General features: G+C 64.7%; 48 protein-coding genes and 2 tRNA genes (1 of these 50 cut by a window edge). 29 read left to right on the top strand and 21 right to left on the bottom strand.

Annotated elements, in window-relative coordinates; genetic code table 11:
- Window positions 1–439 precede the first annotated feature (439 nt).
- Window positions 440–1069, top strand: coding sequence for a hypothetical protein (locus tag INF37_RS11955; protein WP_328821076.1), 630 nt, complete (start codon window positions 440–442; stop codon window positions 1067–1069).
- A 383-nt stretch (window positions 1070–1452) separates the two neighbouring features.
- On the opposite strand, the gene bsh is transcribed toward INF37_RS11955, so the two are convergent.
- Together bsh and INF37_RS11945 are read right to left on the bottom strand one after the other, a co-directional pair.
- Window positions 1453–2430 (bottom strand): choloylglycine hydrolase, encoded by a 978-nt coding sequence (gene bsh / locus INF37_RS11950; RefSeq protein ID WP_193538505.1) that lies wholly within the window; start codon window positions 2428–2430, stop codon window positions 1453–1455.
- A 318-nt stretch (window positions 2431–2748) separates the two neighbouring features.
- Complete coding sequence (locus INF37_RS11945; protein ID WP_193538503.1) at window positions 2749–3852, bottom strand: DUF3048 domain-containing protein; 1104 nt, start codon at window positions 3850–3852, stop codon at window positions 2749–2751.
- 420 nt (window positions 3853–4272) lie between these two features.
- Between INF37_RS11945 and INF37_RS11940 the strand changes: the two genes are divergently transcribed.
- The 5 genes from INF37_RS11940 (at window position 4273) to tsaD (ending at window position 9657) form a co-directional block, all read left to right on the top strand.
- The gene (locus tag INF37_RS11940; RefSeq protein WP_193538501.1) at window positions 4273–4812 is read left to right on the top strand and encodes a DUF4364 family protein; all 540 of its coding nucleotides are present in this window, start codon (window positions 4273–4275) and stop codon (window positions 4810–4812) included.
- Window positions 4813–4919: 107 nt separating this feature from the next.
- Window positions 4920–7580, top strand: a complete 2661-nt coding sequence (gene polA / locus INF37_RS11935) for a DNA polymerase I (RefSeq protein WP_193538499.1) — start codon at window positions 4920–4922, stop codon at window positions 7578–7580.
- A 27-nt stretch (window positions 7581–7607) separates the two neighbouring features.
- Window positions 7608–8057 carry a ribosomal protein S18-alanine N-acetyltransferase gene (rimI, locus tag INF37_RS11930; protein WP_101692870.1) on the top strand — a complete coding sequence of 150 codons (450 nt, stop codon included), beginning with the start codon at window positions 7608–7610 and terminating at the stop codon, window positions 8055–8057.
- On the top strand, window positions 8054–8650 hold the full coding sequence (locus INF37_RS11925; RefSeq protein WP_193538497.1) for a GNAT family N-acetyltransferase: 597 nt from the start codon (window positions 8054–8056) through the stop codon (window positions 8648–8650). Before rimI ends, INF37_RS11925 begins: the two co-directional genes overlap by 4 nt.
- On the top strand, window positions 8647–9657 hold the full coding sequence (gene tsaD, locus INF37_RS11920) for a tRNA (adenosine(37)-N6)-threonylcarbamoyltransferase complex transferase subunit TsaD (RefSeq protein ID WP_193538495.1): 1011 nt from the start codon (window positions 8647–8649) through the stop codon (window positions 9655–9657). The genes INF37_RS11925 and tsaD overlap by 4 nt, the downstream gene beginning before the upstream one ends.
- A 274-nt stretch (window positions 9658–9931) precedes the next feature.
- Here tsaD and INF37_RS11915 read toward each other — a convergent pair whose 3' ends face one another.
- Window positions 9932–10204: a hypothetical protein gene (locus tag INF37_RS11915; protein ID WP_193538493.1), complete on the bottom strand. Its 273-nt coding sequence runs from the start codon at window positions 10202–10204 to the stop codon at window positions 9932–9934.
- Between the two features lie 173 nt (window positions 10205–10377).
- Between INF37_RS11915 and INF37_RS11910 the strand changes: the two genes are divergently transcribed.
- The 3 genes from INF37_RS11910 (at window position 10378) to rbr (ending at window position 11948) form a co-directional block, all read left to right on the top strand.
- Window positions 10378–10761, top strand: a complete 384-nt coding sequence (locus INF37_RS11910; protein WP_101692874.1) for a Fur family transcriptional regulator — start codon at window positions 10378–10380, stop codon at window positions 10759–10761.
- Between the two features lie 158 nt (window positions 10762–10919).
- The gene (locus tag INF37_RS11905) at window positions 10920–11306 is read left to right on the top strand and encodes a desulfoferrodoxin family protein (protein WP_101692875.1); all 387 of its coding nucleotides are present in this window, start codon (window positions 10920–10922) and stop codon (window positions 11304–11306) included.
- 108 nt (window positions 11307–11414) lie between these two features.
- On the top strand, window positions 11415–11948 hold the full coding sequence (rbr, locus tag INF37_RS11900) for a rubrerythrin (RefSeq protein WP_101692876.1): 534 nt from the start codon (window positions 11415–11417) through the stop codon (window positions 11946–11948).
- 48 nt (window positions 11949–11996) lie between these two features.
- Here rbr and INF37_RS11895 read toward each other — a convergent pair whose 3' ends face one another.
- From INF37_RS11895 to larE, 8 genes are all read right to left on the bottom strand, one after another.
- Window positions 11997–12602 (bottom strand): ABC transporter ATP-binding protein, encoded by a 606-nt coding sequence (locus INF37_RS11895; RefSeq protein ID WP_193538491.1) that lies wholly within the window; start codon window positions 12600–12602, stop codon window positions 11997–11999.
- On the bottom strand, window positions 12599–13534 hold the full coding sequence (locus tag INF37_RS11890) for an ABC transporter ATP-binding protein (protein ID WP_193538489.1): 936 nt from the start codon (window positions 13532–13534) through the stop codon (window positions 12599–12601). Before INF37_RS11890 ends, INF37_RS11895 begins: the two co-directional genes overlap by 4 nt.
- Window positions 13535–13551: 17 nt before the next feature.
- The gene (locus INF37_RS11885; RefSeq protein ID WP_101692878.1) at window positions 13552–14373 is read right to left on the bottom strand and encodes an ABC transporter permease; all 822 of its coding nucleotides are present in this window, start codon (window positions 14371–14373) and stop codon (window positions 13552–13554) included.
- Window positions 14370–15323 carry an ABC transporter permease gene (locus INF37_RS11880; protein WP_193538519.1) on the bottom strand — a complete coding sequence of 318 codons (954 nt, stop codon included), beginning with the start codon at window positions 15321–15323 and terminating at the stop codon, window positions 14370–14372. The genes INF37_RS11885 and INF37_RS11880 overlap by 4 nt, the downstream gene beginning before the upstream one ends.
- A gap of 79 nt (window positions 15324–15402) precedes the next feature.
- Window positions 15403–17016 (bottom strand): ABC transporter substrate-binding protein, encoded by a 1614-nt coding sequence (locus INF37_RS11875; RefSeq protein ID WP_193538487.1) that lies wholly within the window; start codon window positions 17014–17016, stop codon window positions 15403–15405.
- A gap of 14 nt (window positions 17017–17030) precedes the next feature.
- The gene (gene larC / locus INF37_RS11870) at window positions 17031–18401 is read right to left on the bottom strand and encodes a nickel pincer cofactor biosynthesis protein LarC (protein WP_193538485.1); all 1371 of its coding nucleotides are present in this window, start codon (window positions 18399–18401) and stop codon (window positions 17031–17033) included.
- Between the two features lies 1 nt (window position 18402).
- Window positions 18403–19167 (bottom strand): nickel pincer cofactor biosynthesis protein LarB, encoded by a 765-nt coding sequence (gene larB / locus INF37_RS11865; RefSeq protein ID WP_101692881.1) that lies wholly within the window; start codon window positions 19165–19167, stop codon window positions 18403–18405.
- Between the two features lie 13 nt (window positions 19168–19180).
- Entirely contained in the window at window positions 19181–19936 is a 756-nt protein-coding gene (gene larE, locus INF37_RS11860) for an ATP-dependent sacrificial sulfur transferase LarE (RefSeq protein ID WP_193538483.1), read from the bottom strand.
- Window positions 19937–20264: 328 nt separating this feature from the next.
- On the opposite strand from larE, the gene INF37_RS11855 reads away from it, so the two are divergent.
- Window positions 20265–21506 (top strand): cation:proton antiporter, encoded by a 1242-nt coding sequence (locus INF37_RS11855; protein ID WP_193538481.1) that lies wholly within the window; start codon window positions 20265–20267, stop codon window positions 21504–21506.
- Window positions 21503–22135 (top strand): TetR/AcrR family transcriptional regulator, encoded by a 633-nt coding sequence (locus INF37_RS11850; protein WP_193538478.1) that lies wholly within the window; start codon window positions 21503–21505, stop codon window positions 22133–22135. The genes INF37_RS11855 and INF37_RS11850 overlap by 4 nt, the downstream gene beginning before the upstream one ends.
- Before the next feature lie 114 nt (window positions 22136–22249).
- On the opposite strand, the gene INF37_RS11845 is transcribed toward INF37_RS11850, so the two are convergent.
- From INF37_RS11845 to INF37_RS11835, 3 genes are all read right to left on the bottom strand, one after another.
- Complete coding sequence (locus INF37_RS11845; RefSeq protein WP_193538476.1) at window positions 22250–24220, bottom strand: oleate hydratase; 1971 nt, start codon at window positions 24218–24220, stop codon at window positions 22250–22252.
- 143 nt (window positions 24221–24363) lie between these two features.
- A complete protein-coding gene (locus INF37_RS11840; protein WP_101692886.1) occupies window positions 24364–24924 on the bottom strand; it encodes a TetR/AcrR family transcriptional regulator in 561 nt (186 codons plus the stop codon).
- Window positions 24925–24972: 48 nt separating this feature from the next.
- Window positions 24973–25428, bottom strand: a complete 456-nt coding sequence (locus INF37_RS11835) for an AlbA family DNA-binding domain-containing protein (RefSeq protein ID WP_193538474.1) — start codon at window positions 25426–25428, stop codon at window positions 24973–24975.
- Window positions 25429–25600: 172 nt separating this feature from the next.
- Between INF37_RS11835 and INF37_RS11830 the strand changes: the two genes are divergently transcribed.
- The 3 genes from INF37_RS11830 to INF37_RS11820 all read left to right on the top strand — a co-directional run bounded on the left by INF37_RS11830 (window position 25601) and on the right by INF37_RS11820 (window position 26690).
- Window positions 25601–25684 (top strand) — tRNA-Leu (locus INF37_RS11830).
- 73 nt (window positions 25685–25757) lie between these two features.
- A complete protein-coding gene (gene yaaA, locus INF37_RS11825; protein WP_193538472.1) occupies window positions 25758–26528 on the top strand; it encodes a peroxide stress protein YaaA in 771 nt (256 codons plus the stop codon).
- A gap of 74 nt (window positions 26529–26602) precedes the next feature.
- Window positions 26603–26690: transfer RNA gene (locus INF37_RS11820), tRNA-Leu, on the top strand.
- A gap of 260 nt (window positions 26691–26950) precedes the next feature.
- On the opposite strand, the gene INF37_RS11815 is transcribed toward INF37_RS11820, so the two are convergent.
- From INF37_RS11815 to INF37_RS11795, 6 genes are all read right to left on the bottom strand, one after another.
- Window positions 26951–27574, bottom strand: coding sequence for a LexA family protein (locus tag INF37_RS11815; protein WP_186963690.1), 624 nt, complete (start codon window positions 27572–27574; stop codon window positions 26951–26953).
- Between the two features lie 79 nt (window positions 27575–27653).
- Window positions 27654–28586 (bottom strand): hypothetical protein, encoded by a 933-nt coding sequence (locus tag INF37_RS15765; protein ID WP_235964318.1) that lies wholly within the window; start codon window positions 28584–28586, stop codon window positions 27654–27656.
- Window positions 28507–29733, bottom strand: coding sequence for an S-layer homology domain-containing protein (locus INF37_RS15760; protein WP_235964317.1), 1227 nt, complete (start codon window positions 29731–29733; stop codon window positions 28507–28509). Before INF37_RS15760 ends, INF37_RS15765 begins: the two co-directional genes overlap by 80 nt.
- Before the next feature lie 20 nt (window positions 29734–29753).
- On the bottom strand, window positions 29754–30935 hold the full coding sequence (locus tag INF37_RS11805; RefSeq protein ID WP_193538470.1) for an ABC transporter permease: 1182 nt from the start codon (window positions 30933–30935) through the stop codon (window positions 29754–29756).
- Window positions 30932–31657 (bottom strand): ABC transporter ATP-binding protein, encoded by a 726-nt coding sequence (locus INF37_RS11800; protein ID WP_193538468.1) that lies wholly within the window; start codon window positions 31655–31657, stop codon window positions 30932–30934. The genes INF37_RS11805 and INF37_RS11800 overlap by 4 nt, the downstream gene beginning before the upstream one ends.
- A gap of 5 nt (window positions 31658–31662) precedes the next feature.
- Complete coding sequence (locus INF37_RS11795) at window positions 31663–33471, bottom strand: efflux RND transporter periplasmic adaptor subunit (protein ID WP_193538466.1); 1809 nt, start codon at window positions 33469–33471, stop codon at window positions 31663–31665.
- A 166-nt stretch (window positions 33472–33637) separates the two neighbouring features.
- Between INF37_RS11795 and INF37_RS11790 the strand changes: the two genes are divergently transcribed.
- The 15 genes from INF37_RS11790 to INF37_RS11720 all read left to right on the top strand — a co-directional run bounded on the left by INF37_RS11790 (window position 33638) and on the right by INF37_RS11720 (window position 49808).
- Window positions 33638–33847: a hypothetical protein gene (locus INF37_RS11790; protein WP_193538464.1), complete on the top strand. Its 210-nt coding sequence runs from the start codon at window positions 33638–33640 to the stop codon at window positions 33845–33847.
- Window positions 33848–34060: 213 nt separating this feature from the next.
- Window positions 34061–35116, top strand: coding sequence for a D-alanine--D-alanine ligase family protein (locus INF37_RS11785; protein WP_101692901.1), 1056 nt, complete (start codon window positions 34061–34063; stop codon window positions 35114–35116).
- 35 nt (window positions 35117–35151) lie between these two features.
- Window positions 35152–36546, top strand: a complete 1395-nt coding sequence (locus tag INF37_RS11780) for a UDP-N-acetylmuramoyl-tripeptide--D-alanyl-D-alanine ligase (RefSeq protein WP_193538462.1) — start codon at window positions 35152–35154, stop codon at window positions 36544–36546.
- Between the two features lie 62 nt (window positions 36547–36608).
- A complete protein-coding gene (locus INF37_RS11775) occupies window positions 36609–38522 on the top strand; it encodes an ABC-F family ATP-binding cassette domain-containing protein (protein WP_193538460.1) in 1914 nt (637 codons plus the stop codon).
- Window positions 38519–39295, top strand: a complete 777-nt coding sequence (locus tag INF37_RS11770; protein ID WP_328821075.1) for a YdcF family protein — start codon at window positions 38519–38521, stop codon at window positions 39293–39295. The genes INF37_RS11775 and INF37_RS11770 overlap by 4 nt, the downstream gene beginning before the upstream one ends.
- A gap of 27 nt (window positions 39296–39322) precedes the next feature.
- Window positions 39323–40387, top strand: coding sequence for a peptide chain release factor 1 (gene prfA, locus INF37_RS11765; protein WP_101692904.1), 1065 nt, complete (start codon window positions 39323–39325; stop codon window positions 40385–40387).
- Window positions 40388–40464: 77 nt separating this feature from the next.
- Window positions 40465–40734, top strand: a complete 270-nt coding sequence (locus INF37_RS11760; protein ID WP_101692905.1) for a hypothetical protein — start codon at window positions 40465–40467, stop codon at window positions 40732–40734.
- Between the two features lie 25 nt (window positions 40735–40759).
- A complete protein-coding gene (locus INF37_RS11755; protein WP_186963680.1) occupies window positions 40760–41773 on the top strand; it encodes an L-threonylcarbamoyladenylate synthase in 1014 nt (337 codons plus the stop codon).
- Window positions 41774–41793: 20 nt separating this feature from the next.
- On the top strand, window positions 41794–42534 hold the full coding sequence (locus tag INF37_RS11750) for a hypothetical protein (protein ID WP_193538458.1): 741 nt from the start codon (window positions 41794–41796) through the stop codon (window positions 42532–42534).
- Window positions 42531–43154: a dephospho-CoA kinase gene (gene coaE / locus INF37_RS11745; protein WP_186963676.1), complete on the top strand. Its 624-nt coding sequence runs from the start codon at window positions 42531–42533 to the stop codon at window positions 43152–43154. Before INF37_RS11750 ends, coaE begins: the two co-directional genes overlap by 4 nt.
- 103 nt (window positions 43155–43257) lie before the next feature.
- Complete coding sequence (locus tag INF37_RS11740; protein ID WP_186963674.1) at window positions 43258–44667, top strand: aminopeptidase; 1410 nt, start codon at window positions 43258–43260, stop codon at window positions 44665–44667.
- A gap of 109 nt (window positions 44668–44776) precedes the next feature.
- Window positions 44777–45472: a ClpP family protease gene (locus INF37_RS11735; protein ID WP_186963673.1), complete on the top strand. Its 696-nt coding sequence runs from the start codon at window positions 44777–44779 to the stop codon at window positions 45470–45472.
- A 176-nt stretch (window positions 45473–45648) separates the two neighbouring features.
- Window positions 45649–46497, top strand: a complete 849-nt coding sequence (locus INF37_RS11730) for an undecaprenyl-diphosphate phosphatase (RefSeq protein WP_235964316.1) — start codon at window positions 45649–45651, stop codon at window positions 46495–46497.
- Between the two features lie 79 nt (window positions 46498–46576).
- Window positions 46577–49396, top strand: a complete 2820-nt coding sequence (locus INF37_RS11725; RefSeq protein ID WP_193538454.1) for a DNA translocase FtsK — start codon at window positions 46577–46579, stop codon at window positions 49394–49396.
- A 13-nt stretch (window positions 49397–49409) separates the two neighbouring features.
- Entirely contained in the window at window positions 49410–49808 is a 399-nt protein-coding gene (locus INF37_RS11720; protein ID WP_193538452.1) for a GNAT family N-acetyltransferase, read from the top strand.
- 100 nt (window positions 49809–49908) lie between these two features.
- Here the strand turns inward: INF37_RS11720 and lpdA are convergent, their stop codons facing one another.
- On the bottom strand, window positions 49909–49978 hold the end of the coding sequence (gene lpdA, locus INF37_RS11715) for a dihydrolipoyl dehydrogenase (protein WP_193538450.1). Its footprint extends 1313 nt past the window's final position; the window shows 70 of its 1383 coding nt (coding positions 1314–1383); the start codon falls outside the window, past its right edge; its stop codon occupies window positions 49909–49911.

Genomic DNA, 49978 nt, shown 5'->3' with positions numbered 1-49978 from the left:
GTAATCCGTGTGCAATTTCGACTTGTATTGTGTTAAAAAATATGGTACGTAGTACAATATAATTGTACTGAGTACAAACCTCTAAACCATTGCGGCACAAAGAAATCCCCTGCAACCATTGCGGTTAGAGGGGATTTTGTTTTGGTGGAGGCGGGGGGAGTCGAACACAATGAGGATACAGAGTGAGGAATGCCCGTAGGGATTGCCTCCAGTAGCAGGCCGCTGAGCAGGTGGCGAAGGTATAGTAAAAGCCCACAGATTGATACCTGCGGGCTTTCTTTTCCCCCAAAACTTTAATATTTAAATAGATTGTATTTAAGACGCTATATCTTCCGACAAGGACTGCATCGAAGATCTGCGGTTCTATCCCACCCAGGATTCCCAGTGCGCCATCGACCGGGCGGTCAGCATCAAGGCCGGGAAGGCCGAGCTGATCTATGTGTACATCGACGTGGAGCCCATCGGGTTCAACCGCGGCTTTTACACCGTGGACGTCCGCTACTACTACCGGGTCACGGCCGACGCCTTTGTGGGCGCGGTGCGTCCGGTGGAGATCAGCGGCCTGTGCGTCTTTGACAAGCGGGTCATCCTCTTCGGCAGCGAGAGCAGCGCCAAGGTCTTCTCCTCCTGCCTGGACGAGGGCCCGGACGCCCAGATGCGCCGGTGCAGCGTGCCCACCGCCGTGGTGGAGGCGGTGGACCCCATCGTCCTGAACATGAAGCTGGTGGACGTGTGCGAGTGCCACCCCTGCGACTGCGAGCTGACCGAGATCCCGCCCTGCATCTGCGCCTGCTTCTGCAGCGACCTGTGCTTCGGCAACCAGGGCAAGCGGGTCTATGTGAGCCTGGGGCAGTTCTCCATCATCCGGCTGGAGCGGGACACCCAGCTCCTCATGCCCATCTACGACTACTGCCTGCCCGAGAAGGAGTGCACCTGCGGCGGCAACGAGGACGATCCCTGTGAGATCTTCCGCCATGTGAAGTTCCCCGTGGATGAGTTCTTCCCGCCCAACCAGGCCCCCGGCACCCCCGCGTGTTACCGGGAGGTCAAGAACGGCTGCATGGTCTAAGCTGCGCTTCTCAAAAACGCAGAGCGTTTTTTCGAGGGAGATGCAGCCTGCTGCGCGCACCTCGTCGGGTCAAAGTCCGTACCGTTCACCCCGGCCTGACGGCCAGGGCTTACTTCACTCCCTTGCCCCTCCTCTCCCAAACAAACCCGCTTCGCTGGGCTTTGTCTGGGGTCCCGGGAAGGGCCACACACTTGCAGGCTGAGCAGTGTTTTTTCCGAGGCGCATGTCCTCGAAAAAAACGGATTGAAATATTCTTCCGCCGTCTGCGGACGGTGGAACTCTGCGAGGCACTTGCCGCAAACAGCCTAGAGATACGGTCTCCTACTAATTTTGGCTCCCCCGGTCGGTTTGGCCAGGGGAGCCGCTGCATGGAAACCTATCGTTTAATTGACCCAGTGTACGTGCTGCTGATTCTCCAGCGGATAGCAGGAGAGCGCCTCTCCATCCATCAGCGCCTCGGTAAAACGCACTCCGTTGATCTGATGGTTTTCGTAGGTTTTATAATAATAGACCCCATGGGAGGCATCGGCGCAGGAGGCATACAGGGTCAGGTCCGGCTTTCCCTCCGGGGTGATAACGCTTCCCCGGACCATGGATACGCCATCCAGGATGTGGAAGAACTGCGTCACATCCTGGAGTTCATCCCCGGTAAAGAGGGCGTTCTCCTTCAAAAAGGCCGCCCGCACAAAGCGGGACATGGGGGAGACATCGCCGGGCAGTCCCAGCGCGCCCATGCCCTGCCCGTATACGGCCAGGGGAAGCTCCGGCGCAAAGGTGTTCCTGGGGGGATGGGGCGAGAGGGTCTGATAATTGCTCAGGTTCATCTGCTGGTACGGAAAGGGCGGATTGTTGGTGAGCACCCCCACCGGGTCGGGATAGAGATGGGCCCCGTCCTCCATGACCTCCAGCACCATAGAGCCGGTGCCGTCGGCAATGTGCCAGTGCAGCGGGGCCACCGGATAGCCCGGTGCAAAGGGAAGGTTCAAGAGATCGATCCCCTTCAGGATGGCTTCGGCCTGCGCCAGGGTCTCACAGCGGCCCAGCACCAGCGGGATCAGCTCGTAGGGGGCCACGGCGTCCGCTGCGGCCTGTTCCGGCGGGGTGTAATAGGCATTTCCGGGGAAATTCAGGCCCGCCATGTAGAGGCCCTTTTCGTTCATCGCCTCCGCATACAGGGCGGTATCCCGATCCACCGTGGCCATGCCGATCATGGCCAGATGGTGCGCCATGGTGCTGCGCCGGTGGAAGTGCAGCGGATGGTTTCGGGGGGTGATCACCACCTGCTGTCCAAAGGAATATTCCAGATCCAGCGTGCGGCCAAACAGCTTCCGGGGGGCAGAAAACGCGACGCTCGTACACATAAAACAGGCCTCCTTGCAACCTTTTTTTCAGTATACCCCGGGAGAGGCCAAAAAGCAAACCTTCCGCTGGTTTCCGGCGGGCAGACGCCCTTGCGGTATCTTGACAAGATATAAAGAAAAGCGTATAATATCTTTTAAAGAAATTTACGACGGGAGCACCCCCCTCCCGACAAAATTGTCGGGACCCTCCTGACAAAAATGGCGGGACCCCTCCCGACAAAAATGGCGGAGAGAGTAAGTCAAGATAAGAGAATAGAAAAGAAAACCGAAAAAGAGCGTCCCCGGTCTGAGAGGACCGGAGACGCCTAAGCTGTCTTCTCAGCCCTGGATCTCCACGTCGGAGTCCAGGGGGACGATGTTCACATAGCTGTGCCCGGCCCCCAGGGAGATGGGGTTGCCGTTCAGGTCGGTATAGCGCAGCTGCTCATTCCGGCCCCCCTTGCTCCAGAGGATGTCGATGAGCTGGCCGCCGCAGGCATAGTAGCCGGTGCCGCCGCTGGTGAGGTCCACCGTGATGCGGCCCTTGTCGTCCCCGCGGATGGCGGAGCACCGGGTCTTGAGGATGAGCACGTTGGTGACCCCCACCTGCTCGCCGGTGTTGCCGTCCACATAGGGCTTTCCGTACTCCTCCACCAGATAGAGCTCCTGCTCCGGGTCGTAGGTGAAGACGCCCGTTTTCACGTTGGAGAAGGGGACGGTGATGGTGTTGGCCGTCACCCCGCCGGAGGGGGTGCCGTCGGGCAGGAAGTTCATCTCGTAGGTATAGCCCTCCTGGTGCTCCTGCCGGAAGGAGTAGCCCGCGAAGCGCTCCACGATGGTCTCGCCGGTGGTGATGACGCTGTGCTCATAGCCCATGTTGCGCCGCCGGTCGGCGTCCCGCCACATCAGGTTGGAGCCGGGGCTGGAGCCGCAGTAGGGCCCGTTGACCCCGTCCAGGGCGGTGACGTTCCAGGCGCGGATCTTCTCATAGGCGTCGGGGCTGCCGCCGGCGTGGATGTAGACCGCGTCGTGGCCCAGGGCCAGCTCCAGATAGTAGGGCCGGGAGGAGCGGATGGAGCCGATGGCCCCCGCCTGACTGGGGTCCTGATAGACCCCCAGCATCCGGGTGATGCCGCCCTCGGCCAGGCACTCATAGATGATGTCGGCGTCGGAGACACCCACCTGGGGGAGGGCCTGCTTGAGGTTGTTGAGCATGATGGCCACCGGGCGGCGGTTCACATACTCCCCGGCGATGGGCAGTCCCGTGAGGGGATTCACCGGGCCGGTATACTCCGGCTCGGGGGTAGGCGTGGGAATGGGCTCGGGCGTCCGGGCCGGGAGGGAGTGCTCCGGCGCGGGGGAGACCTGGGCCGTGGGCTTCCCGCAGGCGCTCAGGCCCAGCAGCAGAGCGAGACAGAGTGGGGCGAGCTTCTTGGTCAACATGGAAGAAAGCCTCTCTTTCCTGGTAATTCCGGGATAATTTTATGATACCCTCCCGGCCGAACTCTGTCAAGAAAGACAAAAACGGCGGGAAAAACAGCACGGCAGACACGCTCTTTTCGCGTGAAAAAAGCCCTCGGCAGAGTTTCGCCGCCCGGGGGCGGCGAAAGAACGACTCAATCCGTTTTTTTCGAGGACATGCGCCTCGAAAAAAACACTTCTCAGGCCGCAAGTGTGCGAGCGAAAGCGAGTGCATGCGGCGGCCTGCACCCCCTCGAAAAAATGCTTGCATTTTTGAGAAGCGTGTCGAACCTGTTCGACACGCGGACCTGCGCTCTTGCCAAGCCGGAAAAAATACCGTATAATGACTTTAACTGAGCAGTACAGAGAAAAGACTGCAAACGCAGAAAGGTGGTCCCTTCCATGAGCCGTTTTGGTTTCATCCACGACAAAATGGAGATCAAGTTCCTGGTCCTCTACATTATGGCCCGGGTGGCCTCACCCATCGACTTTCCCACGCTGACCGAGCTGACCATGTGCGACGAGGGCGTGGACTATTTCGATTTTGCCGAGGCGGTGGCCGAGCTGGTGGAGACCGGGCATATGACCCTGGAGGATGGGCTCTATGCCATCACCGACAAGGGCCGCCAGAACGGCGAGGCCTGCGAGAGCAGCCTGCCCTACTCGGTCAAGCACAAGTGCAACGCCAACCTGGCCACGGTCAACGGCATCCTGCGGCGCAACGCCCAGGTCCGCACCGAGGTGCTGCCCCGGCCGGACGGGAGCCTCACCGCCCGCATGACCCTGGACGACGAGGGCGGCAACATCATGACCATCGAGCTGCTGTGCGTCAACCGGGACCAGGCCGCCCGCCTGTCCGAGGGGTTCCAGGCCAAGCCCGAGCGGGTCTACAACGAGGTGCTGGCCGCCCTGCTGGACAAAGAGGACAGCAAGGACGAATAAGGATACCGCCCCCGGGGATGGAGTGTTCCGTTCCGCGGGGGCGGACTTGTGCCGGGCGGAAAAAGCGGATATAATAGAAGGAATCAGATTCGGGACGGAGGCATCCTATGAAAAAACTCATGGCCATTGACGGCAACTCCATCATCAACCGGGCCTTTTACGGCATCCGGCCCCTCACCACCAAGGACGGCACCCCTACCAACGCCGTCTACGGCTTTGTGACCATCCTGCTCAAGCTGCTGGAGGAGGAGAAGCCCGACGCCCTGTGCGTGACCTTTGACCGGAAGGCCCCCACCTTCCGCCACCTGGCCTATGAGGGCTACAAGGCCCAGCGCAAGGGCATGCCCGAGGAGCTGGCCGCCCAGATGCCCATTCTGAAGGACGTGCTGGACGCCATGAACATCCCCCGCTATGAGCTGGACGGCTGGGAGGCCGACGACCTCTTGGGGACCATCGCCGCCCGGGACACCGCGGCCGGGTGGGAGACCGTCATCGTCACCGGCGACAAGGACTCCCTCCAGCTGGTGAGCGACCACGCCACCGTCAAGCTGGTGACCACCCGCATGGGCCAGACCACCACCCGCAACATGACCCCGGCGGTCTTCCGGGAGGAGTACGGCTTCGACCCCATCCACATTGTGGACCTGAAGGCCCTGATGGGGGACAGCAGCGACAACATCCCCGGCGTCAAGGGCATCGGGGAGAAGACCGCCATGGACCTCATCCAGCGCTACGGCTCGGTGGAGGCCATCTACCAGGGCCTGGACACCCTGGAGGCCAAGCCCGCCGTGCTGAAAAAGCTGCGGGAGGGGGAGGAGGGCGCCCGGCTCTCCTATGACCTGGCCACCATCCGGTGCGAGGCCCCCATTCCGTTTGCCCCCGAGGACAACCTCCGGCAGGAGAGCCACACCTCTGCCCTCTACGACCTCTTCCTCAAGCTGGAGTTCCAGAAGCTCATCGACAAGCTGGGCCTCAAGGCCCCCCAGGGGGAGACCCCGCAGGAGGAGCAGTTTACCGGCACCTGCACCAGCGAGGTGGTGGAGGACGGGGCCCGGGCCCAGGAGCTGCTGGCGCTCTGGCGCGGGCAGGAGAGCGTGAACGTGCTGGCCCTGCCGGGGCTGGACGTGGTGGCGGTGGAGCACCGGGTGAATGAGAGGGAGTGTCACGCCGCGGTCCTCCGCGCCGACAAGCTGGAGGGGTACAACGACCTCTTAAAGGCCCTCTTCGCCGGGGACATCCAAAAGAACGCCCACGACGTGAAGAGCCTCCTCTCCCGGCTGCTGGAGGAGGGCATCGAGGGGGATGGCTTTGTCTTCGACACCGCCCTGGCCGCCTACCTCCTGGCCCCCACCGACGGCAGCTATGACCTGGAAAAGCTGGGCATGAGCTGGTTCAACCACGAATACCCCAAGGCCAAGGAGACCTACCTGGCCCCCGACGCCTTCTCCCCCCTGGGGGACGAGGGGACGGTGCTGGGCGCCCTCCTGTCCCACTGCGCCCTCATCGGGGCGCTGAAGGAGGCCATGGCCCCCCGGCTCACCGAGCTGGGGATGGACAAGCTCTACTACGAGGTAGAGCTCCCCCTGTGCGCCGTGCTCAGCCGCATGGAGCGGGAGGGCTTCCTGGTGGACCGGAAGGCCCTGGGGGAATTCGGAGAGATGCTGGAGGGGCGCATCCAGGCCGTCCAGCAGCGCATCTACGAGGAGGCGGGGGAGACCTTCAACATCCTTTCGCCCAAGCAGCTGGGGCACATCCTCTTTGACAAGCTGGGGCTGCCCCCCGTGAAAAAGACCAAGACCGGCTACTCCACCAACGCCGAGGTGCTGGAAAAGCTCCGGGGACAGGCCCCCATCGTGGACGCCGTGCTGGAGTACCGGCAGTACACCAAGCTCTCCTCCACCTATGTGGAGGGGCTGACCAAGGTCATCGCCCCGGACGGGCGCATCCACACCTCCTTCCAGAACACGGTGACCGCCACGGGGCGGCTCTCCTCCACCGAGCCCAACCTCCAGAACATCCCCATCCGCACCGAGCTGGGGGCCGAGCTGCGCAAGATGTTCGTGGCCGGGCCGGGGAACGTGCTGGTGGACGCCGACTACTCCCAGATCGAGCTGCGGCTGCTGGCCCACATCGCCGGGGATGAGCATATGATCTCCGCCTTCCGCAGCGGGGAGGACATCCACACCATCACCGCCGGACAGGTCTTCGGCGTGCCCCCCGAGATGGTGACCCGGCAGATGCGCTCGGCGGCCAAGGCGGTGAACTTCGGCATCGTGTACGGGATCTCGGACTTCTCCCTCTCCCAGGACATCGGCGTCACCCGGAAAGAGGCCAAGGCCTACATGGAGCGCTACTTTGAACGGTATTCCGGCGTCCACGCCTATATGACCGATATTGTGGAGCGGGCCCGGAAAGACGGCTTTGTCTCCACCCTGATGGGCCGCCGCCGCTGGCTGCCCGAGCTCAAATCCTCCAACTTCAATATGCGCTCCTTCGGGGAGCGGGTGGCCCTCAACATGCCCATCCAGGGCACGGCGGCCGACATCATCAAGCTGGCCATGATCCGGGTGGATGCCCGGCTGCGCGCCGAGGGCCTGAAGGCCCGGCTGGTCCTCCAGGTCCACGACGAGCTCATCGCGGAGTGCCCCGAGGAAGAGGCCGAGACCGTGAAGAAGCTGCTCACGGAGGAGATGGAGGGGGTCGTCTCCCTGGCGGTCCCCCTGACGGCGGACGCCCACGTGGGCAAGAGCTGGGCCGAGGCCCACTGAGCAACGAGAAAAAAGGAGCAGATTACTATGAATTACCAACTGGTCCCCATGGACCGGAGCCATCTGGAGGGCATCGCGGCGCTGGAGCGGACCTGTTTTTCCCACCCCTGGAGCGTGGATATGCTGGCCGAGGAGCTCTACAACGAGACGGCCTCCTTCCTGGTGGCCGAGGGGGAGGACGGCAGCGTCCTGGGCTACGCGGGGCTCCATGTGGTGCTGGACGAGGGCTATATCGACAACGTGGCGGTGGACCCGGCCTACCGGCGGCAGGGGATCGCCGACGCCCTCATCGACACCTTTGTCCGGTTCGGCGCGGCCAAGCTGGCCTTCCTCACCCTGGAGGTGCGGGCGGGCAATGCCCCTGCCATCGCCCTCTATGAGAAGCACGGCTTCTACGAGGTGGGCCGCCGGAAGGACTATTACGACGACCCGAAGGAGGACGCCATCCTCATGACCCGGGAGTGGGACCGGGCATGATGGAGCTGGATATGCGCGTCCTCTCCCGGCAGCAGATGCGGCGCATCTACCGCTGGGAGATGCAGGAGGCCTTTCCCCGGGGGGAATTGAAGCCCCTGTGGACCATCCTGCGCCTGATGGAGCGGGGCGAGTACGACGCCCTGGGCTTCTACCGGGGGGAGGAGCTGGTGGGATATGCCCTCCTGCGCCTGGGGGAGCGCTTTGTGCTCCTGGACTATCTGGCCGCCTGCCAGGGAAAGCGGGGCGGGGGCGTGGGAAGCGCCATGCTGGGGCAGCTCCAGCGGCGCTACGCCGCCACGGGGGGCCTATTGGCCGAAGTGGAGGCCCTGGAGGAAGATCTCTCCCCGGAGGAGGGGGAGAAGCGCCGCCGCCGTCTGGCCTTCTATACCCGAAACGGCTTTTTTGACCTCCACTACCAGGCCGACATCTTCCGGGTGCGGTATGCCATGCTGGGCTGGTCGGCCTCCGGGTCCATGGACACCGGGGAGGCCATGGAGGCCCACCGGGCCCTCTACCGCCTGGGGACGCTGCTGCCCCTCTACCGGCGCTATGTACACATCCCCATCCAAGAGAAAGAAGGAACGAAACCATGATTATTCTGGCTGTGGAGTCCTCCTGTGACGAGACCGCCGTGGCCGTGGTGCGGGACGGGCGGACGGTGCTCTCCGACGCCATCGCCTCCCAGGCCGATATGCACGCCACCTACGGGGGCGTGGTCCCGGAGATCGCCTCCCGCAAGCATGTGGAGGCCATCGCCGCCCTGGCCGACCGGGCCCTGCGGGAGGCCGGGATCGGAAAGCAGGACATCGACGCGGTGGCGGTCACCTACGCCCCCGGCCTCATCGGCGCGGTGCTGGTGGGGGTGAACTTTGCCAAGTCGGTGGCCTACGCCCTGAAAAAGCCCCTCATCGGGGTACACCACGTGCGGGGCCACATTGCGGCCAACTACATCACCCATCCCGATCTGGAGCCCCCCTTTGTGTGCCTGTGCGTTTCCGGGGGCAACACCATGATCGTGGACGTGAAGAGCTATACCGAGATGGAGATCCTAGGTGCCACCCGGGACGACGCGGCGGGGGAGTGCTTTGACAAGGCGGCCCGGGTCCTGGGGATCGGCTACCCCGGCGGGGCCCCCATGGACAAGCTGGCCCAGGGGGGAGACGATACCCGCTACGACCTGCCCCGGGCCCATGTGGCGGGGGCCGAGCTGGACATGTCCTTCTCCGGGCTCAAGACGGCGGTGGTCAACCTGGTCCACAACGCCAACCAGAAGGGGGAGGCGCTGGATCTGCCCGGCCTGGCGGCCTCCTTCGGCGCGGCGGTGAGCGACACCCTGGTGCCCCGCACCATGGCGGCCGCCCGGAAGTGCGGCTACGGCAAGATCGCCATTGCCGGCGGCGTGGCGGCCAACTCCCGGCTGCGGGCCGACCTGGAGCGGGCCTGCGCCAAGAGCGGGGACAAGCTCTATCTCCCGGCCCTCTCCCTGTGCGGGGACAACGGGGCCATGATCGGCTGCCAGGGCTACTATGAGTATCTGGCCGGAAAGCGGGACGGGATGGACCTGAACGCCTACGCCACCCGGGATATCAGTAAAGGCTAAAGCGCGCTGCGCTTCTCAAACATGCAAGCATGTTTGAGAGAGGGGTGCAGTCCACGCGCGCACTCGCTGCCGCTCGCACACTTGCGGCCTGAGCAGTGTTTTTTCCGAGGCACATGTCCTCGGAAAAAACGATTTGATTTCATTCCGCCGTCTGCGGACGGCGGAACTCTGCGAGGCATCCCACGCCCAAAACAGGCGCATATCGTTGGATACATAGAAAAAGAGGGCCGGTTCCCATGGCGGGAGCCGGTCCTCTCTATGCAAAGGGGCGGGGTCATTGGACGGCATTTTTGATGCCGTCGCCCACATCCCGGGCGGCGTTGCCCACGCCGTCGGCCGCGCCCCGGACCACATCGCCCGCGCCGTCCAGCACACCCTTGGCCGCGTCCCCGGCGCCGTCGATGGCGTCCTGGACCGGGTGGTCGGAGTTGGTGGGCGCCATGGTGGGCGTAGGCGTGGGGGAGGACATGGGCTCCGTGCCGGAACAGCCCGCCAGCCCCATACCGATCACAAGGGTAAGCGCAAGGATACAGAAAATCCGTTTCATGGGATAGCCTCCTCAATGGTTTCAAATACTTGAGATGTGCATCTGACGCTAGTCTGCGCAAAACCGGGGACATTCATACCGGAAGTTTTTCAAAATTAGGGCTTGCCAAACGGCGCCACATCTGCTATATTAATAACAGTAATAATTACTGATTTAAAGAAAGGAGACGGTCGATGAAAGGAAAACGCTATTCCAGACAACGTGAACTGATCTATGAGGCCCTGATGGGGACCACCGAGCATCCCACCGCCGAGATGATCTATCAGTGGCTGAAACCGGAAAATCCAAACCTGAGCCTGGGGACCGTCTACCGGAATCTGAATCTGATGGCAGATGAGGGAAGGATCACCCGCATGGCCTTCCCCGTGGAGCGATATGACGCAAATACCAAGTCCCATCCCCATTTTCAGTGCGACCGGTGCGGAGGGGTCTATGACATGGACCTGCCCTACCGGGCGGATCTGGACGAGGAGGCCCTGGCCCACAGTGAGCACCAGGTCACAAGACATGAGCTGCTCTTCCACGGGATCTGCGCCCAGTGCAAGACCCTCCACTGAGTCCCCGTATCCCTTGTAGTTTGCCCGTTAAAATGTTACGATTGGAGAAGCTGAGAGAAAAGATTTGACCATTATCCCTTGTAGTTTGCCCGTTAAAATGTTACAATTGGAGAAGCTGAGAGAAAAGATTTGACCATTTTATTAAGGAGGATTTTATCATGGAAATGAAGTTGTACCGCTGCGCCCACTGCGGCAACATCGTGTTCAAGGTCGTCGACAAGGGCGTGCCCGTGGTCTGCTGCGGCGAGCCCATGCAGGAGCTGGTCCCCAACACCACCGACGGCGCTCTGGAGAAGCACGTCCCCGTGGTGGAGAAGACCGCCCACGGCAGCGGCTATTCCGTCACCGTGAAGGTGGGCTCCGTGACCCATCCCATGCTGCCGGAGCACTATATCAATCTGATCGCGGCCGTGTCCGGCGACACCGTGACCTTCCGCTTCCCCCAGCCCGGGGACGAGCCCGAGCTCAAGACCTTCACCCGGAACGAGAAGGTGGAGGCCTATGAGTACTGCAACCTGCACGGCTTCTGGAAGGGCGAAGGCTAACGCCCAGCGGGCCGAACCCGTTCGGCCCGCTTCTCAAAAATGCAAGCTTTGACCGCCTGTGATCGGATCTAAATTTTGAATCAAAGAATAGAAAGGAAGGACAGAACTATGGAACTGAAGGGTAGCAAGACCGAGGCCAATCTGTGGAAGGCGTTTGCCGGAGAGAGCATGGCCCGCAACAAGTATACCTACTTTGCCAGCAAGGCCAAGAAAGAGGGCTTTGAGCAGATCGCAGCCATCTTTGAAGAGACCGCCGGCAATGAGAAGGAGCATGCCAAGCTCTGGTTCAAGGAGCTGGGCGAGCTGGGCGATACGGCCGCTAACCTGAAGTCCGCCGCCGCCGGCGAGAACGAGGAATGGACCCAGATGTACCGTGAGATGGCCGAGACCGCCAAGGAAGAGGGTTTTGAGCGTCTGGCCTTCCTGTTCGAGGGCGTGGGCAAGATCGAGAAGGAGCACGAGGAGCGCTACCTGGCTCTCCTGAAGAACCTGGAAGAGGGCGCCGTGTTCCAGAAGGGCGACGTCTACGTCTGGAAGTGCCGCAACTGCGGCCACCTGCACGTGAGCAAGGAGGCCCCCGAGGTCTGCCCCGTGTGCGCCCATCCCCGCGCCTATTTCGAGCTCCAGTGCAAGAATTACTAATCGGTTGAATCAGCAAAAAGCCTCCCGAACCATGTTCGGGAGGCTTTTTTATGTCAGTGGGTGGATGCGGGTGCAAAGCCGCTCCAGCAGGAGGGTGTTGTGGCTGACGATGACCAGCCCCAGCTCTCTCTGCCGGGCCTCTTCCAGGAGGAAATCCCAGATCTGGGCCTGGGTGATGAGATCCAGCATGGCGGTGATCTCGTCGCACAGGAGGTAGCGCACCCCTTCCCGCAGGGCCCGGGCGATGCAGAAGCGCTGAAGCTCCCCGCCGGAGAGCTCCAGGGGATAGCGCTCCAGCCAGGCGGGCTGGATGTGCAGGGCATCCAGCAGGCGGTCCTCCACCGGTCCCGCCTCATAGAGGGTCTCGCCCAGGCGGAGGAGGGGATCCACCGCCGTCTCCGGGTGCTGCCAGATCATCTGCACCGGGCAGAAGCCCTTGTAGGAGGAGAGGGGGCGGCCGTCCAGCAGGACCTCCCCCCGGTCGGGTCGCTCATAGCCGGAGAGGAGCTTGCACAGGGTGGTCTTGCCCCGGCCGCTGGGGGCGGAGAGCCCCACCCGTTCGCCGGGCTCCACCGTGAGGAAGACCCCCTCCAGCACGCTCCCCCGGCTCCGGCGGGGATAGCGGAAGGTGAGATCTTTGGCTTCCAGACTCATTCCATCACCTCCCCGGGGAAATCACAGCGGACCATGCCGCCCCGGAAGGAGCGGTAGGCCGGATGGGTCTCCTGACAGTCCCCCCGGCAGCGGGGACAGCGGGGGGCGAAGCGGCACCCGGTTGGTATCTCGCCGGGGGCGGGCTGGCTGCCCGGGATGGGCCGGAAGCCGTTCTGGGGGAGGGCCGCCCAGAGCGCCCGGGTATAGGGGTGGCGCAGGCCCCCCGGCGTGGTGAAGTCTGCGGCGGCGGCCTCCTCCACCGTCTCGCCGGCGTAGAGGACGGCCACCCGGTCGGCGATGGTGAGGGCCAGCTCCAGATCGTGGGTGATGAGGAGGACCCCGGCCCCGCCGTCGGCCAGCTCCCGAAAGTGGCCCAGGATGCGCCCGGCGGCCCGGGCGTCCAGGCCGGGGGTGGGCTCGTCGGCGATGACCAGGCGGGGGGACTCCATCACGGCGGTGGAGATGAGCACCCGCCGGGCCATGCCGCCCGAGAGCTCAAAGGGATAGCGCTCCTCCGTGTCGGGGGGGAGGCCGTAGCGGGCGAGGACGGCCCGGCAGGCTTCCCGGACGCGCCCCTCCCGCCGCCCCTTGCAGATCTGGGGCCCCACCTTCATCAGGGGGTCCAGATAGGTCACGCCCTGGGGGACCAGCACGATCTCCGTCCCCCGCAGGGCGGCGGTCCGGGCGGGGGTGAGGGGCTCCCCCCGGTAGCGGATGACCCCCTCCCGGGCGCTGTTGGCGGGGAGGATGTCCAGAAGGGCGTGGGCCAGCAGGCTCTTGCCCGAGCCGCTGGAGCCCACCACCGCCACCACCTGCCCCGGGGCGATGGACAGGGACAGGTCGTGGATCACCGGGAGGGTGCGCTGGTGGGCGCCCCGGTCGTATTGCCGGAAGGAGATGGAGAGTCCTTCCACGTCCAGAATCGGTTCCATGGCGGAACCTCCTTTCCTCATTGATGGGCGCTGGCGGGGTGGAGCAGGCGGCGCACACCCTCCCCCAGCGCGGCGAAGAGCAGCACCACCAGCACCAGGGACAGCCCCGGGAAGAGGGCCAGCCACCATTTCCCGGTGGTGAGGTAGCGCATGCTCTCGGACAGGATCACCCCGATGGCGGGCTGCTCCGGCGAGAGGCCGAACCCCAGGAAGGTCACGCTGGCCTCGTGGAGGATGGCGTGGGGGAACTGGAGGATGAGCCCGGTGAGGAACTGGGGCAGCAGGTGGGGGAGCATGTGCCGCCGGATGATCCGGCCCCGGGGCACGCCCAGGCGCTCGGCGGCGCGGACATAGGTGGTCTGGCGCAGCTGGAGGACCTCCCCCCGGATGACCCGGGCCAGGGAGGGCCAGTGGCTCAGGGAGACACCGGCCACCACCCCCACAAAGCCCCGGCCGAAGGCCAGGGAGATGAGCATGACCAGCAGGATATGGGGGATGCCCAGAAAGAGGTCGATGCACCAGGAGATCACGGCGTCGGCCCGGCGGCCCAGGGCGGCGGTCACCCCCAGAAGGACCGAGAGGAGGGCGCTCACCACCGCGGTGAGAAGGCCGATGCGGATGCTCAGGGAGAGGCCGGTGAGGGTGCGGGCCAGCATGTCCCGGCCCATCCAGTCGGTGCCGAACCAGTGGCCGGGACCGGGAGCGAGCTGTTTGTTTGCAAAGTCGGTCTCCATGGCCAGGGGCTGGAACAAGAGTCCGGCCACGGTGACGGCGCACAGGAGAAGGGCGGCGCAGCCCAGCAGGGCCAGGGTGCGCTTGCGCTGATTCCAACGGCTCATGAGTGACGGGCCACCCCCCTTCGGATGCGGGGGTCCACCGCGCCGTAGAGGAGGTCTGCGCTCAGACTCCCCAGAAAGACGATGGCGGCGGTGACCACGGTGATGCCCAGCAGGAGGGGCAGATCGCTCCCCAGGCCCGCCGTGACGGCGGCCTGTCCCAGACCGGGGTAGGAGAAGACCTGCTCCACCAGCACCGAACCCCCGATGATCTCACTGATGGAGGTGAACTGGAGGGTGATGGCGGGCAGCAGGATGTTGCGCAGGCCGTGGCGCAGCAGGATGGCCCGTCCCGACTCCCCCCGGGCCCGGGCGAAGAGGACATAGTCGGAATCCAGCACGTCCACCACCTTCTCCCGGGTGTGCAGGGCGATGTTGGCCACCCCCGTGATGCTCAGGGTCACGGCGGGGAGGATGGCGTGGGAGAGCAGGTCCTGCCAGGTGACCTGGGAGGCCTCCATCCCGATGGGGACGGCCAGCCCGATGGGGAGCCAGCCCAGCCACACCGAAAAGATCATCAGCAGCAGCAGGGCCAGCCAGAAGGCGGGTGTGCTGGAGATGACCAGGCAGTACCCCCGGATGAGCCGGTCGGGGAGCCTTCCCCGGGTGGCCCCGGCCAGCAGGCCCAGGGTCACCCCCAGGACGCCGGACAGGACCCAGGCCGTGACCATCAGGCCCAGGGAGCTCGCAAGGCGCTGCCCGATGACCTCCATGACGGGCTGGCGGTAGAGCAGGGAGGTGCCGAAGTCCAGCCGGAGGGCGTCGGACAGCCAGCCCAGATAGCGCTGGGGGAGGGGCTCGTTGACCCCCCAGTACTCCTCGAGGCGCTGGATCTGCTCCTCACTCATGGAGCCCAGGGCGGCCTGGCCCATGTTGGTCTGGAGGGGGTCCAGAGGGGAGAGGGACATGAGCAGAAAGGCCACCAGACTCACGCCCAGCAGGAGCAGCGCCATGCGCAGGAGTTTTTTGCCCGCAAATTGCAGACGGTGTTTCACACAAAGGCCTCCTCTTGCAGCGGCAGAACGCCGGGGATCAGGACCAGCTCCACTGGTCCACGTTGTTCACGATGGACCAGCCGTGGCCGTGGGGGTGGATCTTCTGCTCGGCCACCTGGAGCCCCTCCCGGACCCAGTAGAGGTGATCCACGTTGACCAGCCACACCCAGGGGGTGTCGCCCTCCTGGGTGACGCCGGTGGAGCCGTCCCACTGGGCCTTCTGCCAGAGCTCGTAGGAGGTCTCCAGGTCGGTGCACTGGAGGGCCTGGTCCATGTAGGAGTCCACGGCGGCGTTGGCGTAGGGGGAGTACCCGGCAAGGCCGGTGTCCGCCGACGTGTGGTAGATGTTGTAGAGCTCCATGGGGGTGTGGGCGCCCCAGCCCCAGATGAGGGGCTCGGACTGGGCCCGGTCATAGGCGGTGTCCCAGCCCACCCCCTCGATGGAGGTGGAGATGCCCAGCTCCTGGAGCTGCTGGGCGAAGTCGGCGCACAGGGCCTGGCGGACCGAGTCGCTGCTGGGATAGAGCAGATGGAGCTCGGCCTTCACGCCATCCCGCTCCCGGATGCCGTCGCTGCCCAGGGTCCAGCCGGCCTCGTCCAGCAGCGCGGCGGCCGCCTCGGGGTCGTACTCCACCTGGGAGGCGGGGTTGTACCAGGGGAGCTGGTCACACACGCTGTACGCCGGGGTGCCGTAGCCGTTGAGGACGTTCTCGATCATCTCCTCCCGGTCGATGCCGATGTTGATGGCCCGCCGGACGAGGACGTCAGAGGTGAAGTCGTTGCCGATGGCCTGGCCCTGGGCGTCGGTCCCGGCGGGGACGGCGGGGAGGTTGAAGCCCCGGTTGTCCACGGTGCGGTAGGCCGTGAGGGAATACCCCGCCACACTCTGGTCGGAGTAGGTGGCCGAGGTGTAGGCCAGGTCCACCTGTCCGGCCTGGACGGCCAGGAAGGCGGCGTCCTCCTCCAGGAAGAGGATGGTGAAGCGGCGGATGGTGGGGGCCTCGCCGTAGTAGTCGGGGTTGGCCTCCAGGATGATCTGCTGGCCCTTGTCCCACTGCTTGAGGACGTAGCGGCCCGAGCCGATGGGATTCTGGCCGTAGGTGGCGCTGTCATAGGCGTGCTCCGGCACGATGCCCACCACCGCCATGGTGTAGGGCCAGATGGAGAAGGGGGTGTTCATGTGGAAGGCCACGGTGGTCTCGTCCACCGCCTCGGCCCGGTCCAGCATGGTGAAGTCGTTGACCGAGCTGGACTCCTTCACGGTGTTGTAGGTGAAGGCCACGTCCTCGGCGGTGAGGGCCTCCCCGTCGGTGAAGCGGGCGTCGTCCCGGATGGTGACCGTCCAGGTGAGGCCGTCGTCGCTGACCGAGTAGCCGGTGGCCAGGTCGTAGCCGATGGTGAGGTCGGGCTTGGTGACGGTGAGGGTGCTCTGGATGAGGGGTTCATGGACGTGCTCCCCGGCGCCCCAGCCGAAGGCGGGGTCGAAGCCGGCGGCCGGCTCGGAGTTGGTGTCCATGGCGATGACCACCGAGTCCTTCCCGGCGGACGAGGCGGGCGTGGGGGAGGGGGAAGCCGTCCCCTGACAGCCCGTGAGGATGCCCGCCCCCAGGGCGGCGGTGAGGAGCAGGGAGAGAAGGGATTTCTTGGACATAAGGACCTCCTGGATCAGACGTGGCGGAGGATGTCCCGGGCCATCTCCTCCAGGGAGACCCCGCGGCTGCGGGCCAGGGCGGCCACATCCTCATATTCGGGCTTGACGTGGGTCACGCCGTATCCCTGGGCGGTCTTGACCCGGACCGCGCCCCAGGGGGTCTCCGCCTCCCGGACCGAGGGGGTGAGGAAGTACTTCCCGCACCGGCGGGCCCGCAGGCCGTTGGTGGTGGTGAGGGAGAGGATGTGCCGGGCCAGGTCGCCCTCCTGCTCGGGGGCGCACAGGACGGTGAGCACCTGGCCGCTGCGGCCCTTCTTCATGGTCCCGGGCAGGGTGTACACGTCCAGGGCGCCCAGCTCCAGCAGGCGGGCGCAGGCGAAGGAGAGGGACTCGGCGGTCATGTCGTCGATGTTGCACACCAGCTCCACGATCTCGCCGTTGGCCTCCTCGGCGCTCTCGCCCCAGAAGGCCCGGACGCAGTTGGCCTGCTCAAAGACCTTGGTGCCGATGCCGTAGCCCACCTTCTGGGTGCACATCACGGGCATGGGGCCGAAGGAGTCGGCAAAATGGGCCAGAAGGGCGGCCCCGGTGGGGGTGCACAGCTCGCCCTGGACCGCCCCGCCGTAGGTGGGGACCCCGGCGAGAAGGGCGGCGGTGGCGGGCGCGGGGACGGGCATGATGCCGTGGGCGCAGCGGACGGTACCGCTGCCCACGTGGATGGGGGAGACCACGATGCGCTCGGGCCGGAGCAGGTGGAGGGCATAGCACACGCCCGTCACATCGGCCACGGCGTCCAGCGCGCCCACCTCGTGGTAGTGGACGTCGCCCACCGGGCAGCCGTGGGCCTGGGCCTCGGCCCGGGCGATGGCGTCATAGACCCCGCGGGCGTGGTCCTTCACCTCCTGGGGGAGGGGCAGATGGTCGATGAGATGGGCGATGGCGCCGGGGGTGGCGTGGTGGTGATCGTGGCCGTGGTCATGGTCATGGTGATGGCCGTGCTCGTGGTCGTGGTCATGGTGATGGTCATGCTCATGCTCATGGTCGTGGTGATGATCGTGCTCATGGTCATGGTCGTGGTCATGATGATGCTCATGACCGTGCTCGTGGTCGTGGTCATGATGATGCTCATGGTCATGCTCGTGCTCATGGTCGTGGTGATGGTCGTGACCATCGGTCCCCTCCTCGACGCCGTGGACGGTCACATGCATGTGGGTGCCCGCGATGCCCGAGGTGACGCCACGCTCGGCCTCCAGGTGCACGCCGGGGAGGGGCAGGTGGTTCATGGTGTCCAGGAAGGCCTCTTTGTCCTCCAGGAGCTCATAGAGGGCGGAGAGCAGCATATCGCCGGCCGCGCCCATATTGCATTCCAGATACAGTGTTTTCATCTCAGGATTCCTCCAAACCTTCCATTTGATTGATCATACTGGCCAGATACCCGGCCCCGAAGCCGTTGTCGATGTTGACCACGCTGGTGCCCGACGCGCAGGAGTTGAGCATGGAGAGCAGGGCGGAGAGTCCCCCGAAGCTGGCTCCATACCCCACGCTGGTGGGGACGGCGATGACGGGGCAGTCCACCAGACCGCCCACCACGGAGGCGAGGGCCCCCTCCATCCCGGCCACGGCCACCACGCAGCGGGCGCTCATGAGCACGTCCAGGCGGGAGAGCAGGCGGTGGAGGCCCGCCACCCCCACGTCGTAGAGCCGGGTGACCTGGTTGCCCATGGCCTCGGCGGTGAGGGCGGCCTCCTCGGCCACCGGCATGTCGCTGGTGCCGCCGGTGGCCACCACGATGTTGCCCAGAGAGGTCCGGGGACCGGGGAAGGCGATGCCCAGCCGGGGAGAGGGGTGGTACTCCAGGGGGAGGGCGTCGGCCACCTGCCGGGCGGCGTCGGCCTCCATGCGGGTGATGAGGATGTTGCGGCAGCCCCGCTCCCCCATGGCGGAGGCGATGCCGATGATCTGCTCCGGCGTCTTGCCGGCGCCGTAGAGGACCTCGGCCGCCCCCTGGCGGATGTTGCGGTGGAAGTCCACCTTGGCATACCCCAGGTCCTCAAAGGGGGACTGTTTGAATTCCAGCAGGGCCTGCTCCGGGGAGGTGTCCCCGGAGGCTACCGAGCGCAGGAGCTGTAAGATCTCATGCTTGTTGTCCATAAAAACTCCTTTCTCAGCGGGAGGGGGTGCGTGCGTCCAGATCCAGCAGCACCGCGGAGAAGTGGGGGGCGAGCTGCTTCAGGATCTCCTCCCGGCGCTTGAGAAGGCCCTCCATCTGGTCGGCCGGGATCTGAATGCGAGCGCCTCCGCCGGCGAGACGTACCCGGAAGTCGGAGAAGCCCAGGGCGAAGAGGGCGTCCTCCGCCCGCTCCACCCGCTCCAGATCGGCGGCGGTGATGGGGGTGCCGGTGGGAATGCGGGTGGCCAGACAGGCATAGGCGGGCTTGTCCCAGGTGAAGAGCCCGGCCTCCCGGGAGCGGGCACGGACCTCTTCCTTGGTCAGGCCGCACTCCCGCAGGGGGGAGCGGACCTCCAGCTCCCGCAGGGCCCGCATGCCGGGCCGGTCCCCGGCGTCGTCCGAGGCGTTGGTGCCGTCCAGGAGCAGGGTGTGGCCGTCGGCGCGGGCCCGCTGCCAGAGCAGGGAGAAGAGGGAGCGCTTGCAGTGGTAGCAGCGGTCGGGGCCGTTGGCCGCGGCCTCGGGGACGGCGAGGACGTCGGTCTCGATGACCGTCATGGGCACGCCCAGCTCCTGGGCCAGCCGGCGGGCGTCCTCCCGCTCAAAGGCGGGCTGGAAGGCGGTGCTCACATAGTAGGCGTGCACGTCGCAGCCGTAGGCCCGGGCGGCCCAGAGCAGAAAGGCGGAGTCCACGCCGCCCGAGAAGGCGACGGCGGCTCTGGGGTGGTCGTGGAAGAATTGTTCCAGTGTCATAGAGTCTCCTTTCACAGAAAAAGAAGGTATCTGTCCTCCTTCCGGGGGACAGATACCTTCCTGGTATCGACAATCGTAGAATACGCGGGGACGGAGGTCCGGGAGGGCTGCGGCGGCTTCTGCCGATCTGCCCGGCTTCCTGCCGGGGCGCGCAGCTTCGTTCTGCGGACTTCTATTTAGTATACCGAAAAAATTGCGTTTTGGCAAGAGCCATCGTGGGACGGCAGGGGAAATTCTTAACAATTCATTTACAGACGGAGTCGTCTGTTTGTGCTATACTGAGAAAAACAGACGGAATCGTCTATAATTGAAAAAGGAGAAGACTGCTATGGACCTCTTGTTTTCTGTGCTGCGGCTGCTGGTCTCCATCTTCCTGGCGTTTGCCGCGGGCAAGCTGATCTCGAAACTGAAATTGCCGGCCATTCTGGGCTGGCTGATCGCCGGCATGGTGATCGGGCCCCACGGGCTGGACCTGCTGAACGAGGCCGTCCTGGAGTCCGGGTGGTTCGATGTGACCGAGCGCATACTGGAGAGCGTGTTCGGCCTGATGATCGGCACCGAGCTGATCTGGAGGCAGATGAAAAAGGCCGGGCCCAGGATCCTGGTCACCACCATCACCGAGTCCCTGGGGACCTTTGTGGTGGTGAGTCTGGTCTTTGGTGTGCTCTTTGCCTGCACGGGGGTGCCGGTCTATCTGGCCTTCGTCTTCGGGGGGATCGCGCTGGCCACTGCGCCGGCCCCCTCGCTGTCGGTGGTGCGGGACCTGAAGACCGACGGAGCGGTGACCAAGACCCTGATCCCCATGGCCGCCCTGGACGATCTGGTGGGGGCGCTGGTGTTCTTTGTGGTCATGGGCCTGGTCTCGGCCCAGGTGTCCGCCGTGGGCATCCCTCTGCCGGCGGTGATGCTGCTGGTCTTCCTGCCGGTGGTGCTGGGGGGCGTGACCGGTGCGGCGGCCGGGCTTCTGATGCGCCGCGTCCGCAGCCGGGCGGGCGTGCTGGCGGTGATGGGGTCCATGCTGCTCCTCACGGCGGGGCTGGGCTTTTTCATCAACAGCCTGCTGCCCGTTCCGGTGCTGAACTTCATGCTCATCGGCATGGCCTACTCCACCGCCTTCTCCAATCTCATTGACACGGAGAAGCTATATGGTATGATGGAGGTAGTGAACCCGGCCATCGGCTTTGCCATGATCGTGGTCATTCTGAACCTGGGCGCGCCGCTGGACTACCACCTTATCTTTGGCGCGGGGATCTATACGGCGGTCTACATCCTGGCGCGGGCGGTGGGGAAGTACAGCGGCGCCTATCTGGGCGCGGCGGTCACCCATGCGCCGGCGACGGTGCGGCGCTATCTGGGCTTGACGCTGCTGCCCCACTCGGGCGTGTCGCTGGTGTTCACCGGCATCGCCGTGTCGGTGCTGCAGAACGCGGCGCCCGAGTCTGCGTCCATGCTCCAGGGGACCATCGCGGCCGCGGCGGTGATCAACGAGGTGATCGCCGTATTTGCGGCCAAGAAGGGCTTTGAATGGGCCGGGGAGCTGCACAAGGCAGAAGGAGGTCTGACCGCATGACACAAAAGGAGCGGCAGGAACACAGCAGACAGGAGATCTTGCGGGCGGCCCTGGAGGAGTTCGGGCGCCGGGACTATGATGCCGTCAATATGGAGCAGATCTGCAAAAACCACGGCATTTCCAAGGGCATGATGTACCACTACTACTCCTGCAAGGATGAGCTGTTCCTGCTGTGCGTCCGGGACACCTTTGAGCGGCTGACCGCCCATGTGGAGGCGGGGATGGCCCAGCTGGGGGAGGGGGATGCCCTGGGGAGCATCCAGCGCTTTTTCCTGCTGCGGGAGTCCTATTTCCAGGACCACCCGGAGCGCAAGCGGATCTTTGAAAACGTCATGCTCCGTCCCCCGGAGCACCTGCGGGAGGAGATCTGGACGCTGTGGGAGCCCCTGCGCCGGATGAACCGGGCCTTTCTGGAGCGGATGGTGCGCACTATGCCCCTCCGCCCGGGGCTGGAGCCCGAGCGTGTGATCCGGTATCTGGAGAGCACGGAGGCCTCCTTCCGCAGCCTGCTGCTCCACTATCAGGAGGAGCGCGAGGGCCAAGACCTCCACACCGTGCTGGGCGTGGGGGCGGAGATGCTGGACCTGATCCTCTTCGGCGTCCTGCGGCAGTCTGCCGATCAAGTATAGTTTTGTGACTTAGGGAAAAGAGCCTCTTTGAGACACATGCCGAACGTGCTCCTCATGCGAAACGCCCCCGGAAGCCATGGCTTCCGGGGGCGTGTGTTCTGTTGGGGGAGGAAATTACAGCATACCGTCCCGCAGGATGTTGTGGTCCCGCAGCAGCTTTTCCACCACGGTGCCCTGCACGGCCTTGAGCAGGGGCTTTTTCAGCAGGTTCAGGGGGCCGGGCAGCTCGATCTCCAGGGGAGAGCGGCCGTCCATCAGGCACACGGAGCTGTCCAGCAGGGCGCGCACATCGTAGACGCTGCCCCACACCTCGGGCACGCCGCGGTCCACGCCCAGCAGGCCGTAGACGGCCTCCATGGCGGTGCGCACGGAGTACTCGGTGGTGAACACGGTGTCCCGGGGGGTGTCGGCGAACTGGCCCAGGAAGGCGAAGTTCACGCAGCCGTCGGGGATCACGTCGGGGCGGTCCCCTTTGGTCCGAGGCATGAAGAAGGCGGTGATATAGGGCATCATGGTGGGCACGCACACCGCGCTCTCATCGGCCAGCCGGGGGATCTGGTCCACCGGCACGCCGATGTGGTAGAGCCACTCCTGGGTGATCTCCCGGCCGGTACACTCCCGCATAGGCTTTTTCACATAGTCGCCCGGCACGTCGGTGAACAGGCCGTAGACCCAGACGCAGACCTGCTCGGGGTCCTGCTCCTTGAACTGGCCCTGGCGGTTGATGGTCCAGCTGAGCAGCCACTTGGAGTCCCGGCAGCTGACGATGCCGCCGGTGACCACCTTTCCGGTCCGGGGGTCCCGCTTGCAGATGTTGGTGATATAGGGCAGGATCTTGTCATCCAGGGTGGTGATGGTGGCCGACTCCCAGTTGGTCTTGGAGATGTCCGAGCAGAACTTCTCCGGACGGCCGAAGCTGGGGTCCTGCCTGGCGATGTTTTTCCACAGGTTCCAGCAGCCGCTGGTGCGCATCTCGGCGTCCCCGTTGGGGGCGTGGTCCTGGTCGCCGTAGATGGTGCCCTCGGTGCAGGAGCCGTTGGTCACAAAGACCAGGTCGTTCTCGGTGAGGACGATGCCCTGCTCCACGCCGTTGACCTTGCACTCGATGGCGGTGGCCGTCTTTTTGCCGCCCTGGATGGTGAAGAGCACGTTGGTCACTTCCGTGCCGAAGCGGAAGTCCACCCCGGCCTCCTCCAGATAGCGCTGCATGGGGAGGATGAGGGACTCGTACTGGTTGTAGCGGGTGAATTTCAGGGCGCTGAAGTCGGGTAAGCCCGCGATGTGGTGGATGAAGCGCTGGAAGTAGAGCTTCATCTCCAGGGCGGAGTGCCAGTTCTCAAAGGCGAACATGGTGCGCCAGTACAGCCAGAAGGTGGAGTCAAAGACCTCCTCGTCAAAGACGTCCTCGATGGTCTTGTCGTAGAGGTCCTCGTCCGGGGTCATGAAGAGCTTGACGATCTCCATGCAGGCCTTCTGGCTCAGGTCGAACTTGCCGTCGGTGTGGGCGTCCTGGCCCCGGTTCACGGTGGCCCGGCACAGGGAGTAGTTGGGGTCATGCTTGTTGAGCCAGTAGAACTCATCCAGCACGGAGGCCCCGGGCTTCTCCAGCGAGGGGATGGAGCGGAACAGATCCCACAGGCACTCGAAATGGTTCTCCATCTCCCGGCCGCCCCGCATGATGTAGCCCCGTCCGGGATCGTAGATGCCGTCGCAGGCGCCGCCGGCCACGTCCATGGACTCCAGGATGTGGATGTGGGAACCGGGCATCTGTCCGTCCCGCACCAAGAAGCAGGCGGCGGCCAGGGAGGCCAGGCCGCTGCCCACCAGGTAGGCGTGCTTTTCCTCCACGCCGGCGGGCTTCTCGGGGCGGGCGAAGGCCTCGTAGTTTCCGTTGGAGTAGTAGATGCCCTTGCTGTTTTTCGCCTGCCGGCCCAGCTCGGTGTTCCGGTACTCTCCGCGCTCCCCAGCGGAGGCTCCCTCCGGGGTGGTGCGGCTCTGGGCCGCCTTCTTTGCCAGGACGACCGCCGCGCCCGCGCCCGCGAGACCGGCGGCTGCCGCAGTCCATTTTCCGATGTGTTTTGCCATAGATGATCCGCCTTTCATGGGGCTCCGCAGGGCGGAGCTCGTTTGGAATGTGTCTGTATCTTACCCGTTCCGGGCGGGAAACACCATGGACAAACGGGGCCGGATGATCGGTTTTTGATCATCCGGCCCCGTTTGTACAAAAATCACCGCTGTGCGGTAAAGTTTTCAATGGCGTTTGCGATGGTTCCGTGCATGGTGGCGCTGACCTTGCGCACGATGGTCTGGTAGTCCTCGCTCATGCCCTGGCGGATCCAGTCCAGCAGGATACCCACGAAGCTGTACTTGTAGAACTCGGCGATAAAGGCCTTGTCCTCCTCCGAGATGGGTTTGCCCTGGCTCTTTTCGTCCACCACGCCCCGGATCAGTCCGTAGGTCAGGTGGAAGAGGAAGCGCTCCATCTGGTCCCGGCTGATGCAGCGGAAGGCGTTGAGGACAAAGGGCTTGTTCTCCAGCACCGCCTCAAAGATCTGGGCAAGCCCCTCCTGCCAGGTGTCGTAGGTCTTTTTGCCCTGGAGGGCCCGGGACGCATCCTCCACGCACACCCACTCCACCAGGTCGTAGATGTCTTTAAAGTGGTAGTAAAAGGTCATGCGGCTGATGCCGCACGCCTCGGTGATGTCGCGGATGGTGATCTTGTCCAGAGGCTTTTTCAGCATCATCTGCTTGAGGGACGCCTCCAGCGCCTGTTTGGTAATGGTTGACATAGTAGAAATGCGCCTCCCCGCTGGGTCCGGTCGAAAAGAGAGGAAACCTCAGCCCTGCCGCCCCTCCAGCATGGCCTCCACCTCGGCGGGGGAACAGCGCAGGTCGGCCTCCCCCTCCCGGCGGTAGGTGCCGTGGTAGGGATCCCGGCCCACATAGACCGGGCGGAGGGCGTCCTCGGCCCAGGGCACCTCGATGACGATGATGTCCCCGTGGGGGGTGGACTCCACCCGGGCCCGCTCCTCCGACACCAGGTCGGCGCTGACGGTCTGGGGGTCCTGCACCCGGGTGAGGAATTCCTCCAGCATCTCCTGGGCGTCCAGCAGGCCCTGGATGCGCAGGGAGTGGTCGCTCCGCTCCTCCACCCCCAGCAGGATGACGCCCCCGTAGGAGTTGGCAAAGGCGGAGTAGGTCTCCCAGAGGCTCTCGGGCAGCCCACCGGTGGCCAGCTTGGCCTCCAGACGGGCGTTTTCCCGGTAGGTCTCGATCCGATCCAGAGAAAACATGGAAATCCCCTTCTTTCCAAACGGTGTGGTCTTACTCTGCACTCAGTATACAGGAGCGGAGGGGGGAGGACAAGGGTCAGGAAAATTTTTTAAAAACTTGAAAAAAGACCATTGACAAATGCTGCATGGGAAGCTATAATAAACAAGCGTTCTGAAGAGGACAGCACAACATGCGGATGTGCTGGAACTGGTAGACAGGCACGTTTGAGGTGCGTGTGTCCATGACGTACGGGTTCAAGTCCCGTCATCCGCACCACGTCGGAGCAAGCTTTCATCGCTTGCTCCGATTTTTTTATCATTCTGAAAACGTGACAAAGGAGGGCTTTGCCGTGCGGATCATCCTTTCCCCGGCCAAGCAGATGCGGGAAGAGGGGGACACCCTGGCCCCAGCCGGTCTGCCCCAGTATCTGGCCGAGGCCGGACAGCTGGCGGACTACCTGCGCGGCCTCTCCCTGGAGGAGCTGCGCGCGCTCATGGGCTGCAACGAGAAGATCGCGGCCCTCAACTGGGCGCGCTATCAGCAGATGGACCTGGAGCGGGCATCCACCCCGGCCCTGCTGGCCTATGACGGCATCCAATATCAGTATATGGCCCCCCGGGTCTTTGAAGGGGCCTACTATACCTATGTGCAGGAGCATCTGCGCATCCTGTCCGGGCTGTACGGCGTGCTGCGCCCTCTGGACGCGGTGACTCCCTACCGGCTGGAGATGGGGACCCGGCTCAAGACCCCCTTCTGCCGGGATCTGTATGACTTCTGGGGGGACAAGCTGGCCCGGGCCGCCCTGGAGGGGGAGCGGGTGCTGCTGGATCTCTCCTCCTGGGAGTATGGCAAGGGAGTGGTCCGCCACCTGCCCGAGGGCGTGCGGGTGGTCAAATGCGTCTTTGGCGAGCGGGTGGGGGAGAAGATCGTGGAAAAGAGCGTCCACGTGAAGATGGCCCGGGGCGAGATGGTCCGCTTCCTGGCCGAGCGGGGGGCCGAGTCCCCGGAAGAGGCCAAGGCGTTTGACCGGCTCTCCTACCATTACTCCCCCCAGGACTCCACGGAAAACCGGCTGGTTTTCCTGCGGGAGGAGTCCGGGCAGGAAAAGAAGAAAAAATAAGAAAAAAGTAGTTGACAAGCGAAAACCGGTGTGGTAATATATTACCTGCGCTGAGCGGTGCACAGCGCAGAGACGCACGAGTGGTGGAATTGGCAGACTCGCTAGATTCAGGTTCTAGTGTGCATTACGCACGTGCGGGTTCAAGTCCCGCCTCGTGCACCAAAAAGAAAGACATCTGCTTTTGGGCAGATGTCTTTCTTTTTGGGTTTCGCCGCCCCTGGGGCGGCTCCACCCTCCGGTGATGGAAATGCTCGGGCGAAATGAATTCGCCCTCCGCCAAGGTTTTGCCTGCGGCAAAACGCTTGTACGGCGCAAACGCGCCGCCGGCCGGAAGGCCGGAGCTCCTTCTTTTTCTTTCTCCCCGATACAAAGAGCAGGGTACCCGCAAAAGGTACCCTGCTTTTTTTGCGCGATTGGCGGTATTAGAGGAGAAATTCCACCTTGACCACCTTGCCCAGCACCTGGATGCGGGTGCGGTGCAGATCGTAGATCTGGGGCTGGTGGATGGGATTGGTGGACTGGGGCATGAGGGTGACCGTGCTGTCGGTGGCGTAGAAGCGCTTGACCGTGGCGTTTTCGTCCCCCACCAGGACCACCGCCACCTCGCCGTTTTCCACACTCTCCTGGCGGCGGACGATGATGAGGTAGCCGTCGTTGATCCCGATGGCGTTCATGCTGTCCCCGGACACCCGGAGGGCAAAGTACTCCGCGCCGCCGTTCAGGTCGGTGACGGTGTAGCCCTCGATGTTCTGCTCGGCATAGATGGGCATGCCGGCGGAGATCCGGCCCAGGATGGGGATGCGCTGGGTGGGGTGATAGGGGAGGGCCCCCTCGGGGAGGGAGGGGGTGTCCAGACCCAGCAGGTAGGCGGGGGTGGTGTGCAGGGCGGCGGCGAGCTTCTCGATGGTGGCCTGCTTGAGGTTGACGACCAGACCGCTCTCATATTTGTGGATGGCGGCCTTTTTGACCCCTACCTGGAGGCCCAGCTCCTCCTGGGAGAGGCCTGCGGCTTTGCGGAGGTCACGGATGCGCTGGCCCATGGTCATGGTGGATCATCCTTTCTCTGAAAGTATCTTGATTATACATTTTCCAAACAGAGATGGCAAGAGAGAATCTTAAAAAGAATCAGGAGAGGGACTGCGTCAGGATGACCCGCACTTTGGCGTCGGTTCCCAGGGTGCCGCTGTAATAGACGGTAAAGGTATCGGTGTAGGCCTTGGCCTGGGCGAGGGAGATCCACTGCCCGTTGTCCGTGTTGTACACCTGTACCTGGTCGCTGATGGGGACCGCCGCGCCGGACAGGGTCACCGTGTCGGTGCCGTCAAAGGCGGAGCGGGAGACGTCCTCCACCTCCTCCAGGACCAGAAGTCCGGCCACCCGGCCGTCGCTGGAGGGGACCAGTCCGCCCACCTGGCCGTCGGGGACCGCCGTGCCGGTCAGGCACTCCTGGGAGAGACCGGCGCTGTTCTCCACGGCCACCGTGCGGTTGGTCACCTGCATGGTTCCGTTGCCCTCGGTCTTGGTGCCGGAGGAGAAGATGCCGTAGGTATAGGCGTCTCCCGTCACATCGTCCAGTACCAGCACGTCGATCTCCCCGGCGGAGTTGGTTGCCGTGTAGAGGATGCGGGAGGCGGGAACAGAGTCCACCAGCAGGTCTTCCAGAGCGATCTGGACGGCGTGGGTCTTGCCCACCCGGTCATAGAGCACCACGTCCTCGGCCAGAGGGGTGCTCCCCAGGGTCCGCTCCGCCACCTGAAGGGCGGCGGAGGAGGTGCCGGCCGAGACCTGGGAGAGGGAGAGGGTCCCCAGACTAGAGGCGCTCACCCGCACCAGGTCACCCACCGCAAAGGTGGTGTCGGAGCAGCTCCCGGAGGCGGTGAGCCCGTTGGAGAGGGCCACGGAACAGGAGTTCCCGGTCTCGGTCACCAGACCGATCATGACGGCGCTGTGCTCGGAGGGAGAGCAGGCGTCCACGATCTCACCGGAGCCGTTGAAGGAGACGGTGATCCGGTCCCCCACCCGGAACTGGGCCAGGGCGCTCACCCCCTCCTCGGCCACCGGGTAGGTCTCCCCCAGCAGGGTGATCGAGGTGGGGTTGGAGGCATTGGGGAGGACGTTTTCGGTAGTAGCCGGTGAGCACGGCCCCGTCATACCGCTTGGTCTCGGAGGCGGTGACCAGATTGACGCTGCCGGAGGCGCTGTAGTAGAGGGTGACGGTCTCCCGCCCGTCCAGCTCATACCAGGCCTCGCCGTAGGTGGTGACGGTGTCGTCCAGGACCAGTGTCACCGCGCTGGACAGGGTATAGCTGGCGCCGCTCTCATCCACGAGCCGGTCGGCCTTGGCCTCGGCCAGGGAGAGGGTGCGCACCGTGCTCTCATCCGGGAGGAAGCCGGAGACCGCGCCGCTCTCGTTCAGCAGAAGGGTCCCCCGGCGGTTGAGCAGGGTATCGGGGAGGGCGGTGTCCTGGGTGTACCAGGTCAGGCCGCTGTTTCCGGCATAGACCTGGGCGGTGTGGACCTCACCGGAGGGGGAGGTGTCGTCGTTCTGGAGGAGGACCGCGTCGGAGACGATGGAATGGGCCAGCTTCTCCACGTAGGACGTTCCGTCCTTGCAGCTGCTCTGGAGCATGGCATAGAGCAGGAGGGCGGCCTCGCCCCGGGTCATAGCGGCATCCGCCTGGGGGCGCACGCCCTCCAGGAGCCCCAGATCGGCCCCCTTGCTCAGATAGTCCTGGGGCCAGAAGGGGGCCACGTCCTCCTCCCCGTAGCCCATCAGGCGCAGGACGATGGTGACGGCCTGCCCGATGGTGACCGGGTCATCCGGGCCGAAGCGGCCGTTGCCGTAGCCGCTGATGAGCCCCTCGCTCTGGGCCAGATTCACATAGGGGGCGGCCCAGTGAGAGGCGGGCAGGTCGGAGAAGAGGGTGCGGTATGCGCTCTCGGCCACCTGATCGCCGTGCCCCTCGGCGAGGACGGCGAGGGTGGCGAACTGGGCGCGGGTCAGGGTCTCGGAGGGGCGGAAGGTCCCGTCGGAGTAGCCCGAGACAATGCCCAGGCTGGACAGGACGGATACCGCCTCGGAGACGTCGGCGTCCCCGATGTCGGAGAAGCCGGCGGCCTGTGCGGGGAGGGAGAGACCCACCACGCCGATGATACCCAGGCACAGGGCGGCCGCCAGAACGGCGGAGAGGATTCGCTGTTTCATTGGATACACCTCTTAGTTTGTTAGTCGGCCCGCAGCGCGTCCACGGGCTGGAGGTTGGAGGCCTTGACGGCCGGATAGATGCCGAAGAGGATGCCGATGGCCACCGAGAAGGAGAAGGCCCCCAGGGTGACCGGCAGGCTGGGGAGGAGGATGAGGTCATACATGGCCTTCCCCAGGATCAGGGACAGCCCGAAGCCCAGGGCGATGCCGATGAGCCCGCCCAGGCCGCTGAGGATGCCGGCCTCCACCAGGAACTGGGTGATGATCTCGCCCCGGGGGGCGCCGATGGACTTTTTGATGCCGATCTCCCGGGTGCGCTCGGTGACGGTGACCAGCATGATGTTCATGATGCCGATGCCGCCCACCAGAAGGGCGATGGAGGCGATGCCGCCCAGCACCACACTCATGGAGGTGGTCTCCTCCGAGCTCTCCGACATGGCGGAGTTTCCGTTTTCCAGGGTGTACTCCCCCACGCTGGAGGAGATCTGCTGGGCCAGATAGACCTCCAGCCGGGCCAGCACGGTCTCCACATGCTGGGAGGTGTCCACCTTGACCGTGATGGAGGTGACGTCGGCGCTCTGGAGGAGCTCCCGGTTGAGGGTATAGGGCACGGCGAGCATGTCGTCCATGGAGTCCTCCGTGCCGCCGTCCTTCTGGTAGTAGGTGCCCACCACGGTGAAGGGGATGCCGGAGAGATAGACGGTCTCCCCGATGGGGTCAGTGTAGGGGAAGAGGGCGGACGCCACATAGGAGCCCAGGACGCACACCTTGCTGCGCTGCTCCAGATCCCACTCATTCAGGTCCCGCCCGTCCTCCAGCGTGTAGTTGTTGCAGATGGAGAACTGGTCGCTGCCCAGGTAGATGGTGCTCTCCTCCAGCGTGGTGGAGCGGTATTTTACCGGCAGCTGCGCGGAGGAGGAGGGGGAGACCCCCTCCACCATGTCTCCCAGCGTGTCGTTGGCGTAAGTGTAGACCAGGCTGTACACATCGCTGGCCCGGGTGCGGTCATACCAGGTCAGGCTGAGATTGACCTTGTTGACGCCCAGCTTTTCATAGTAGGCGGTGATGTCGGCGTTGTAGCCGGAGACCAGGGCCACCAGGACCAGCACGGCGGTGACGCCGATGATGATGCCCAGCATGGTGAGGAAGGAGCGGCCCTTCTTTTCCCGGATCGAGTCCAGAGCCATCAAAAGCGCGTTCATGCTCTCGCTCCTCCCGCGGGCTGGGCCAGGAGGACCCCGTCCCAGAGGCTGTCGTGGATGATGTGTCCGTCCTTGACCTGGACGGTGCGGCGGGCCTGGGCGGCGATGGAGTTGTCGTGGGTGATGAGGATCACCGTGGTGCCCCGGGTGTTGAGCTCCTTCATCAGGGAGAGGACCTGGGCGCCGGTGGCGGAGTCCAGCGCGCCGGTGGGCTCATCGGCCATGAGGACGGGGGAGCGGGTGGCGATGGCCCGCGCGATGGCCACACGCTGCTGCTGGCCGCCCGAGAGCTGGGTGGGGCGGTTCTCGGCCTTGGCGGAGATCTCCACCTGCTCCAGGGCCTCCATGGCCCGCGCCTTCCGCTCGGCCAGGGGGACCTTCTGGTAGAGCATGGGCAGGGCCACATTCTGCCAGACGTTCAGAGAGGGGATCAGGTTGTACCCCTGAAAGATGAAGCTGATCTGACGGGAGCGGATGAGCTCCAGTTCCCGCCGCGACTTCTGGCGGATGGAGACGCCGTCCAGGTAGTATTCTCCGCTGGTGGGCACATCCAGGCAGCCGAGAATGTTCATCATGGTGGACTTGCCCGACCCGGAGGTGCCGATGATGGCCACGAATTCCCCCGTGTCGATCTCCAGGGAGACGTCATCCAGGGCGTTGACCTGATTTTCCTGGCCCTGGGCGTAGATCTTGGATACGCGCTGCAATTGGATCAGGGACATGCGCATCAGCCTCCCATCCGTCCGCCGCCGGGCATGCCGCCGCCTCCGCCGGAGAAACCGCCGGAGAAGTCGCCGCCCGGTGCGGCGGGCATCATCTGCATCTCGCCGCCGGGGAAGGCCTGCTCCTGGGACTCCTCACCCTGGCTGGTGGTGTCGCCGTTGGCCGGGGCGCTCTGCTGGTAGCGGGTAAAGACCACGTCGCCCTCCTCCGAGCCCGAGAGGATGCGCACATACTGGCTGTTGGAGTCGCCCACCTCCACGGGCACGGCATAGAAGCCGTCGGGCACGCCCTCGGCCTCCACAGTCTGCTCGGGCGGGGTGTCGGACTGGATGTACAGGCAGGTCTCCCCGTCGGTGGAGCGCTTCAGAGCGGAGATGGGGGCCAGAAGGCCCTCCGAGGTGTCTCCCACCTGGATGGAGTAGGAGACGTTCACACCGGCCGAGAGCTCCCCGCCGCTGGGGATCTGAATGGTCACCGGGAAATAGGCCACGCCGTTGGAGTTGGTGGCCTCATAGCTCACGGCGGTGACGGTGCCGGTAAAGGTCTGGTCGCCGTCGCTGCTGGCGCCCGAGCGGGAGATGAGGGCCTGGGTGCCCACCGTGACGTGCTCGATGTCCAGCTCGTCGATGTTGACCGAGATCTCCATGTTGTCCAGATTATAGAGGAGTACGGCGGTCTCGCCCGCCTGCCGGGGGGTCTCCCCTTCGCTCACGTTGACCTGGATGACCTTGCCGGAGATCTCGGCGGTGACGGCGTAGTCGGCCCGCTTGGCCTCGGTCTCGGTGATCTGCTCCTGGTAGTCGGCGATGCGCTCCTGGGTCTGGGTGATCTTGTTCTGTACGCTGGAGAGCTGGGAGGTGTAGTCGCTCCCATCCAGCACAAAGAGGGTCTGGCCCTTGGTGACGGTGCCGTAGGCCACCGGGGTCACCTGGGTCAGTTCGCCGGAGGCCTCAGCGGTGAGGGTCTCGCTGTCCTTGTACTCCAGGGTGCCCGAGATGGCGGCGTAGATGGGCTGCCCGGAGGAAGAGGAGATGGAGGACGCGCAGGACATGCCCTGGGTGAGGGCGCCGGGGTTATCCACGGTGATGGTGACGGCAAAGCACTTGGTGCCCTCGGTGGTGTAGCGGGAGACCTTCTGCACATCGGTGACGGTGCCGTCCAGGTTGAGCATGAGGCTGGCGATGGAGACCTGGGCCTTGGAGCCCACCCGGATCTCGGACTCATAGGCGTAGCTGTAATACTCGGTGAGGGTCATCTGGCTGTCGTCCACCAGCTGGGCCAGCTTGGTACCGGCCTGCACGGAGTCGCCGGCCTCCACCTCCACCTCGGTGACGGTGCCGGAGAAGGGGGCGGTGACGGTCAGATGGGAGAGGGTCTCCTGGAGGTCGGAGAGCTGGGTCTGGGCCGTGGTGAGCTCATCCTGGAGATCGGCGATCTGATCCTGGTAGGTGCCGATCTGCTCATCCAGCTCCGAGTCGTCCTGTTCGTAGAGGAGATCGCCCGCCTGGACGATGTCGCCCGCGGCCACATAGACCTTGGTGATCTCCGCGGTGGAGGCCACGGTGGCGGTCTGGCTGTCGGCCGGGAGGGTCACACCGGTGCCCGTGATGGTGGTGGCAAGGCTCCCGGTGGTGAGGGTCTCGGTGAGCGGCGTGGAGGACTCCGAGGGGGAGAAGAGCTGGTAGAGGGCGAATCCCCCGGCGGCCAGCACCGCCAGCGCCGGCAGAAGGAGCAGGCGCTTTGGGAGCGTTCGGCGCTTCCTGGGGGTTTCAGAAGCGGACGGGGCGTCCGCAGGGAGGGTTGTGAGCTGCATACATTCAGCCTCCTGTTCTTTAATTCTTTCCTAGTATAAAGTGGGAAACTGAAATTACTCTGAAGAAGAGGGGGCCGAGTGTGAACGGCGTGTAAATTTCCTTGTCAGTGCCGGTAAAATCTGCTATGATGATGCGTACCAGAACGGGGAGAAATGGGGGATTTCGGTGTTATTGGAGGAAGACCAGCGCTATCTGGAGCGGCTGCGGGGCAATGCGCTGGGAGAAGAGGACTACGCCTGGCTCCTGGCCCGGGTGCGCAACCAGATGGAGACCGTGGCGGGCATGGGCGATCCGGAGGACCCGGACCGCAAGGCCTTTCTGGACAAGTGCGGCGCCATCGCCGCTCGTCTGACCGCCGCCCTGGAGGGGCGCTGACGCCAAGAGAAGAGGGACCCTGAAGGGCATGGCTCCACCGGACAGGGTCTTTTTTTCTGCCCGGAGCCGGGGAAACCGGGGGAAATCGCCCGAACAACCGGGAGAGAGGCGCGATTTTGCATTGAGTATCCGGTGCGGGTATGTTATAATATCCCATGTATGCATATACTGAAACAAACGCGTAAGTCTGGAACAATGTCTAGAGGTGTATCTATGAATATAGTAGTGTTGGCGGGCGGACTGAGTCCGGAACGCAACGTGTCCTTCGCGTCGGGCGCCATGGTGGCGCAGGCTCTGCAGCGGAAAGGGCACCAGGTAGCCATGGTGGACCTGTATCTGGGACTGGAGGACTATGGGCATCCGCTCGCGGATCTGTTCCGGCTTCCGCCCCCGCTGCCCGATCTGAGCATCAAGGAGGAGGAGCCCGATCTGGAGGCGGTGAAGGCCGCGCGCAAGCTCCAGAGCGGGAGCATTTTCGGCCAGGGCGTGCTGGCGGCCTGCCAGATGGCCGACGTGGTGTTCAACGCCCTCCACGGCGAGAGCGGCGAGGACGGGCGCATCCAGGCTGCGTTCGACATGCTGGGCATCGCCTATACCGGCTCGGGCTATCTGGGCAGCGCCATCGCCATGGATAAGAACTACACCAAGCAGCTGGCGGCGGCCGAGGGCATCCTCACCCCCCAGTGGCGCACCGTCAAGCTCACCGACCGGGAGATCGAAGAGGTGGAGCGCAGCGAGCCCCTGCCCTGCGTGGTGAAGATCCACAACGGCGGCTCGTCGGTGGGCGTGTTCATCTGCCGCACCGGGGAGGAGCTCCACAAGGCCCTGCGGGAGTGCCGCCGCCTGGGCCGCCAGGTGCTGGTGGAGCAGTTCGTGGAGGGCCGGGATTTCTTCTGCGGCGTCCTGGACGGCGAGAGCCTGCCCCCCATCGAGGTCATCCCCAAGACGGGCTTTTACGACTATAAGAACAAGTATGTGGCCGGGGCCTCTCTGGAGGTCTGTCCCGCCCAGGTGGACGGGAAGGCGGAGGCCCAGATGCGCTCGGCCGCCCGGCGGATCCATGAGCTGCTGGGTCTCACGGCCTATTCCCGCAGCGACTTTGTGCTGGACAAGGACAACCGGCCCTGGTTCCTGGAGGTCAACACCCTGCCCGGTATGACGGACACCAGCCTCCTGCCCCAGGAGGCCGCGGCGGTGGGTGTGGACTACGACACCCTGTGCCAGAAGATCGTGGACGCCTCGCTGGAGGCCCGGAAAGAACAGAAATAAAAACGCGGGACCCAAGGTCCCCAGGAGGAGATTCGATGGAAGCCATCACCATACGCGAGATCATGGAGGTCGTGGGCGGGCACATGCTGGGCGAGTTTCACGACCTGGACCGGGAGATCACCCGGGTCGAGACCGACAGCCGGACCATCCATGAGGGGTCCCTCTTCGTGCCCCTGTCCGGCGAGCGCTTTGACGGTCACGCCTACATCAACGCCGCGCTGGAGGGGGGAGCCGCAGGCTGCTTCACCCAGCGGGAGCGGGAGAGCTATCTGCCCGGAAAGTTCTACATCAAGGTGGCCAACACCGGCCGGGCTCTGCGGGACCTTGCCAAGCACTATAAGAGCAAGTTCCACATCCCCTTCGTGGCCCTGACCGGCTCGGTGGGCAAGACCACCACCAAGGACATGGTGGCCGCCGTGCTGGGGGAGAAGTTCAAGGTCCTCAAGACCGAGGGCAACCTGAACAACGACATCGGCGTGCCCATGACCCTGCTGCGCCTGAACCGGGAGCATGAGATCGCCGTGCTGGAGCTGGGCATGAACCACGCCGGGGAGATCGACTATCTCTCCGACATCGTGGAGCCCGACGTGGCCCTCATCACCAACGTGGGCGACTCCCACATCGAGTTCTTCGGCACCCGGGAGAAGATCCTGGAGGCCAAGAGCGAGATCTTCCACCACGCCAAGAAGGACTGCTTTGTGGTCCTCAACGGCGACGATCCCCTCCTGCGCTCCCTGGAGCCCAAGCTGCCCTTTGAGACGGTCTGGTGCGGCGGGAGCGAGGGCCTGGACTACCGGGCCAGCGACATCGTCAGCGACGGCAAGAGCCACATGACCTGCCGGGTCAAGACCCCCCGCATGGAGGGAACGGTGGAGATCCCCGCCCTGGGCGAGCACATGATCTATCCCACCCTGATGGCCATGGCGGTGGGCGAGCACTTCGGCCTCACCGAGAAGGAGATCGTGGACGGTGTGCTTCACTTCGCGCCCACCAAGATGCGCATGAACATCATCCACCGGGCCGACGACATCACCATCCTCAACGACACCTACAACGCCAATCCCCAGTCCATGCGCGCGGCGGTGGAGGTCCTCTCCAACACCAAGGCCGAGCACAAGGTGGCCGTGCTGGGCGACATGTTCGAGCTGGGCCCCCTGGCCCCGGTGCTCCACGCCGGCGTGGGCGAGTACCTGGGTAAGGTGGGGATCGACTGCCTGGTGGCGGTGGGTGAGCTGGCCAAGCACATCTACGACGCGGCCAAGCTGAGCCCCCTGGAGGAGGTCTACTACTGCCCCGATAAGGAGAGCGCCCACAGCGTGCTGGACCAGGTGCTCCGGCCCCATACCACCGTCCTGGTCAAGGCCTCCCGCGGTATGGCCTTCGAGGACCTGGTGGAGTACCTCAAGAGCAAGACAAAAGAGGCTGAGTAAATTCGGAGCCGCGGACTCCCCAAGGGGGCCCGCGGCCTTTTCCGCAACATAGGAGTACAACAATGATCGATATATCCGTATCCGGCCTCGTCAAGGAGTTCGAGGTCGGCACACGCATTCTGGACGGCCTGACCTTCCAGATCGACCAGGGAGAACGGGTGGGCCTGCTGGGCAAAAACGGCGCGGGCAAGACCACCTTTCTGAAGATCCTCACCGGGGAGCTGGACTATGACGAGGGAGAAGTGGTGGTGGCCCCGGGCAAGACCATGGGCCTCATCTCCCAGATCCCCGTCTATCCGGCGGAGTATACGGTGGACGACGTGCTGCGCACCGCCTTTGAGCGGCTCCACCGCATGGAGCGGGAGATGGCTGAGCTCACCGAGCGCATGGCCCACGACTCCGACCCCGCCATCCTGAGCCGCTATGACAAGCTGACCGCCGCCTTTGAGGCGGGGGGCGGCTACGACACCGAGACTGAGCTGGGCAAGGTCTGCAACGGCCTGCTCATCTCCCAGGAGATGCGCCGGCAGCTCTTCTCCTCCCTCTCCGGCGGGGAAAAGACCCGGGTGAACCTGGGCCGGCTCATTCTGGAGGATACCGACATCCTCCTGCTGGACGAGCCCACCAACCACCTGGACCTGCGGGCCACCGAGTGGCTGGAGGAATATCTGGACCGCTTCAAGGGGACTGTGCTGGCCATCTCCCATGACCGCTGGTTCCTGGACCGGGTGGTCAAGCGGGTCATCGAGATCCAGGAGGGCAAGGCCGAGTTCTACGCGGGCAATTACAGCTTTTACGCCGAGGAGAAGGAGCGCCGCTACGAGGAGAAGCTCAAGCAGTACGAGAAGGAGCAGGCCAAGATCGAGCAGCTCCAGACCGCGGCGGACAAGCTCCACCTGTGGGCCTTCATGGGCAACGACAAGCTGCACAAGCGGGCCTTCTCCATGGAAAAGCGGATCGAGCGCCTGCGCAAGACCGACAAGCCCAAGAAAGAGCGCAAGCTGGACATGCGCTTCGGCGAGCGGGACTTTCAGGGGGACGAGGTGCTCCTCATCAAGGGCCTGGAGAAGGGCTTTGAGGGGCGCACCCTCTTCCACGACGTGGACCTCCTCATCGAGGGCGGGGAGCGCATCGCCCTGCTGGGGGACAACGGCACCGGCAAGTCCACCTTCCTCAAGCTCATCATGGGGGAGGAGCTCCCCGACGGGGGCAAGATCCGCCGGGGCCCCACGGTGAAGATCGGGTATCTCCCCCAGATCATCCACTTTGACCACCCCGAGCGCAACCTGGTGGACACCATGCTCTACGCCCAGAACTGCACCACCCAGACCGCCCGCAACCGGCTGGCCTCCTTCAACTTCCGGGGGGAGGACGTGTTCAAGCCGGTCTCCGCCCTCTCGGGCGGGGAGCAGAGCCGGCTGCGGCTGTGCATGCTCATGGACGAGAACATCAACCTGCTCATCCTGGACGAGCCCACCAACCATCTGGACATCGCCTCCCGGGAGTGGATCGAGGAGGCGGTCACCGACTACGAGGGGACGCTGCTCTTTGTCTCCCACGACCGCTATTTCATCAACCAGTTTGCAAGCCGCATCTGGATGATCGAGGACGGACAGGTCACCGATTTCCGGGGGACCTTTGAGGAATTCCGGGCCTTTCAGGAGCGGCGCAAGCAGCTGGAGCTCTCCGCCAAGGCCGCCCCGGCCAAGGGGCCCAAGGAGGAGAGCAAGCCCAAGCCCCCCAAGCGCAGCGGCGGCACCAAGATGCTGGAGAAGCAGGTGAGCGCCGCCGAGCGGGCGGTGGCCAAGGCCGAGGAGGCCCTGGAGGCCCTCAACGGCCAGATGGAGGAGGCCGCCACCGACTATGTGCGCCTGCAGGAGCTGTGCGCGGAGAAGGAGCGCATGGAGGGGGAGCTTGCCGCCCTCTATGAGCAGTGGGAAGAACTCTCAGCCGCCCTGGAGGAGGCTCAGGGGTGAGCCGGGAGCGGTTCCCCCGCCGGGGGATCGGCCCCGTGGTCCCGGCGCTCTTCCTTTTCCTGGCAGCGGGCCTCACGCACCACTTCGCCTCGGGGGCCTATCGGTTTGTGGGACTGGTCCTTCTGGCTTTCGCGGTCCTGGCGCTCCTGTGGGGGCTGGGGTCCTATGGCTCCCCGGCCTGGAAGCGGGCCCTGCGGGGGAGCGCCATTGTGCTGGCCATCGCGGGGGCCATGTGCTTTGCGGTGCTGGAGGGCCTGGTGCTGGCCGGGGACCGGACGGAGATCCAGGAGGAGCCCCAGGTGATGGTCATTCTGGGCGCCCAGGTAAAGCCCTGGGGGCCCTCCGTCCTCCTGAAGGACCGGCTGGACACGGCCCTGGACTACTGGCGGGAGCACCCGGAGCTGCCCCTGGTGGTCTCGGGCGGACAGGGGAGCGACGAGCCCATGTCCGAGGCCCAGTGCATGTATGACTATCTCACCGAACAGGGGGTCCCGGGGGAGCAGATCTGGATGGAGGAGAACTCCCGCAATACCGTCCAGAACTTCCGGGAGACCGCCCGGCTCCTGGAGGAGCGGGGCATGGAGCCGGAGGAGACCCACATCCTGGTGGTGTCCAACGGCTTTCATCTGACCCGGGCCAGGATGCTGGCCGACCGGAACGGGTTTGCCCATGTCTCCACCCTGGCGGCCCCCAGCAGCGATCTGCCCGCCCGGGTGAACAGCTACGTGCGGGAGGCCCCCGCCCTGCTCAAATCCTGGCTGCTGGACCGCTGACCGGAAACCAACGAAAAAGGAGTGCCTATGAACGATAAATTGGAGGCGCTGGACCTGCGCTATCAGGTGCTGGAGGCCCAGCTCAACGCCCCGGAGACTTACAACGACCCTGCGCTGGTGACCAAGCTCAACCGGGAACAGCGGGAGCTGGAGCCGGTGGTCACGGCCTACCGGAACCTGAACCGCCGCAAGAGCGACCTGGCCGACGCCGAGGAGCTGATGGGCGACCCGGAGATGGCCGAGATGGCCAAAGAGGAATTTGCCCAGGCCAAGAAGGACATCGAGGCCCTGGAGCAGGAGCTCAAGATCCTCCTGCTCCCCAAGGACCCCAACGATGGCAAGAACGTCATCGTGGAGATCCGGGCCGGCGTGGGCGGGGAGGAGGCGGCCCTCTTTGCCCACTCCCTCCACCGGATGTACTCCATGTACGCCGAGGCCCGGGGCTGGAAGGTGGACCTGGTGAACCTGAGCGAGACCGAGCTGGGGGGCGTCAAGGAGCTCTCCATGGTCATCGAGGGGGAGGGGGTCTACTCCCGGCTGAAGTTTGAGAGCGGCGTCCACCGGGTGCAGCGGGTCCCCGAGACCGAGAGCGGCGGACGCATCCACACCTCCACCGCCACCGTGGCCGTCCTCCCTGAGATGGAGGAGGTGGACGTGCAGATCAATCCCGCCGACATCGAGATGCAGGTCTTCCGCTCCTCGGGCGCGGGCGGCCAGCACGTGAACAAGACCTCCTCCGCCGTGCGCCTCATCCACAAGCCCACCGGCACGGTGGTGGAGTGCCAGCAGGAGCGCAGCCAGTTCCAGAACCGGGACAAGGCCATGCGCATTCTGGCCTCCAAGCTCTACGAGGCCGAGCAGGAGCGCCTGAGCAGCGAGTTCGAGAGCCAGCGCCGCAGCCAGGTGGGCTCCGGCATGCGCAACGAGCGCATCCGCACCTACAACTTCCCCCAGGGGCGGGTGACCGACCACCGCATCGGCCTGACCCTCTATAAGATCGACGCCGTGATGGACGGCGATCTGGACGAGCTCATCGACGCGCTGGTGACTGCCGACCAGGCCGAGCGTCTGAAGAGCGGGGAAGAGGCGTAAAGTTTAATTGGTTTACAGTGGGGGCGGAGGAGCCGCGGGCCGTCCGCCCCCATACGAGCACAGAAAAGAGGAACAGTATGGAACTTCGCATCCACTATACCGCCCTCCCCCAGGGCATGGAGGAGGACCGGTTCAAGCTGGAGCTGGCCCAGGTCCTGGACGAGGAAGGCTGGCTCACCGGCTCTGGCACAAGCGATTCCGGGTTTTGGCTGGAGCTGGAGCTGGAGGACGAGCGGGCCAACCCCAAGTACGGCATCCTGGCCGTCAAGCACTACCTCCAGCGCAGCGGCTTTGCCCGGGATACCGCCATTGAGCTCTCCGGCATGCCGGTTGGAATCTACGAGTAACGAGCAGAAATCAGGTGTACAAACTGTGAAGACAAAACGCTTTACATCTCAGCAGACCCAAGAGGCGGCCCGCATTCTGGCCGAGGGAGGGCTTCTGGGCATCCCCACGGAGACCGTGTACGGTCTGGGCGCCAACGGCCTGGATGCCGACGCGGTATCCCGCATCTTTGCGGCCAAGGGACGGCCCCAGGATAACCCCTTGATCCTGCACATCCCCACGGCGGACTGGCTGGAGCGGTACTGCACCGACATCCCGGCTACCGCCTATGCGCTGGCCGGGCGCTTCTGGCCGGGCCCGCTGACCATGATCCTGCGGCGCAAGCCCATGGTGCCCGACGTGGTGACGGCGGGACTGGACACGGTGGGGATGCGCTGTCCCTCCCATCCGGTGTGCCGGGCCATCCTCACCGCCGCGGACCTGCCGGTGGCGGCCCCCTCGGGGAACACCTCCGGCCGGCCCAGCCCCACCAACATGGCGGACATGCTGGAGGACATGGACGGGAAGATCGACGGCATCGTGGACGGGGGCCCCTGCTCCGTGGGGGTGGAGTCCACCATCGTGGACCTGACGGTACAGCCGCCTCGTCTCCTGCGGCCCGGCGGTGTGACGCTGGAGGAACTGCGGGAGGTGCTGGGCGAGGTGGCGGTGGACGAGGCCGTCACCCGGCTCCTGAGCGCGGGGGAGAAGCCCCGGGCCCCTGGCATGAAGTACCGGCACTATGCCCCCAAGGCCCCGGTGACCGTGGTCCAGGGGGAGGCGGCCGAGAGCGCCCGCTACATCCGCCGCCACATCGGCGACCAGGACGGGGTCATCTGCTTTGCGGAGTTCACCCATCTCTTCGAGGGACACCCGGTGGAGTCCATCGGCCCCAAGGCCGACCAGGCCGAGCAGGCCCGGCGGGTCTTCGACGCTCTGCGGGCCTTTGACGGCACGGAGGTGGAGCAGATCTGGGCCCAGGGACCGGAGCCCTCGGGCATCGGTCTGGCGGTGTCCAACCGGCTGAACAAGGCGGCCGGCTTCCACATCGTGGAGGTCTGAGCAGACGGGGAGGAAGCGGCATGGCGATTTTGCTGGTCTATGCGGCCGTGGTGCTGCTGTTTGTGCTGGACCGGATGAAAAAGATCGAACTGGGGCATCCGGTGTGGGTGCTCCTCACCGGGGCAGGCTATTTCTGTTCCACGCTCTGGACGGCGGCTCTCACGTTGCTGGCCCTGGTGCAGACGGTGGAGGGGGCGGGAATTTCATCCCTGCTGGCGTGGGGGCAGGCGGCCCTGTCCGCCCTGCCGGGGACCCTTCTGGGGCTCTACGTGGTGGGGAAGGCCAATTTCTTCCCCCTGGCCCGGGTCCCGGAGGCCACGCGGGTTCAGCGCGCTGCGCGGATTCTGGATGACGGCCTGGCGCTGGGCATCCCGCTCCAGGTGCTGCTCCTCGGCGGCTATGGGTACGCGGCGGTCTCCCTCCACGGGGCCTTTCAGGGGCCGGTGTGGATGCTGCCCTTTTACCCTCTGGTGCTGGCGGCCCTCTGGCCCATGCTGCACCTGGTCTTTCACGTGGCCCTGGTGGCCATCGTTCTGGATCCCCTGATCCTTCTGGCCGCCTTTCTCATCGGCGTGCTGTGGACCGTGCAGGAGATCTTCCTCCTCCACGGCCTGGTCCGGGGGTGTATTTTGCAAAAAAAGCGCCCCGGCGCGCTGGCCCTCCATATCCTGCTGGGCCTGGTGCCGGCGGTCAATCTGATCCTGGCCATCCGCCTGCGCCTTGCGCTGCGGGCGGGGGCGCGGGAGGAGGTATCCATATGAAGCGCATCGGCATCACCGGCCCCACCGGGGCGGGCAAGACCACGGCGCTGCACGCCCTCACCTCCCTGGGGGCGGCGGTCATCGACGCGGACGCCATGTACCACGATCTGCTCTCCTCCGACCAGGGATTGAAAGAGGCCCTGACCGGACGGTTCGGCACGGGAATCCTGGACGAGGGGGGACAGATCGCCCGCAAGCGGCTGGGGGAGATCGTCTTTAGCGATCATCAGGCCCTGGAGGACCTGAACGCCATCACCCACCGCTTCATTCTGGAAGAGCTGGAACGGCGGACCGAGGCGGCCCGGCGAGAGGGCCGGGAAGCGGTGGCGGTGGACGCCATCCGGCTCATCGAGAGCGGGATCGGCGCCTCCTGCGACGCGGTGGTGGGCATTCTGGCCCCGTCCGAGCTGCGCATCCGCCGTATCATGGCCCGGGAGGGGATCGGCGAGGCGTACGCCCGGAAGCGGGTGGAGTCCCAGCCGGGCGACGATTTTTACCGGGCGCACTGCTCTCATATCTTGGAAAACGGCCCGGAGGATACGCCCGAGACCTTCCAGCGCCGGGCCCTGGCCCTGTTCCGGTCCCTGCTGGGAGGGGAAAAAGAAATTCCCAGTTCATGACTGGAAAAAAAGATTCACTTGTGGTAGGATAGACAAGGACGCATTGAGGCGCGCCTCTTTGCTCCGGCGCGTCTGCCATTGTGATATAAGGAGGATCTTTCCTATGGAAGACAAGAAAAAGAGTGTGGGTGAGCTGCGCCGCGAAGCGCTCTGCTACGCCCCCAAGAATGGTTACGATCGTATTTCCGCCGATGAAGAGGCGGCCATGCGTGCTTACTGCGAGGAGTATAAGAAGTTCCTGGACGCCGGCAAGACCGAGCGGGAGTGTGTGGACGAGGCCATCCGTCAGGCCGAGGCCCGGGGCTTCAAGCCCTTTGTCCGGGGCATGGAGCTCAAGGCGGGCGACAAGGTCTACCGCTCCAACCGGGGCAAGGCCCTGATGCTGGCGGTGATCGGCAATCGCTCCCTGGCCGATGGCGTAAACATCGGCGCGGCCCATATCGACTCTCCCCGCCTGGACCTGAAGCCCAATCCTCTCTATGAGGACGGCGAGATGGCCTTCTTCAAGACCCACTACTACGGCGGCATCCGCAAGTACCAGTGGGTGACCATCCCCCTGGAGCTCCACGGCGTGATCGCCCTGAAGAACGGCACCGTTCTCAAGGTGGCCATCGGCACCGGCGCCGGCGATCCCCTCTTCACCGTGGACGATCTGCTGCCCCACCTGGGCGCGGAGCAGTCCAAGAAGCCCCTGGGCGAGGCCATCCCCGCCGAGAGCCTGAACATCCTGGTGGGCAGCCGTCCCTTTAAGGACGACGAGGGCGCCGACCGGGTCAAGCTGGCCATCCTGGATATCCTGAACCAGAAGTACGGCATCGTGGAGGAGGACTTCATCTCCGCCGAGCTGGAGGCCGTCCCCGCCTTCCGTGCCAGCGACATCGGCTTTGACCGCTCCCTCATCGGCGCCTATGGCCACGATGACCGGGTGTGCGCCTATGCGGAGTTTGCCGCCATCCTGGAGCTGGGCGTGCCCGAGCGCACCGCCGTGTGCATCCTGGCCGACAAGGAGGAGATCGGCTCCGAGGGCGTGTCCGGCATGCAGTCCGCCACCTTTGACACCTTCATGTCCGACCTGTGCGACACCCAGAAGGTGCCCCTGAAGGCCTGCTACGAGAAGTCCTTCTGCCTCTCCGCCGACGTGACCGCGGCTTACGATCCCAATTTCCCCGAGGTCTATGAGAAGCGCAACAGCGCTCGTGTCAACTACGGTATGGGCCTGTCCAAGTACACCGGAGCCCGGGGCAAGTCCGGCTCCTCCGACGCGGCCGCCGAGGTGGTGGCCTATGTCCGCCGCACCCTGGACGAGGCCGGCGTGCTCTGGCAGATGGCCGAGCTGGGCAAGGTGGACGCGGGCGGCGGCGGCACCGTGGCCTGCTTCATGGCCAACCGCGATATCGACACCATCGATGCCGGTGTGCCCGTGCTCTCCATGCACTCTCCTTTTGAGACGGTCTCCAAGCTGGACTGCTACATGACCTACAAGGGCATGAAGGCGGTCTACGAGGCCAAGTAAAAGAGCCCATAGAACACCGAGGAGCCCCGGACGTTTGTCCGGGGCTCCTTTTTGGATAGCGGGCAAAAAATCGGGCAACCTATCCTCAAACCAAGAGGGGGGAACCGACATGGAGCAAAACAAATCCGAGCAGATGGAAGAGGGGCGGGCCCAGATCGAAGAGCTGGGCTCCTCCGTGATCCGCACCCGGCGGGGCGCCATCCATACCCTGACCATTGTGGGCCAGATCGAGGGACACCAGGTTCTGGACCCGTCCACCAAGACCACCAAATACGAGCATGTGCTGCCGCTGCTGGCCGCGGTGGAGGAGAGCGACGACATCGACGGCCTTCTGGTCCTCCTCAACACCGTGGGCGGGGACATCGAGGCGGGGCTGGCCATCGCGGAGCTCATCTCCGGGATGAAGAAGCCCACGGTATCCCTGGTGCTGGGAGGCGGGCACTCCATTGGCGTGCCGCTGGCGGTGTCTGCGCAGACCTCCTTCATCGCGCCCTCGGCCGCCATGACCATCCATCCGGTGCGCATGTCGGGAACGGTCATCGGCGTGTCCCAGACCTTCCACTATTTCAGCCGCATCCAGGAGCGGATTCTGGACTTTGTCACCCGCCACAGCAGGATCCAGCGGGATACCTTTACCGAGCTGATGCTCCAGACCGGGGAGCTGGCCGCCGACGTGGGCAGCGTGGTCCACGGGGAAGAGGCGGTGGCCATTGGACTCATCGACCATGTGGGCGGCCTCTCCGACGCGCTGGAGTGCCTGCACCAGATGATGGACCGCAGAGAGAGCGAGCGGACAAGAGGATAAAACAGAGAGGAATGGAGTTTGCTCCATTCCTTTTTTGTTGACATAACGGCAAGAAAAAACGTGGAAATCTGCGGGAAAGTATGGTATCATATTCCTGTATGTCATGCATACCGTCTGCACGCCGTCCCGCAGAGAGGATCGAGAAGGGGCGGTGAAGGAGAATGGAGGGATCCGGGTTGAATCTGATACAATCCATACTGATGGGCGTGATCCAGGGCATTGCGGAATTTCTTCCCATTTCCAGCTCTGGCCACCTGGTGCTGTTTGAGACCTTTTTCGGGATGAAAGAGACCGAATCCATGCTCTTTTCGGTGCTCCTTCATCTGGGAACACTGATCTCGGTTTGTATCTACTACCACAAGGACGTGTGGGAGATGCTGCGGGCCTTCGGCGCGTGGGTGACCGCCCTGGTCAAGCGGGACCCCAAGGGGATGGGACGTCCCACACCGGCCGGGCGCATGATCATCCTGCTGGTGACGGCCACCCTGCCGCTCGTTGTCCTCCTGCCCATCCACAAGTGGCTGGAGCGGACCTTCTCCCACAATATCTCGGTCTCCATCGCCATGCTCCTGACCGGATTCCTGCTCTTCTTCTCGGATCGGCGGGCCAAGGGACACAAGAACGCCAAGAGTGCCACGCTGGTGGATGCCCTTCTGGTGGGCGCGGCCCAGGCCGTGGGCACCATACCCGGGATCTCCCGCTCCGGTATCACCATCTCCACCGGGCTCTTCCGGGGCTTTGACCGGAAGTTCGCGGTGCGCTTCTCCTTCCTGATGAGCCTGCCCGCCGTACTGGGGGCCAACCTGCTCAAGATCGGGGAGGCGGCCGCTGAGGGAGTGGACCCCGCCCTCATCCCCGGATACATCGCCGGCGTCATCGTGGCGGCGGTGGTGGGCTATTTCGCCATCCGGCTGGTGAACCTCCTCTCGGACAAGGGACGCTTCGGCATGTTCGCCTATTACTGCTGGGTCGTGGGCCTGGGCTCTCTCATCGCCGGGATCATTGTGCCCTTCTTCGGCAAGTAATGAAACTTTACAACCATTGAAACTCTAGGGAATGAGGCATGGTGACCATGCCTCATTCTGCGCAGAAAGGATGAACTCCATGGCCACAGCACAAAAGAAGTCATCCGGGGGAAAGCGAGCCGCTCCCCGCTCCGGGACCAAGCGGAGCGGCGGGACGAGCCGTGCCTCCTCCGGTGCAGGGAAGTCCCGCGCCTCCGGCGGGAGCCGGAAAAAGAGCGGCGCTTCCGCCCCCAAGCCCATCCGGCGGGGGGTAGGCGCGCTGATCTGCCTGCTTCTGGCCATCTTTGCCGCGCTGGGCTATTTCCAGGTCAAGGCCCTCTTCATCGACTTTTTCGTGGGCGGGGTCAAGGGCCTGATCGGCTACGGCTTCCTGCTACTGCCCCCCATGCTGCTGGTGGCTAGCGGGATTCTGGCCTTCCACCGGGGACGTCCGGTCCAGCTGCGGGTCTGGTGTACCCTGCTGCTGCCGGTAGTCTTCGGCGCGCTGCTCCACCTGCTTCTGGCCAAGGGAACCTACGCCTGGGACCTCAAGCTCTTCCAGACCCTCTGGAAGGAGGGCGAAGCCCTTCAGAGCGGCGGCGTGGTCAGCGGCATTCTGGCCCTGTCCTTCGGGGCCATCTTCAGCAAGTTCGGCGCGGGCATCGTCTTCCTGCTCACCGGGGCCCTTCTGGTCATGGGGGCGGCGCGGGTGACCCTGGCCGATATCGTGGACTATATCCGGGACCGCCCGGCCTACGAGGAGGAAGAGCTCCCGCCCCGCAGAGAGAAGAAGCCAGCCCCCGCTCCTGCCCCCCGGGGTCGGGGAAGCGCGGAGATCGACATCCCGGTGGACGAGGGACCCCTGGTGGGGAAAGCGCCGGTGTCCAGCCCGCTCTTTACCAAGAAGGGCAAGTTCTTCAACCAGAAGCCCTCGGTGCCCACGCCCGATGAGGTCCTGGCGGGGAGAGACCGGGTCCAGCCGCCCGAGCCCACGGTGCCTGTGCTGAGCAAGCCCGAGCCCGCCCCGGTCCAGCCGGAGGCGGAAGTGGAGGAGCCGGCGGCGGAGGTCCAGACCCCGGTGCCCGAGCGGGTGGAGGAGCCGGTGGTCCAGCCTGCTCCCGAGCCCAAGCCCCCGCTGGGACTCTTCCGGCGGGAGAGTCCGCCGGAGCCCGCCCCTCTGCCCGTGGAGGAGCCCGAGCCGGTCCGTCCTCCCATGCCGCCCATGCCCGAGATCCAGCGGGAGCCCGCGGTGACCGCGCCCAAGGCCAAGGCGGAGGAGACCGCCCGGGCCGCCGCCGAGGTGAGCCGGGACATCACCCAGAGCCTGGAGCGGGAAGAGGTGGGGCCGGAGTATCAGTATCCCCCCATCGATCTGCTCCAGCAGAGCCGGGGGGTCTCGGCCAGCGACATGGCCGGGGAGCTCCAGGCCAACCAGCTCCGGCTGGCCGACACCATCCACTCCTTCGGCATCGACGCGGCCATCGTGGACGCGGTGCGGGGCCCCTCGGTCACCCGGTATGAGCTGGAGCTGGCCCAGGGCGTGCGGATGAACAAGCTCACCAACCTCACCGACGACATCGCGCTGGCCCTGGGCGCCACCGGAGTGCGCATCGCCCCCATTCCGGGCAAGATCTCCATGGTGGGCATCGAGGTGCCCAACAAGCTGGTGGCCCCGGTGGGTATCCGGGACGTGATCGACTCCCGGGAGTTCCGGGAGAGCCCGTCCAAGGTCTCCTTCGCGGTGGGCAAGGACATCAGCAACCGCTGCGTGGTGTGCAACATCGGAAAGCTGCCCCATCTGCTCATCGCAGGTACCACCGGCTCCGGTAAGTCGGTGTGTACCAACTCCCTCATCATCTCCCTGCTCTATAAGGCCACACCCGAGGAGGTCCGCCTCATCATGGTGGACCCCAAGATGGTGGAATTGGGCATCTATAACGGCATCCCCCATCTGCTCATCCCCGTGGTGACCGACCCCAAAAAGGCGGCCGGCGCCCTCCAGTGGGCGGTGACCGAGATGATGAAGCGGTACCGCTCCTTCGCCGAGGTGGGAGTGCGGGACCTGAAATCCTACAACGCCCTGGCCGAGCGCACCGAGGGAATGAAGAAAATGCCCTCGGTGGTGGTGGTCATCGACGAGCTGGCCGACCTGATGCTGGTGGCCGCAAAAGAGGTGGAAGAGTCCATCTGCCGTGTGGCCCAGATGGGCCGCGCCTCGGGCATGCACCTGATCATCGCCACCCAGCGTCCCTCGGCCGACGTCATCACCGGCCTCATGAAGGCCAACATCCCCAGCCGCATCGCCTTTGCGGTCCAGTCCTCTCTGGACTCCCGCATCATCCTGGACACCACCGGCGCGGAGAAGCTGGTGGGCCGGGGCGACATGCTCTACTTCCCCCTGGGCTCGGGCAAGCCCCAGCGGGTACAGGGCTGCTTCATCTCGGACGAGGAAGTGGCCAGCGTGGTGGAGTTCGTCAAGCGCAGCGGCACCGCGGAGTACGACGAGGAGGTCCTCCACGAGATCGAGCAGAACGCCGCGGCCAAGGACAAGGGGAACAAGGGCGGCGGAGAGAGCGCCGTCGACAGCTCCGAGGACGATTACGACGAGCTCCTGCCCAACGCCATCGAGGTGGTGGTGGAAACCGGCATGGCATCGGTGTCCATGCTCCAGCGGCGTCTGAAGCTGGGCTATTCCCGGGCGGCCCGCCTGGTGGACCAGATGGAGGAGAAGGGCGTGGTGGGTCCCTTTGAGGGCTCCAAGCCCCGTCAGGTCCTCATCTCCAAGGCCCAGTGGCAGGAGATGCAGTATAAGCAGAACATGCCGGCCGGGGCCTCTCCCATGTCGGAGCCGGTGCCCGAAGAGCTGGAATTTGAGCGGGATGCCATCGAACAGGCGCCCCCCTTTGATCTGGACGACTGAGGAGGCAGCGAGTATGGAGTGGAGAGAGTGCACACAGCAGGATGAACAGGCGGTGCTGGAGGGCCTGCGTGCTTACAATCAGCCCTATATCGGCACGAGTACGGACCTCTCCCAGTGTGTGGAGGAGGACGGCCGGGTGGTAGCCGGGATTTTGGCCCGCCTGCTGGGGGACTGCATCTATGTGGAGATCCTCTGGGTGGACGAGTCCCTGCGGCACCGGGGCGTGGGGCGGGAGCTCCTCGCCCGGGTGGAGGCGGCGGGAAGGGCCCGGGGCGCCAAGCGCATCGAGCTGGACACCTTCTCCTTCCAGGCCCCGGAGTACTACCCCAAGCTGGGGTTCCGGGAGTTCGGCCGGGTGGAGCCCTACGCCGGCACCCATGGCCGGTACTACTTTATCAAGGAACTGGACTGAAAAAAGCCGCCTGCGGGCGGCTTTTTTGCGTGCCGCATCGGTTCGACACGCGAAGCGCCCGGGACCCAATCGGTCCCGGGCGCTGTGGTTATCGCAGTTATTAACGCTTGCGCACCGGCGCGGAGTGGAGGCTCTGGCCGAAGGCGGCCTCCACCGCCTCGCTGATTCCC

Origin of the sequence: Pseudoflavonifractor gallinarum (assembly GCF_014982855.1) — a bacterium.
In the GTDB taxonomy this organism is placed as follows: Bacteria; Bacillota; Clostridia; order Oscillospirales; family Oscillospiraceae; genus Pseudoflavonifractor_A; species Pseudoflavonifractor_A gallinarum.
This window is presented reverse-complemented; position numbering and strand designations above follow the sequence as displayed.

Coding starts and splice junctions, on each gene's coding strand:
- INF37_RS11905 (WP_101692875.1), top strand. CDS start 10,920: ATGGAAATGAAGTTGTACCGCTGCGCCCACTGCGGCAACATCGTGTTC.
- larB (WP_101692881.1), bottom strand. CDS start 19,167: ATGGACAACAAGCATGAGATCTTACAGCTCCTGCGCTCGGTAGCCTCC.
- INF37_RS11760 (WP_101692905.1), top strand. CDS start 40,465: ATGGAACTTCGCATCCACTATACCGCCCTCCCCCAGGGCATGGAGGAG.
- INF37_RS11940 (WP_193538501.1), top strand. CDS start 4,273: ATGAGCCGTTTTGGTTTCATCCACGACAAAATGGAGATCAAGTTCCTG.
- INF37_RS11925 (WP_193538497.1), top strand. CDS start 8,054: ATGATGGAGCTGGATATGCGCGTCCTCTCCCGGCAGCAGATGCGGCGC.
- INF37_RS15760 (WP_235964317.1), bottom strand. CDS start 29,733: ATGAAACAGCGAATCCTCTCCGCCGTTCTGGCGGCCGCCCTGTGCCTG.
- INF37_RS11800 (WP_193538468.1), bottom strand. CDS start 31,657: ATGTCCCTGATCCAATTGCAGCGCGTATCCAAGATCTACGCCCAGGGC.
- INF37_RS11840 (WP_101692886.1), bottom strand. CDS start 24,924: ATGTCAACCATTACCAAACAGGCGCTGGAGGCGTCCCTCAAGCAGATG.
- INF37_RS11740 (WP_186963674.1), top strand. CDS start 43,258: ATGGAAGACAAGAAAAAGAGTGTGGGTGAGCTGCGCCGCGAAGCGCTC.
- polA (WP_193538499.1), top strand. CDS start 4,920: ATGAAAAAACTCATGGCCATTGACGGCAACTCCATCATCAACCGGGCC.
- INF37_RS11895 (WP_193538491.1), bottom strand. CDS start 12,602: ATGAGTCTGGAAGCCAAAGATCTCACCTTCCGCTATCCCCGCCGGAGC.
- INF37_RS11750 (WP_193538458.1), top strand. CDS start 41,794: ATGGCGATTTTGCTGGTCTATGCGGCCGTGGTGCTGCTGTTTGTGCTG.
- INF37_RS11835 (WP_193538474.1), bottom strand. CDS start 25,428: ATGTTTTCTCTGGATCGGATCGAGACCTACCGGGAAAACGCCCGTCTG.
- INF37_RS11855 (WP_193538481.1), top strand. CDS start 20,265: ATGGACCTCTTGTTTTCTGTGCTGCGGCTGCTGGTCTCCATCTTCCTG.
- INF37_RS11890 (WP_193538489.1), bottom strand. CDS start 13,534: ATGGAACCGATTCTGGACGTGGAAGGACTCTCCATCTCCTTCCGGCAA.
- bsh (WP_193538505.1), bottom strand. CDS start 2,430: ATGTGTACGAGCGTCGCGTTTTCTGCCCCCCGGAAGCTGTTTGGCCGC.
- larC (WP_193538485.1), bottom strand. CDS start 18,401: ATGAAAACACTGTATCTGGAATGCAATATGGGCGCGGCCGGCGATATG.
- INF37_RS11880 (WP_193538519.1), bottom strand. CDS start 15,323: ATGGCGCTGCTCCTGCTGGGCGTGAGTCTGGTGGCCTTTCTGCTCATG.
- INF37_RS11875 (WP_193538487.1), bottom strand. CDS start 17,016: ATGTCCAAGAAATCCCTTCTCTCCCTGCTCCTCACCGCCGCCCTGGGG.
- INF37_RS11885 (WP_101692878.1), bottom strand. CDS start 14,373: ATGAGCCGTTGGAATCAGCGCAAGCGCACCCTGGCCCTGCTGGGCTGC.
- INF37_RS11795 (WP_193538466.1), bottom strand. CDS start 33,471: ATGCAGCTCACAACCCTCCCTGCGGACGCCCCGTCCGCTTCTGAAACC.
- INF37_RS11910 (WP_101692874.1), top strand. CDS start 10,378: ATGAAAGGAAAACGCTATTCCAGACAACGTGAACTGATCTATGAGGCC.
- rimI (WP_101692870.1), top strand. CDS start 7,608: ATGAATTACCAACTGGTCCCCATGGACCGGAGCCATCTGGAGGGCATC.
- prfA (WP_101692904.1), top strand. CDS start 39,323: ATGAACGATAAATTGGAGGCGCTGGACCTGCGCTATCAGGTGCTGGAG.
- INF37_RS11775 (WP_193538460.1), top strand. CDS start 36,609: ATGATCGATATATCCGTATCCGGCCTCGTCAAGGAGTTCGAGGTCGGC.
- INF37_RS11945 (WP_193538503.1), bottom strand. CDS start 3,852: ATGTTGACCAAGAAGCTCGCCCCACTCTGTCTCGCTCTGCTGCTGGGC.
- INF37_RS11845 (WP_193538476.1), bottom strand. CDS start 24,220: ATGGCAAAACACATCGGAAAATGGACTGCGGCAGCCGCCGGTCTCGCG.
- INF37_RS11720 (WP_193538452.1), top strand. CDS start 49,410: ATGGAGTGGAGAGAGTGCACACAGCAGGATGAACAGGCGGTGCTGGAG.
- INF37_RS11725 (WP_193538454.1), top strand. CDS start 46,577: ATGGCCACAGCACAAAAGAAGTCATCCGGGGGAAAGCGAGCCGCTCCC.
- INF37_RS11850 (WP_193538478.1), top strand. CDS start 21,503: ATGACACAAAAGGAGCGGCAGGAACACAGCAGACAGGAGATCTTGCGG.
- INF37_RS11735 (WP_186963673.1), top strand. CDS start 44,777: ATGGAGCAAAACAAATCCGAGCAGATGGAAGAGGGGCGGGCCCAGATC.
- coaE (WP_186963676.1), top strand. CDS start 42,531: ATGAAGCGCATCGGCATCACCGGCCCCACCGGGGCGGGCAAGACCACG.
- tsaD (WP_193538495.1), top strand. CDS start 8,647: ATGATTATTCTGGCTGTGGAGTCCTCCTGTGACGAGACCGCCGTGGCC.
- INF37_RS11815 (WP_186963690.1), bottom strand. CDS start 27,574: ATGACCATGGGCCAGCGCATCCGTGACCTCCGCAAAGCCGCAGGCCTC.
- larE (WP_193538483.1), bottom strand. CDS start 19,936: ATGACACTGGAACAATTCTTCCACGACCACCCCAGAGCCGCCGTCGCC.
- INF37_RS11785 (WP_101692901.1), top strand. CDS start 34,061: ATGAATATAGTAGTGTTGGCGGGCGGACTGAGTCCGGAACGCAACGTG.
- INF37_RS11780 (WP_193538462.1), top strand. CDS start 35,152: ATGGAAGCCATCACCATACGCGAGATCATGGAGGTCGTGGGCGGGCAC.
- INF37_RS11915 (WP_193538493.1), bottom strand. CDS start 10,204: ATGAAACGGATTTTCTGTATCCTTGCGCTTACCCTTGTGATCGGTATG.
- rbr (WP_101692876.1), top strand. CDS start 11,415: ATGGAACTGAAGGGTAGCAAGACCGAGGCCAATCTGTGGAAGGCGTTT.
- INF37_RS11805 (WP_193538470.1), bottom strand. CDS start 30,935: ATGAACGCGCTTTTGATGGCTCTGGACTCGATCCGGGAAAAGAAGGGC.